The organism is Lysinibacillus fusiformis (genome assembly GCF_016925635.1).
Classification (GTDB): Bacteria; Bacillota; Bacilli; order Bacillales_A; family Planococcaceae; genus Lysinibacillus; species Lysinibacillus fusiformis_F.
Map to the genome: position 1 here is coordinate 922,743 of NZ_CP070490.1, position 57,671 is coordinate 980,413.

The window sequence follows — 57,671 nt, forward strand, 5'->3', positions numbered from 1 at the left end:
ACACCTGTTGCGCGAATTAATTTTTCATCGTAAAGGCGCTCAATAGCTCGATATGTTTCTTCAAATGTTTCTGGGACAGCCCAATGAGTTAAATATAAGTCTAGGTAATCCATATTTAAATTCTTTAGCGAAACCTCAAAAGCACGTAATGTTGCATCATATCCTTGGTCATTATTCCATACTTTTGTTGTAACAAAAATATCTTCACGATGAATGCCTGAATGACGAATTGCTTCTCCTACTTCTACCTCATTCCCATATAAGGATGCTGTATCAATAGCTCGATAACCGTATTGAAGTGCTTTATCAATAGCCTGTAATGTTTCCTCACGTTCTGTCATTTTGTAAACACCTAAGCCAAAACGAGGCATTTCTATACCATTTGATAATGTTTTCGTTGATTGTAAATTCAAAAAGCACAACCCCTTTCTTTTCCTAGTACCATTATACAAAAAATTGGATTTAAGAAAAATAAAGCGGCTGTTTTATATACTACTTTTTCTTTTGTTCAACATCTTCCAATTGAATTGGATCAGCGATGCGCTCATCCTCTGCAAGCTCTAGACCATCACGTAAATGCTCCATCTGTTTGCCCAAATCTTTTAATTCCTTCATATCTCTCACCATTGTCCCATTTTCAATATTTGGCACCTTTTTTTCCATAATGATCACCTCATTAATAGTTTTCCCGATATTAATCTGTTTGAACCATTTCTGACATATTTTATTCTGCTATGTCGTTTCATTTTTAAAGTAGATAGGCTATACTAAAAAGAGATTTCTTTATAACATGAGGAGGGTTACTTCCATGAAATTATTATTAATCATTGGTGTAACAGTTGCTTTCTTAACAGCTATTTTCACTGCTGGATACGAAGGCGACTACAAAGCTGACAAATAATATCTCAAGAAAATCACTAAGCATTTAGAAAAGCTTAGTGATTTTCTTTTTTTGTGGAACAATAGAAATACTTGACTTTCCTTTATTTTTAAAATAAACTAACTTACATAAAGTAACTTAATGAAAAAAAATAACTATTCGGAGGAATCCTATATGCATTTTCATGAAAAACCTAACACATATGTAACGAATGTTGAAATAAAAGTAAGTGATCTACAGCGCTCCTTAACCTTTTATCAAGAAATCATCGGCTTTAAAATTTTACAACAAGAATCACATAAAGCCACATTAACTGCCGATGGAGAAACAGCTCTATTAACCATTGTTCAGCCTGAAACAGTGGAAGAAAAGCTTAGCATGACGACAGGTCTTTATCACTTCGCCTTATTATTACCAACTCGCCATGACTTAGCTAACATCATTACTCATTTCCACGAAAAAGGCGTGTACCTTGGGGCTTCTGACCATGCTGTAAGCGAAGCACTCTATTTAAATGATCCTGATCACAATGGTATCGAGATTTATACAGATCGTCCTGAAAGTGAATGGACATGGCATAACGATCATGTGCATATGGTGACAGAACCACTCAATATTCGTTCTATTTTAGAAGATGGACATGGAAACTGGAATGGACTTCCTGTTGGTACAGTGATGGGCCATATTCATTTATCGGTCTCCAACTTAGCTGAAGCTGAGCAATTTTATACAAAGGGATTAGGTTATGATATTGTCACACGCTACGGGTCCCAAGCATTATTTATTTCTACAGGCCGTTATCATCATCATATTGGTTTAAACACTTGGCACTCAGAAAATGCGCCAAAGCTTGGACAAAACCATGTCGGCTTAAAAACGTTCTCGTTGCGCTTAGATAATGAAAAACAAGCAGCAACAATGAAAGAAAACCTTCGTGTAATGGGGTCACCCGTTACGGAAATCGATGGAGGGTTCCAAACAGAGGACCCAGCTGGAAATGTCGTGCTATTAAAGTTTTAGTATGAAAAAAGCAGTTCTCACATGTGGAGAACTGCTTTTTAATGTAAACCTGGATATCCTTGCTGACGTAATGCCTCATAAATAACAATCGCAGCCGTATTGGACAAATTGAGTGATCGCACATGATCACTTTGCGGAATACGCAAGCACATATCTCGGCGTTCGTAAGCAAAGTCCTTCGGCAAACCAGTTGTTTCTTTCCCAAACATAAAATAAATATCTCGGTCTTGATCGCTAAAATCATGTGTCGAAAACGGCTCGTCACTATACGTTTCGATTAAATAAACATCTCCATTTTTAGAGTACTCTATAAAATCATCAAGTGAATCATGATAAACAATATTCACACTATGCCAATAATCTAAGCCCGCCCGTTTCAGCATTTTATCATCCGTTGAAAAACCTAGTGGACGAATTAAATGGAGCGATGTATTAGTACCTGCACAGGTACGAGCAATATTTCCTGTATTGGCTGGTATTTCTGGTTGATATAAAACGATATGCAATGGCATAACGACACACTTCCTTATTAAATTTTTCTTTAAGTTGGCTCTTTTAAGAGTTTAACGAAGTCGGACTCTTTTGGATCAACTTCTCTCCTTTTAGAGTGGCTCTTCTCACGGGTTGAGCGGGGTTCTCTTCTGTTTGAGCGGTTCTCCTCACGGTGTGAGCGGATCCCTCTTCTTTTAGAGCGGCTCTTCTCACACGTTGAGCGAGCTTCTCTTCTTTTGGAGCGACTCTCCCCCAGTTTGAGCGGATCCCTCTTCTTTTGGAGCGACTCTCCCCCCAGTTTGAGCGGATCCCTCCTCTTTTAGAGCGGCTTCTCTCACAGATTGAGCGGGGTACTCTTCTTTTGGAGCGGCTCTTCTCACACGTTGAGCGGAGTTCTCTTCTTTTAGAGCGGCTCTTCTCACACGTTGAGCGGGATTCGCTTCTTTTAGAGCGGTTCTTCTCACACGTTGAGCGGAGTTCTCTTCTTTTGAAGCGACTCTCCCCCCAGTTTGAGCGGATCCCTCTTCTTTTGGAGCGGCTTCTCTCACAGATTGAGCGGGGTATTCTTCTTTTGGAGCGGCTCTTCTCCCAATCGTAGGGACTCCAATCAACTGATTTCATCCCTACATTGAACTGTAGTTAACCAATTGTCCCTAGATCCAATCTTACTTGAAAAACTGCAACCCTTTATGAATTTCACTCAGTACTTCTTCGTCCTGCTCGATAGCTTCCGCTTCATGTAAAGCTGATTGGGCCGTTTCTCCGCCTATCTTGCCCAAAGCCCATGCAGCTGTTCCTCGAATGACAGGGCGGTCATCTTTATGAAGTAAAGCAATCAGATCTGGTATGGCGGCTTCCTCTTTAAAATGAGCAAGTGCCAAGATGGCGTTACGTTGGATAGGCTTTTTCCCACGCCATGAGCCTGAGACGTGACCATACTTCGCCTTAAATTCTCGATTGGAAATCGTTAAAAGCGGTGTCAGTAATGGCTTGGCTAGCTCTGGATCTGGCATAAATTCTTCATGCATCCAATTAATTTTCCCTTTATTTTTAGGACATACGGTCTGACATGTATCACAGCCATAAAGTCGATTACCGATATGACTACGAAACTCATCTGGCAATGTTCCCTTCGTTTGAGTCAGAAAAGCAATACAGCGCTGTGCATTCAATTGTCCACCTTGGATTAAGGCTCCCGTTGGACAAACATCCAAGCATAGGCGACAATCTCCGCATTCATCCTCCATTGGCTTATCTGGCGCAAATGGAATATTTGTAATGAGCTCTCCCAAATACACATAGGAACCAAATTCAGGCGTGATAATCGAGCAATTTTTGCCGCTCCAACCAATGCCTGCACGTTCTGCTACCGCTCGATCTACAAGTGCTCCTGTATCTACCATTGATTCAATACGTACACCTTCGACATGTTCCTCAAGCCAAGCAGATAATAACTTTAAACGCTCGCGTAATGCTGTATGATAATCAACACCCCATGAAGCACGGCAGAAAATTCCACGTCGCGCACCCTTTTTACCAATTGGTGCATTTTGCATACGTGAAGGGTAAGCAACCGCTATTGCTACAATACTCTCTGCTTCATCTAGTAGTTGAAGGGGTTCTGTACGTTTTTGAATATCACTTTCTTCAAATCCAGACTGATAGCCGAGCTCCTGCTGTCGACGCAATCTGTTTTTTAATTCTGTAAAGGGAGCTGCTGTTGTAAAACCTATTTTATCAACACCAATGGACATCGCATATGCCACAAAATCATGTTGTAGGTCGTGTATGTTCATTTTATTTCCAACTCCTTACATGGTACAATAATAGAAATAGATAAAGTAGGTGATGTTCATTGGAAATTTCCATTAACCAATCTCTATTAACACAACATCCCGAGCTAAAAATCGGCATTATTCATTATACCAAAATTGCCGTAGCGGAATCTCCTCAAATGATTAAAGGGCGTATGCAATTGTATCAGGAAAATCTCTTTCTTGAAATGCAGGAACTTCCTGTAACACAGCGTGAGGGTATTGCAGAATGGCGACAGCTCTGGAAAAAGCTTGGTGCTGATCCAAACCGTTATCGTCACGCAGCAGAAAGCCTAATGCGTCGAATTAGTAAGCAAAACTACTTAACGCCAATTCATTCAGGTGTTGATTTAAATAATTTCTTTTCACTCCAATATGAAATGCCTATTGGACTTTATGATATCGCTCAAATCAAAGAATTTGTAGAAATTGATCTTGGTCATGACGAAATTGGTTATGATGGTTTGAATGGGCGCTTTAATACATTAGCTAATATTCTCTACAGTCGTGATGAGGTAGGAGCATTTGGCTCACCTTTTGTTGATTCTAAACGCACAGCTGTCACAGAGGAAACAACAGGGGCGTTACATCTATTTTATCTCCGACCATCTTTAACAAATGACGCATCTAAAGAACTACTTGCATCAGCAGGGAAAATGTTTAATCAAATTCATAGCGGACATTATCAAATCGCCCTCATTTCGAATGATGAGCCATCTATAACACTATAAAAAGGACGTGTTTTCGTGATTAATCTTGCAGAAGCTGTTAAACTAAAAAGTATTTTAGGAAAGAAAACTCAAGAGCTAGTAAGTGAACTACATCGCAGTGCTTTTGTAACAGTTGAAAAGGGACAAGCTCCTAAAACAAGTAATCGAGCCCTCCCCCTTATTGAAGCTGACTTAGCACAAGTTCGTCTAGATACACGTACATTAGACCGCCTAGTCTATGAAGCAAACATCCAAAACACAGTAGATTTTAAAGGTCAAAAGCTAGCACTAGTAGAAGCCATCGAACTAGCGACACAACTCCGTGCTGAGGCTGATTTGTGTAAAGATTTCAGTATGCGAGAAAAAGAGAGTGTAAGATTTGGCTATGGCGAAAATACAATGTTATATGAAATCGCTTTGTATGAGCCGGATGAATATCGAGAACGAGCAACGAAGCTTGAAAAAGATGCACATAAACTATCCAATCTTATCAATTCAAAAAATTACAGTATTCAAATTAACTTTGACGATTCCCGTTATTTCTAGCCTCGGGGCGGTGAGACTCCAAACCGAGTTGGATGTGCTGTTTTCAAATCTAGCTTTTCGGCTAATTAGTTAAAAACCAATGACAAGTTACCTGTTACTGTATGACCGATGACTCATGACCAACTATAAGCAATGGCCATACTCAAAACAACTTGATTCCATTTGAAAACGCCATCCAAGGCTCTCCTACATTTATGTATGGAGAGCTTTTTTATTAGCTCAAAGAATAATTTGGATGACTAGTTTGCCCCATTCAAGGACAAAATGGAAGTATCTATAGGAAAGGGGTCATACTATGACACAGCAAAATGATTCAACACATGAGCAAGATATGACATTGACCAATCGACAGGGACATCCAATTACGAACAATCAAAATTTAAGAACAGTTGGTAATCGAGGTCCTGCAACACTTGAAAATTATGATTTTCTAGAGAAGATGAGCCACTTTGACAGAGAAAGAGTTCCAGAACGGGTTGTGCATGCTCGTGGTGCTGGGGCACATGGGTATTTTGAATCCTATGGTGTTGTTGGCAATGCACCCATTTCTAAATATACACGCGCAAAAGTCTTTCAGGATAAAGGGAAGAAAACGCCTGTCTTTGTGCGCTTTTCAACTGTTATCCATGGTGGTCACTCTCCAGAAACATTACGTGATCCCCGTGGTTTTGCAGTAAAGTTTTATACAGAGGATGGCAACTGGGATTTAGTAGGTAATAATTTAAAAATCTTCTTTATCCGGGATGCACTGAAATTTCCAGATATGATTCATGCTTTTAAGCCTGACCCCATTACTAATATTCAAAACGTTGAACGTTTCTTTGATTTTTGCGCTAGCTCACCAGAAACCTTCCATATGGTAACATTCGTGTACTCTCCTTGGGGGATTCCAGCTAATTATCGTATGATGCAGGGCTCTGGGGTTAATACGTACAAGTGGGTGAATAGTGAAGGCAAGGCAGTCCTTGTCAAATATCATTGGGAACCACTACAAGGCATTAAAAATTTAACACAAAAAGAAGCAGAAGAAATCCAACAGAAAAATTTCAATCATGCTACACAAGATTTATATGATGCTATCGAACGTGGAGACTTCCCTGAATGGGAGCTACATGTTCAAATTATGGAGGATGGCCCACACCCTGAGCTTGATTTTGATCCATTGGATGACACAAAGCTTTGGCCAAACGATCAATTCCCATGGTATCCAGTCGGCAAAATGGTGTTAAACAAAAACCCTGAAGATTATTTTGCTGAGGTGGAACAGTCTACTTTCGGCACAGGGGTACTTGTTGATGGCTTAGATTTCTCTGATGATAAAATGTTGCAAGGTCGTACTTTCTCTTATTCTGATACACAACGCCATCGTGTAGGAGCCAACTACTTACAGCTTCCAATTAACGCACCTAAAAAACGTGTAGCGACCAATCAACATGGTGGGCAAATGATGTACAAGCGTGATTTGGCACCTGGCCAAAATCCACATATTAATTATGAGCCGTCCATGCTTAATGGATTAAAGGAAGCAACACAAGCGGGTAAAGAATACACACCATACATTGAAGGAAATCTTGTTCGCGAATCGATTGATCGTCAAAGTAATACCAAACAGGCCGGTGAGACTTATCGTAACTTTGAACAGTGGGAGCGCGATGAACTTCTTGAAAATTTAATAAATGATCTATCGGTCTGTCATGAGGACATTCAAAACGCCATGATTGCTTTGGCAGAAGAAGCCGATGAAGAATATGGTCGCTTACTCAAGGAAGGTTTGCACAACGTTAGAAAAGGCTCCTCTGCATCCAAACCACTTGGCAATATCAATGGTGATCAAGCCCCACAAGATGCTATGAATAAAGGACACGATGCCGAGCCTTATTAACTAAGCTAAAAAAAATCATGTCACTAGCAGAAAAAGCACTTTTGGCAAGGTGAGAGGTTGATTTCCGTTCCGCCAGCGTCCTTTCCAGGGGGCGTCCGATGAGCCGCTTCACTCACTGCGTTCGCTCCAGGGTCTCACCTGTGACGCTAAAATCCCCTAGGAGTGACACTGGCTCCACTCCAATCAACCATTCTGCAAAAGTGTATTCTCCTGAACAAAATAGCCCATTATTTATATGATTAGAGAGAGGATAGGCTCTTATTTCAATGTGTATTGACAACCCCTCCATAAAGAGGAGTGAACACCTTCACTTTATTTGAAAACCTTTGCTAAAAAGGTAACACTTTTGTAGGTTGAAGTGGAAGGCTACTTGACTCCCGTGGGATAGCGAGACAGGCGAGCCTCTAAACGGAGTGGTAGCAGAGGAAGCGGCTCGGCGCTCGCCCACAGGAAAGCAAGTAGCCTGCAACGGAAATCCATTTCTACCTTTCAATTGACTGTTTTGTTTTTCAACACTAAAAAAAGACATTACATTTTTTGTAATGTCTTTTGCTTTATTGTTCATATGCCTTATACCAATGATATGGTTGAATTTCCTTTAATGATTTAAATATCAATTCACCATCTGCATTCGTAATCGCTGCCTTTACATTCTCTCCCCAATAGAAAAGTCTTTCCTGACAGACTCCACAGGGTGTTAGCACTACAAATTTAGATGTTTCGTCTTTCCTAGCAACACAAATCGAATGCGTAACCTTTGTATTAAATTTGTGTGCCTCTAGAATGGCACCCGTTTCCATACATAATTCAGTAGCTGCATTAATGACCTCTGGTGCAACACTTGTTAAAATCCGACCATCTTCGGTATATAAAGCTGCAGCTCCTCCCCATCCGGAGGGATATCTTTTTACTGCTAGTGCAACCGCAGCTTCATACAGTGCTTTTTCAATATCCATAGTTCCCTCTCCTCCCTATCATTCATGCACGCCTGGTAATATCTTCAACACCTTTTCCTGTGCGTCTAAAATAGCCTCTGTTCCTAATGGGATCGCAATATTCGTTGTTTCATGTCCGATCTTAAAACCAGCCACGACTGGAATCCCTAAATCTGCAAAATACTCCTTCATTAATGAATGAAGTGCTGCTTCATCAGTTCCTGTCTGTGTAAATGAACCAATGATGACTCCTGCTAATTGCTCGAACTTCCTTGCTTGTTTTAAATGCTGAAGCATCGAATCAATAACCGGAATCGTTTCATTTACATCCTCTATTAATAAAATCCTGCCCTCAGTTTGCACTTCAAATTTGGTTCCTAGTGTGCTGACAAGACGATAGAGATTCCCTCCAATCATTTCACCACGTGCAATACCTCCAGCAATCGTTGTTAACGGAGAAATTGCCTCTGTATACTGAATTTCCATAGGGGAAAATAGTTGTAAAAACATTTTCTTCGATAAATCATCCATCTTATTAGCTGACATAAGCATTGGTCCATGAAATGTCACCATATTGGCATATTCATTAATGGCACAATGTAAATATGTAACATCAGAAAAGCCCCAGAAAATTTTAGGATTCTCCTCTATTAAGGCATAATCAATTTTTTCAGCTATTCTGGCAGAGCCATAGCCTCCCTTTACACAAAAGATTGCTTTCACTTCTGGGTTTTTCACCATGTCATGAAAATCAGCTAGTCTGATTTCATCACTACCTGCCAAATATTCATGTTTTGCATGAATTGTATCACCCACAATATAACGAAGTCCCAATTCGTCTAAAAAGGCTATTGCTTCTCCTAGTTTTTCAGGCTCTACAAGACTTGAAAGTGCAACAACACCGACTAAATCTCCCTTTTGTAAACATGGTACGGTACTTTTCACAGTTATTCCTCCTCTTGTTTTCCTTATTTTAGCATAGCAAAACTTCAGAGGCATTGATTATTGCTACGCTGATTGCCTATAATTAACTTTACTATTCAATTAATAAAGGGGTTATGGCTTCATGAAAATACCACCATATATATTATTAGTACTCGCAACTCTTTTATGGGGTGGTAATTTTGTTATTGGACGTGCCGTTAGCGGAGATATCCCTCCCCTAACACTTGCCTTTTTTACGCTGGTGTGTCGCATTTATTATCTTTTTTCCCATAGCATTTCGCCAATTAAAGCGTGAATGGCGGATACTGAAAAAACATTGGCTGATTGTCATTATCTTATCGTTAACAGGTGTTGCAGCATTTAACACGCTTGTTTACATTGGATTACATTACACAACGTCCATTAATGCATCGTTGATGAACTCTTCTACGCCTATAATGATTTACATACTTTCTTTTATTTTTTTGAAGGAAAAACTATCAAAATTTCAGTTAATAGGGACCGTTTTATCTCTGTGTGGAGTTGCCTTTATTATAATGGGAGGCTCTTTTACAAGGATGGTCGATTTTACTTTCAACAAAGGAGACTTAATTGTGATCGCAGCGGTATTTTGTTGGAGCGTGTATTCATTGCTCATTAAACAGTATGCCACTCGTTTACCAGGGCAATCTACCTTTCTAGTAACGATTGGACTTGGGGCTATTGTGTTATTCCCATTTTCTCTCTATGAAACACTGTCTAGCGCAACTGTAATTCATTGGGAATGGTCAACCATTGCTGCTATTTTATATGTTGGTATTTTCGCTTCCATCGTTGCTTTTCTCTGCTGGAACAGTGGTGTTATCCAGCTTGGAGCAAACAAGGCAAGTATTTATTTAAATTTCATTCCTGTTTTCGCCTCCATTTTTGCCGTCCTTTTTCTTGATGAAAAATTGCATTCATTTCAGCTTATAGGTGGGCTAGCCGTTGTTGCGGGGGTTATTCTATCAGGAAAAACAAACAAGCAAAGACTTCAAGCCTAAGAAGTCTTTGCTTATTTTTTCTAATTCGTACCACCATAAATTATGGTAACATTCGGATGGTTTAATAATTGGCTTGCTGGGAATTCTTCTGTAATAAGACCACTTTTCAATTTTTCAATCGCTGGGATCTTTTTTTCACCAAAGGCAATGAGGATGATTTCCTTTGCCTTCATTATGGAGTGAATGCCCATTGTAATCGCATGTGTTGGCACTTCAGACGGATCATCAAAGTAAATTGCATTTTCTGTTCTTGTGGACTCTGTTAACTTCACAATATTCGTCTTAGAATCAAACGATGTGCCTGGCTCATTAAAACCGATGTGGCCATTAACACCAATGCCAAGAAGTTGTAAATCAATGCCTCCCGCTTCTTCAATGCGTTCATCATATGCAGCACATTCATCAGCTAAATTGGTTGCCTTCCCATTTGGTAAATGAATATTTTCTGGCTGTATATCTACAAAATTAAATAAATTCTCATGCATAAATGTCCAATAGCTTGCTGGACTTGTTTGCTCAAGACCTACATACTCATCCAAGTTAAAAGTTTGTACTTCCTTAAAAGATAAACGGCCAGCCTGATGTCGTGTCACTAATTCCTTATACATACCAACAGGTGATCCACCAGTTGCTAAACCTAAAACACTATCAGGTTTCTCCTGTATTTGCTTCGAGAAAATGTTAGCTGCCACTTCACTCATTTCCTCATATGTATTCACTTCTATCCATTTCATTCTTTATACGATACCTACCCTTACCATTAATATTATTAACTAATATGTAAAATATTTCACTATATAGTAGCTAATATATTAATCTTACTAGTTATTTAGCAATTTTTCTATCATTTCCTCCTTCAGTTTATGCGTGTAATCCAAGACTATTTCGGTTATGTTATTAATAAGGAAGTGAGGCGATTTTATGAATGAACAGATTCAGCACTATTTACAGCATATTAAATTTCAAGGAACGTTAGAGCCATCTATCCAGTTACTTGGACAACTACAAACTAAACATCTATTAACCATTCCCTATGAAAATTTAGATGTTGCCTTGAACCGTGGTATCTCCTTCGCTATTCCTGATTTATTTCAAAAAATAATTATTGATAAACGTGGTGGCAATTGTTTTGAACTAAATATCTTATTCAGCTGGCTTTTGCGGGAGCTTGGCTATTCTGTCACCAATCGTTATGCCCAGTTTTGGCGCAACATAACGGAAAATACTCCTCCAGAGGAAATCCCCATGCATCAACTATTGCTAGTGAACGATGGTGGTCAATTCTATATCTCAGATGTAGGTGTCGGTGCCTTAGCGCCCTGTAAACCAGTGCCATTGATTGCTGGCTATCAACATCGTGAAGGTAAAGAGTTATATAAAATAGATTATGATGAAGCGAATGGTTGGATGCTGTTGGAACAAACTAAACATAGTTGGCGTTTGCTATATAGTTTTCACGACGATGCCAATGATGCAAAATTTGCACCACGACTCTCCAAGCAAAAAAATAAAATTGCTATGATTCGCACCACTCGTGGTCGTCATACTATGATGAACAATGAATTTAGAATCTATGAAGGTTCTTCGTTAACAACCTACACAACACAAACTGAGAAGGAATGGTTGCTAGCCCTTCAGCGTTTTTTTCATATTACATTACACGACTAAAAACAAAGCAAGCCCACTTCGAAAAGCAGGCTTGCTTTCTACTTTTTCATTGTTCGATTAAGCAGTTCAAACACGACAATGTCATTGTGTAACTCTTTCACTAAACCTATTCCATCCACAAAACAATAGGTTTTCACTGTACCATTAATGATGGATTTTTCTTCTAGAATGACGACACCTGAATATTGCACTTCTCCAGCTTGAACAATACCATTAGTCGTTTTGACTGTCACTCGTACACCTGACGTAACTCCTGCATCATCCTCATGTAATATAACACCTATTCTAAGCGGTAGCTCCAAATATAAATCATAATGTGTGTTACCATCACGAGCAATGGCTTGACCGTATATACGATCATCGCCGTATATCAGTTCATTAGGAAAGGTTTGTTCTGTACTTAAATTTTCCACCACCCATACATCATTTTTACCGTCATGGTGATCGTATTGATAATTTAACGTATAACGTTGATGATCATTTAAAGAATAATAGGCATACGTATAAATAAAAGTAGGATCTTTTAGCAAATCTGGTTTAGATAGCGTCATAGCACGTGCTAAAAATGCTGAAAAGTGAGCACGTGTAACAGGTTCATCTGGTTTAAATGTACCGTCCTCATAGCCCCTTACTAAATGATTATAAGCTAGGGTTAAAATTTCTTTATATCCTGGTGTTTGTTCTGTTACATCTGTAAAGTAATCAGGCGCGGAGCCCTTAAGCTGGAAGGCTCTTTGTAGCACAATGGCCATTTGTCCTCTTGTCATGATTGCATCTGGATTAAATATATGGCCCTCTTCAAAGATCCCCGCATTTTGTACCGCTGCAATTTCTTTATAATACTTATATGTGGTTGTTACATCCTGAAATTTTGGATTTTCTATATTGATTGTATTTAATCCTACGGCACGAGTTAATATAACAGCTACCTGTGCCTTCGTAACATTTTCATTTGGTTTGAATAGTTTATTTGAATAGCCCTTCATAATATCCTGCTCCACTAAATAATCTATCTCTGTTGATAATGTTTCATCTGCTAAATCTATAAAGTTTGCCGCTTGTGCTTCCTTAGGTAATATGGCAACCGTCATTAGGATCAAAAATACTAGTTTCAATGGTTTTTTCATGTTTTCCCTCCTTCCTCCATTCATTACCCTTCTAAGCTATCTCTTACTCTTCAAACAAAAATACCACAACCATTTATTATATGATTGTGGTCATTCCTATTAGTACATAGTATTAGGTAACACGACACCATCGCTCATTTTAATAATACGATCAGTGTAAGCAAGCATTTCCTCATCGTGTGTCACCATTAATGTTGTAATATTTAATGTTTTGGTTAATTCTTTTAGCAGCAACATAATTTCCTTGGAGCGCTGGGAATCTAAACTAGCCGTTGGTTCATCAGCAAACAATACTTTCGGTTGATGAATAATAGCACGTGCGATTGCTACGCGTTGCTTCTCTCCACCTGACAAAGAAGAAGGATAAGCGGTTTTACGATGAGCCATTCCAACTAATTGCAATAGACGATTGACTTTATGTTTTTGTTCATTCTTTTTTAATGGAGATTCAGCAACATCTAGCATTAATAGTAATTGTTCCTCAACTGTCAAAAATGGGACGAGATGTGCAAACTGAAAGACAAAGCCGAATTTACTTGCACGTAATTTTCGTACTTGTTCAGCGCTCATCGTTGTTAGATTTTGTTCTTCAAATAGCACTTGCCCATCTGTTGCTGGTTGTAGTCCTGCAGCTATCGTTAATAATGTACTTTTCCCCGAGCCAGATGCACCTACCAATGCTGTAATCTCTCCTTCCTGTAAAGAAAGATTGATGCCCTTTAAGATCTCCTCCTCGACTTCACCATTCTTAAACGTTTTTCGTACTTCATCAATTGTAAATAACGTCATGATTAAGCCTCCCCTTGCTGTATAGCCTGTAACGGTTCAATTTTTTTAATTTGCATTCCTGACAAGGTCGCACCAATAAAGCCTATGAGGAGGAATACAACGGATAACTGTGTTGTAGTGCCTATTGTTAAAGTGAATGGCATCCCCTTAGGAGCAACTATATTAAATAGCTGGCTAAGACTGACAGATACCACAAGTGAAAAGATTGTAATAATAGCCATCTGTGTCCAGATCATTTTAAATAGCTTACTTGTTTTTAATCCAATCGCTTTTAAAATGCCATACAAGCCAATTTTTTGCACATTCATCATATAGAAGAAAATAGCAAACAACATCCCACTAATGACAACTAAGAACCATATAATCATATTTAAAGATAATTGTTCCGCATTATAACTAGGGATAGTATTGAGAAACTCTTTATTGCTATATGCTTGCAATCCCTTAATATCATTTGGCTCACTATTTGGTACAAAAATTAATTGTTTATCAGCTACCCGATACATCTCCTGATAAGCCTCTTCACTAACATAAGCAACAGGAGCATGGCTATATTTTTTTTGCTCTACAAAACCTTTTACAATGAACTTTCCACTGTATTGATTATTCGTTAATATATCTCCAACTTGTATTCCTTTATCTTGTAGTGAGCTATCCAAAAGCACCTCGTCTTGATGCACATTGCTAAAAAGTGTAGATTCCGTTGATGTCACAAAGGCTACACTTTGTTGTTTATCATCCTGATCATTTAAAAAGCCCATCTGGATCGAAAAAGCTACTGCCTCTTTTTCTTTACTTATGACTTTCTGTTGCAGGTCGCTATCGATTCTTGAAAGATTAAACGTGCCATCCGCATCCTCAGCCATATAAAATTGTCCCTTCGGTAAATCCTTAATTAAAGCTGCATTATCCTGTGACAGACCATTTGCTAAACCCGAGATAATAAACGTTAAAAAACTAACTAGGAAGATAATGGAGCCCAAGATTAAAAACCGTACTTTATTCTTCTTCATTTCTTTCCAGGCAAGATTCATCACTAACCCCTCCATTTCTTTGATTACTCCTAGCTTAAAATTGTTAAATGAACAGAGCATGAACTAATCGTAAAAATTTAGAGTCATATAAAAAGCCGCTCTATAAAGGCATTTTTATCCCATAGAGTGGCTTCTTTTTTGAATCTTATTTATCTTTACTTGCTAAAATCTTTTTTGCTAACAAAATTTCTCCTACTATAAATGAGTTGATATTTTTAATAACAATTATATATTTTGTAAAACTTATAATAAGTTTTGTTTAACAGATTACATAAATCAAAAGTTATATACACGAAAAATTTTCAAGAATTTCTTTATTTCTACCCTTGTTATTGTCATAGTGTCTATAGTAATTTTGGACGTAATAATCATAGTAATCTATTGGAAGTATGGCTGAAAAAATCGATCAATACTTAAAAAATAAAAAATTTCAAGGTATCGTTCTTATTGCAAAGAAAGGTAAAATTTTATTTACAAAAGGTTACGGTTTGGCAGACACTGATTTACCTAATAGCGCAACCACACTCAGAAACATTCACTGCTGTAGCGATCATGCAACTAGAAGAAAAAGGACTTTTAAACCTAGATAATCCAATTTCACAATACTTTCCGGACTTTCCGAATGGAGGGTCTATTCAAATAAGTCATCTCCTATCTAAGTCGTTTCCGTCATAGCACGGCTCAATGACGAGAAGTTAACAGTGATTGTTCTTAGCAACGAGATGACAGTGAATTCTAAAAGAATCAACCCTCATTTTACTTCCATCGTTCTTCAGCAGCCAATTTGGATATGGGAAGAATAATAGAACTATTTCATTATTATAATACAGTGTTTAATGGTGATTAGAATAGTATCTTTAAACATTTCTTATCCGTAGTAGTATAGATTGAAGCAACAGAGTATATAGCACATTTAACAAAGGTTGTTTCACACATTTATAAGGAACGTCTAAAGCAAAAGGATTGCGAGTTCAGTCATACAAAATAAACTCACAATCCTTGTTATATCGATGAAAAAGTAAGCATAAGTTTTTTTACTAGGTGGATGTCTAACTATTTTAACCCCTTTATAAGTCGTGCAGAGGCAAAGCAAGTTTCACCATTTTTGAAATATACAACTCGTTCCTTATGATCTACAAATTCAATGTTTTGTTTATTCACAATAAAAGCCTTATGACATTGATACATCGATGTATGTGCTTCCTTAAAATCCTTTAAGCGACCATAAAACTCAATATGCTCATTTTCTAAATGTAATATAATTTTATGTAATTTTGGGGATGCCGCAAAAAAGTATATATCCTGAATAGCAATATTCCTTGTATAACCATTTGCTCTTATTTGAATCTGTGAAGGTGATTGTTGTTGGCCAATTTGTATATACTTTTCATATGCAACTTTTAGTGTTGTTAATATTTTTTGCTGTAACATACCTGTGTGATCCTTAATAATAAAATCTAACGCAGCAATTTTATACATAAACGTTAAATAGGTCATTTCTGCATGGGTTGTGACAAATATAATACTGCACAATGGGTCACGTTGGCGAATCATATCCCCTAACATAAGCCCTGTCACCTCATGGTTCAAATCAATATCCAAAAAATAACAATCTGCTTTTTCATATGTAATGACTTCATTAGGGTTTGTAGTTGTAAGTACAATTTCAATCCCGTTCCCTTCCATCATAGCATAGTTTTTAATGGTTTTTTTGATATGCTCTAATTGTACAACATTATCTTCACAAATAATCACTTTCATATTTACACCCCCTCCTCCTCAATAAACAACTCTTGTATAAATAAATTGCCATTTATTTTTGTATTTAAACGAAGTTTTGGAGATGCATCTACCATTTGACGTAATATAGATAAGCCCAAGCCTCGCTCCTCTCCTTTTGTCGAGAAGCCTTCTTTGAAAATTTCATGCACTTTTAACTCATAACTTTTATTGGATGAAAATGTATTCATACATGCAATTAACACAGCTTTTTCCATTCGAATAAATGCTAATCGAATCCAAGGCTCTGTAGCATGTTTACTGGCTTCAAGCGCATTGTCCAATAGTATGCCGCACATACGATTTAATTGAATCTCATCCAATGCTATTCTATCGATTTTTTCGACAATCTCAATGTACATTGGAACGTGAAACGTTTGCGCTTGAATAAGTTTTGTTGTTAAAAGTCCTTTTAAACTAGCTATATTTAAACAGTTAAGCATCGAAAAGGATATTTCATGCGCTTGCTCTTTCTTTTCAGTTTTTAAAATATGTCGATAAAAATAGGTTTCTAGTTCTGAGTAACTTTTAGAATCTATAAAATGACGCATTGATGTTAAAATATTCATATAATCATGTTTAAATTGACGCATATCTCTATTAATTTCTTCAAGCGAAGACACATATGAATTAAATTCTTCTAATTCCATTTCCTTTTGTTTAATATGTATGTTCTTAATAGCTAAGTAAACAAAGAAACCAATAATAATGATAAAGATCATCAAATAAATCACAAAAAAGAACAAATTATGTTGGACACTTTTGATAAACGATGTACCATCCATCAACACAATATCAGTATACATAAAGACAATCGTCATAAGCATCAAGGGAATCATTGCAGGTATAATGTATTGCTTAAACACATACCATCTAACAAAATAATCGAATAACTTTATGTAGACAAGCACCAATATAAATAGGATACTCATCGAAAAAATGAGTTGTACCAATGGAGAAGTGATGATAGCATCCATGCCATTCGATAAATGATACACGACAAGCGAAGAAATATGATCTGCCAAAACAACTAAAACAATCGTAAACAGCACATGGGCCACATTCCGCCAACGCTTTGTTTGCTGGTAGACGAAGAAACTTTCCACTAATAGGATGTACGCCATAGCATAGACACCTATAAAAGCAAACAACACTACTGATGGCGAAACTATTAATAAAGAAATCTTCAATATCATTTTTTTTGTTATTGCAATTTTGCTAAAATATAACGGTAAAATACTTAATATCAAAAATTGATAAATAATCAAAGTTAAATAGGATATACTCCACATACGAATAACATGATCCTTCCAAAATAACATATAATCAATATCTATCTTAGAATATTTATGTATTTTTTTCAAATTTATTGAAATTTAATTCTTGTGGCAACTCCTCTTCTCCTAAAGCTCCCCAACACATATAAACAGAGCTAAAGTCAGCCAACTTAACGAATAAATTATATAAATAATCAATAATATTGTCGATAATAAATTTCATTAATGAGATCCTCCTATTTTTGCAATAACCACTAAAACAATCCCCTTCAAAAATCCTGCTACGAAAAATACACTTATGGATGTTGGAAAAATAACGAGTAGTCCCCCCAACACAATAAGTCTGCTATACAGTTTTTTAAACAAAAATGTTCGATGAGCTTCACCCTGTACTTTTGTTTTTTTAGAACTCACTGGACCAATAAACAACAAGATGACAGCTCCTAGCAAAAACGCCCCCCAAACAACGAGTGAAGTGATAGGCAATGCTACAGCTAGCCATGTGATGAACGGAAATGAAATACAACTAACAATAAGACACGTTTTAAATGATGAACAATGCGCACCATATGCTACTTGACGCACCAATAGAAATCCAATTTGAACCAGTAACATTCTCCAAAATAAACCGAACGCTATAGCTATACCGTAAATAATCAAAAATTTTTTTAACTCGCTTGTAACAACACGAAATCCATACACTAATTTAATTTTATCTAACTGTGTTAACGGTCTTCTATGTTCAAAAAAATCTACTAGCATTTCCTCTTTTGCAGTAAATTCCATCTCATCACCTCCTTGATCACTAGTATAAAACATGTAACATCAAAATAGTTAAAAATATCCTAAAAAGTATATTTTTAAAGATAATCGCCTATTTTCAATCTTCTCTTTTACATAGACGTTCAAAAAAAGAACGTAAGCGTAAAGTGCCACTTAACGTTCCCTTAAATAAGTTTTTCTGTATATGCTTTATAAACTGCTTCTAAATAATGAGATGTTCCAAAATATGCATTAATATGTCTAATCGATTGCTCTATCTCTGTATTTGTAAATTTTTGAGAGTTACAAAGAAAGTCAATGGAGTGACCCTTTGCCAATTCCATGAGCACATTCATTTCTAACATATTCAATCCGCCCAATCGTCTTGTATCAACTATTTCTATTGAGTCTCCTTCAATGATATGAACTAGTTGTTCTATCGTCATATTTTTATTTATTACCTTACAATTCAAGATATTATTTGTGTAGTAATGAATCTCTCCAATATTTTCATCTGTCATAAAAACAATTTGGCATTTCATTGTTTCGAGGTTTTTTAAATATGGTATATAGTGAACAAAATGCTTATAAGATGTGTCAATTAACACAACATCATATTTTTTATTGGCATTTATCCTTATGACAACCTCACTCAACAAGTTAATGGTATCAACTACCCAAGACGGTCTATACATAGTGAACATATTTTTTAAAAGCTCTTGCATAAGCGTGTAATCTGAATGTACTAAGATATACATTATTCTGTTATCTGACACGAACATTTCTATATAACACTCCGTTTTACAAATCGAGCAATATATAGTCGACAACATACTAAAATAATCATCGCTGTACCTATACTTGAACTAAATATAAATAAGAAATCCCATTCTATTGGCCCATCTGCGTCAATTTGCATGATTAACTTTGTTAAAAACATGCCACTTGTTAATCCAAGTAGTAAACCGATAGTGACAATAAAGAGAACTTCAGACCAAATAACCTGTTTTAATTCTTTTGGGGCAAGCCCGATTAAACGTTGTGTATTGTATTGGTCTCTTCTTTTAAAGATTATATGAAAAATCGTTTGCACTAGACCAGTACAACTCGCTACTACTAAAGCAGTCAAAATGAGCATGAACATTGCCCATCGTTGATAAAACCATTCCGAGGCTTGCTCTAAAAGAACAGCTCGCTCCACAATTTTTAACGTTGGCCAATCATGAATCGTCTGTTGGAGATCGTCTAATGTTGTGCCATTACCTAAAGTTAAATGGATTTTATCAATTGTTACAACATCTTTAATCAAAGGGGAATTCCAATCAACAAAAAGTTGTTTATATTTGTTTTCAGTTGGAACAATTCCAGTAATTCTTAAACGAATGACTTTTTCATTTGACCGTCTATCTAAGTAATCGCCTTCTAAAACATCGCCTATTTTTAAATCATACTTATCAGCTACATCATCTGTAATTTCAACTCTATCTGCTCCACCAAAATCTTTGGCAAAATAATTCAGATTAACACCATTATTAGTGAGAAAAGAACTACCCTTACTATCTAATTGTATTTCTTTTATTGAAATTTTTTTTCGCAATAACTCTATATCATTATAAGAAATATTTTCAAAATAAGGATTATCAATCGCTACTTCATACGGATAGGTTTTTTCAATCGTTGTTTCCTCGGATTGTACAATAGATTTCAAAAATGTACCATTAAACGTAATAATCATAATCAAAATCGCTAATATACAAACAACAGGAACATAGTTACTTAAATTAGGGATGAATTGAATTTTTACATAGTGCGCTTTGTTTCCTAAATAGCGATGAATCCAGGAAGAATATTTTTTCAATGTGTATACTATCATATATGGGAATAAAAAGAATAGACAACCTATGATACATACACTTCCAGTAAAAATGAGAATAATTGATTGAATTGCATCATTTTGCAAAATACCTTGTGCAAGAATAAGTAATGACATCACACCTACTATAAAAGTAAGTACGGTCTTCCATTTCGTCCAATGATATGATTTAAACTCATAATTTCTTTTCATTGCTAAAGGTAATATTTTAGTTACCCTCGCTACTTGAACAAACACAAACATGTAGAGTAAGAAATAAATAGCAAGTAAAATTGCTGAAAAATAAACAACAGGAATGTTAAAATGGGCTTGTGGTAAGCCAACCATCTCAACCAAAGATGGGACAACGAATTTTAGCAACAAAAGGCTACTGATTGTGCCTGTCCCCACACCTATTAGTAATATGATAGTCGATTGATAGTTGACAATCTTTTTTAGTTGCCCTGTCGTTGCTCCCATTGTTCTTAAAACGAAAAATTGGGCTTGTAAACGACTAAATAATAATGAAAAAGTGGACTTCAATAATAGACCACTAATAATGATAATACTAAACACTAACATCATGATGAAAACGAGTAAGGAATTTAAATTTGCTTGTACCCAGTCCGTTTCTTTCGTTATATCTACACGTATATTTGGGAAAAATTGATGTAATACAGTAGCTGTCTGCCACACATCCGTTGTTTTAATCATGACAAACAAGCCTTTTACATCCGATGGAATACTACTTACAATTTTCAAAGAATCAATGTCCATATAGAGAATAGGCGCATCTTCTCCATATTCATTAGGAGATAGCACTCCTTTTATAAGAAACGGCTTACCATTTACCATAATTGAATCTGTAACAGACTTATTTAATGTTTTTGATAACGAATGTGAAATAATAACTTCATTATCTTTCGGTATGTCGTTCAAATGGTAAAATCCTTTTGTTAAATGCCCATTTGTAACACCTAATGTATAGGCTCCTTCAATCTTATCAATAGATGTAAATTGTAGTAAAATCGGTTCCACAAGCTCGACTTCTTCTAAAGTTTTAATCTGATTAAAACTTTCTTTCGTAATCCATTGACTAGACTCTTGACTAGATGAAAGGTTATAACCAGCAGAAATATCCACATCCCCATACAAGTTACGAATATTGTCTTCCATTTCTGTTCGTGCATTTTCAACATAGATCAACATTGTTGCAATTAAACAAACAGCGAGTGCTACAACTTGTATGGCAATGATTACTTGTATTTTAGCAGCTCTACAAAGTTTCCAAGCAATATTCTTTAAATCATACATTGAGATAACTCCTCTGTATGTTTTTAAATTTGTCAAAAATCATCGATAAATTATCGCTATTTACTTGATTGATATAACTATCTACTAATTTCCCTTTATGAAAGAATAGTACACGATCAGCATAAGTCGATACATGTGGATCATGTGTTACCAATATAATTGTTTGATTTGTTAGATTTTTCAATTGAACAAGTGTTGTTAAAATATCATTAGTTGTATTCACATCTAAGGCCCCTGTTGGCTCATCTGCCAGTAATAATAGCGGATTGGCAATAATCGCTCGTGCTATAGCCACTCGTTGTTTTTGCCCACCAGATAATTCATGTGGTTTCTTCACAGCTAAATCACTAATTGACATTTTTGTTAAAACATCTTTCACCTTTTGCGCAATTTTTTTAGAGTCCTCATCTAGCAAAATTAAAGGCAGAGCCACATTATCTGATACCGTCAATTCATCTAATAAGTTAAAATTTTGAAATATAAAACCTATATTTCGTTTTCTAAATTCCGATGCTATCGGTTCTTGAAATTGCTCAATCATTGGTACACCTTGAAACATTAATTCCCCATGTGTAGGTTTGTCTAAAGCAGCTAAAATATTAAGTAATGTACTTTTCCCTGAACCACTCGTACCCATTATTGCTACGATTTCGTTTTGGTAAATTTCACAATTGATTGTATCTAGTGCTTGTACAATAAAATCCTTTGACTGAAATTCCTTTGACACATTTTTCATCACTACTAATGGGGTTTCTTTCATATTTTGTGTCTCATGTAGTTTCAACGGTTTCATGAAAATGCTCCTTTCGCTCATACCATTTGGATTGGGCTTGATGCATACGATAAAATAATCCTTTATTATTTATTAATTCATCAAAAGTACCAATTTCTTCAATTTTCCCCTTATCCATTACGATAATCTTATCTGATAATTTCGTGGGTCCGATTCTATGTGTAATCGTAATCGTTGTTTTATCATCTGTCATGCTATCAAATAATTCAAGTGTTTTTAATTCTGAATGAGGATCTAATGACGCTGTAGGTTCATCCAACAAAATCAAACTAACATCCTTCATTAGCGCTCGTCCTAAAGCTATTTTTTGCCATTCTCCCCCAGATAGATCAATTCCGCCATCCATTTCTTTAGATAAATAAGTATCTAAGTCAACATTATGGATTGATAATTTATGTCCCAATCCTACTTTTCTTATGACATCCCATATTTTCTGGTCATTCTCCATGTCATCTACATTGCCAAAACCAATATTTTCTCTTAAGGAATACATATATTTAGGGAATGTTTGAAAAACAACAGCAACTTGTTTATGTAAACTAGATTTATCAATGTCGGTCATATTTTCTCCATTTACTAAAATCGTTCCTTCTGTCAAATTGAATAATCCTACTAAACAATGGGCGAGTGTTGTTTTCCCTGAACCGTTTCCACCTACAATCGAAATTTTTTCTCCTCTTCGTATTGAAAAGTTCAATTTTGAAAAAGCTGAAATATCAGAATAAGGATAGTTGAAAGTGCCATTTTTAATATCAATCGTTTCAATAGAATTAATTTCTTCTCTCTTTTCGTCATCAAAATGTTCTATTTTCAACAACTTGATTAATGCATTATTATAAATAGCTGCTTCAAAAATAGAAGCTATATGTGCACCAATTTGAGCAAAAATGCCCTGCAAAGTAATTATAGCTGCAGTTAACGCCACATAACTCCCTATTGTTAAAGCGTTCTCTACTAGTTGATAAACAAAGAATACAGATACACCTGTATTGATAACTCCTACAAATAGTATCATCACTGCACTATTTTTCAGTTCCCACTTTGTCACTTCAAGTCTCTTGTTCATCGTATAAAAATAAAGTTTTTTCCATTTTTCCAGTAAATAATCACTCAATGTATACACTTTAATTTCCTTTAAATAGCTTTTGTCAAAAAAAAGGGATTCTGTATAAGAAAGCTCTCTTTCTTTAAATACAACGTTTTTTTCAACTTTATAATTTTTAAGTTTGCTAAAAAAAACAATGACAACCCCGGGAATTGTTGATAAAAGCACAGTTAAAGGTAATGTCCAATGAATAGCCATTAAAATCGCAAAAACTGAAAATAACGAAAATACACTTGTAATGATCTGCAAAAAAGAATATGTTGTACCTAACCCATTTCCTTCCAATGCTTTGGCTGCCAGATTCACTTGATTGTAAAAAAAGCTAGACTCAAAGTTTTCTAAAGAAACGCTAGTTACTTTTTTGTTTAACATCGCTTTAAATAAATAATTCACTCTTAAAGAAATTTTTCGAAATAGATAATCTTGAATTTTTCCAGATAGTTGTCCAAATAGACTAAGAAACGTTATTGCTACAAGGAGAACTAACACAAACCCCAATTCATTAGGAATTTTCTGCACCACCGTTAGTTGATCTATCAACCTTTTCTGTAGCAAAATTTCTAAAGGTAACATAATAGAAGTTATTATGCTTAAAATAGTTAAAAAAAGAAATATGCTCTTTTGTTCTCTCCAAATATTTTTCAAATAAAAATACTGTGAATAGAAAAAGTCTCTAACAGGTCGATCTTTCTCATGGAATTTTAATTCATTCAACTTCATAGTCATTCACATCCAAAAGATTTTCTAAACTTGCGATTCCTTTCTTCTCTACTACAAAATTATTAGTATTCAAAACTAGATACATTGGAAAGACATCTATTTTTAACTGATTAGAAAGAATTTCTTCTTCTATAAAATAAATATATTCATCCTCTAAATAGCTCAGGTTATCCCGATTTTCTATCGTATCCGTTGCTATAAAAATATACTTTTCTTTTTTAACAGGAATTAAAAAATTGAGTTTTTTTAATGTTGCTTTACAAGCAGAACACTGACTATCAATAAATACTAAAGTCTGCACATTAATCTCATTCATAATATCTTGAACTTTAACAGATTCAAATTGTTTATTCTTCAATGGAATCAACGGAAAAACGTTTTTTTCCATCGGTCCCCATTTTTCTACATTTAGCACTCGTCTAGTTCTTAATGAAATCAAAATGCTAAGCATTAATACACAAGAAATGATGACGAAAGCATAATAAATTTCCATGTCCATCGTTACACCACCTCTACGTTTCTTCTAATAATTATTAAAGTGATGAACCATAAAAGAACAGGTACGAGATAAAATATATTGCCAAAGTCAAGTATATTCATATTACCTTTATCAAAATAGAGTAGTGGCACTATACTGAAAAACATGCATAGACTTTGTATTAAGCCACCCAGTCCTGTCTTAGTTGGAATTAAATTGCCGAAACATTTACAGTCCTCTTCTATCTTATTAATAAGTGCATACGAATTAATAATTATAAAGAGTAAGATTAAAGATAAGGCACTAATATAAAGTATAGGGTGAGCATAAATAAACAAACTGACACCTATTACAATTTCAAATAATGGGAATAACAATGCCAAAAATGTAATTAAAATATCATTGATAGGAATATACTTTAAAAAAAACTGCTTTGTATTTGAATGTGAGATTAATTTAGAAATCCCAGAAAGTATCAATACTAAAGCAGAACCATAACAAAAAATATAAATCATAGTATCTCTCCTAAAAAAATTAAGAAAGTTAATGTGAATTTCACATAATTGTATCCTAAATTTTTTATATTTATATTGATAGGTATGTTTTCAAAACAACCACAGTTACGTGTCTTTCCTCCTTTAGAAGGTTTAAACAGTAAAAAAAGATTGAACAATTGCAACATTACAGCGGTCATACATATGTAAACATTCACAAATTGAATTAATAAGGAGATACCTACAAGCACATCTAAACTCACTAAAATGCTTACGAATATCGGAGATATTGTTATTTTTTCATTTATCGCCACGTAATAATGATAAATTTTAAAAACTTTATTGAATCCGTTTTTTAGAAAAATAATTGCTACAACCAGATAAACAATAATGATATTCAGTCAACTCCTTTTCTTTCAAGCCACTATTAAAATCCTTTAATATACAAGGATTTTAATAGTAAAATACACACAAAATTTTATATTGTTTCAAAGAGATTTACCTTATGAAGAAAAATTCATTATATCTTCCCAATAATATTTTTCACCCATATATAGTAATACTGGAATTTCTTCAATTTGCAATTGATTTAATTTCATCAAATGTTCGACTTTTATCTCGTTATCGTTTTCAAATAACACTTTTATCAAAATAACTTCTCTCTTTTTTGAAATTCTACGATAAAAAGCATTCAAAACATATAAGTTATCAAAAATGTTATTTTCATCCGAAATCAAATATGTTCTTCCCTTTTCCAGGAAATCTATTTGCTCAATCTGTATAAATCTCCGCTGAAAATCAATGCAGTTTCTTAATTTTGTCAAATTGTAAAAAAAGAAAATCAAAAATACAATCCCGAAAATTAGTGTCATACTTTTTTTATCAGTTAGAAAAATATGAAAACGTTCATTTCACATTTTGTAGGAGTATTGTGCTATTACTATAGGGCAAATTTAGTTTTTGTATTTATTTTCTGCTATAGAACCATAACGATTCATCGTAGACTCTTCACCAAAACCTGTTCTTGACTATACATTCCTGTTACAACTTTTATGTAATAAAAAAGTAGAACATTAATTACAGTTAACATCGAAATAAATAAAATAGTTTTGGTATTAACCTATTTATAAGTTAGCAGTCATCTTTTTCTGCAGAACAACTAACCGTTTCAGTCTTACAAACGTAACATATATTTACAACTCCAGGACCATAACATGGTTCGGTTCTATATTTACGTCTTCTATAACTACCTTTTACAGCACCTGTTTCATCAAAAAATGGCAATTCTTTACCCCAGCCACATTGACCTTTAATGATTTCCGAACTATTTCCACTATCTAAAAGCATTGGTTTGCTATATGTCATTAACATAATTATTTCCTCCTGCAACCCTTAGAAATAGCACAATACACCTACACTAACAGCCTCCTTATTAATATTGATTCATTACACTTCTTGCATAATCCATACTTCAATGGAGAACAGCAATAAAAAAGCCTCATCTATCAACAAACCATTTCTCCACTTATATAAATTTTCTTCCCAAAACTCTTCGGAACAAAGACCTAACTTTGAGACAACTAAAGGTGACTTTACATTAGAATAAATTGAATTCCAATTTTTCCTTATACTCTTTAATGTATGAGCAATGTGTGATGTTTTATTTATACGCAGTCGAATACTGTCAGGTAACTTATTTTTCTGAGAGTCTCTTAAAATTTTTTTCGTGTAGAAAGGATCAAAGAGAATATGACTAGGGATTTTAATCATAAAAGAAATTAACTCCCTATCTAAAAAAGGATGTTTTATATCCGCACCATAAAAGCCACCTATCGCCCTATCCATATAATGATTGGCTTTTGCATTTAACATTTGATGCAATAAATTTCTAGCATGATTCCGTTTATTTTTAGTTGTTCTACTAAAAGGATGTGGTTGAATGATGTACTCACGTAATCCTTTAAAAGCAGACATATTTGTATACATACAATATTTAGTTAAATCGCCGAACATATCCTTTATTTTTCCTTCTCTAACGTAATCTCTTAATAAATACGGCGGATTCGTTAAAAGTTGGTCACCACCATAACCTGTTAGGATACTATATGTATTATTGTTCACACTTGACTCTATTAAGGGAGAAATAAATTCACATGTAGGAGCAGTAGCATACGGTTCGTCAAAACGTAATATATTATTCCGAAGATCTTCATACATCAATACTGAATCATAATTTAGAAAAGTACCTTTAGAATTATATTGTTCTAATAATTCCGTTATATATGCACTTTCATCGCATTCCTTTAATTCATCAAAAACAACGCTTACCGAATTAATTTCTCCGTATCTATGCCCCAATCGTTTTGACACATTAAAAATAGTAGTTGAGTCTAAGCCACCGCTTAATAACACCGTATTTCGCTCGCTTTTCCGTACTCTCCTCAAAACTGCTTTGTTCAAAATACTTTCGAATTCTTCAATTAACGCTTCCCGATTTATAGTTGTCTCCTTCATCATCCATTTATCAGAAAATAATTCATCATAATTCACATAGTTTATTAGGTTAATTTCCTTATTTTCATAAACAAACATATTCCCACTCGGTAAACGCAAGATCTCTTTATATGGCGTTAAATAGGAATCAACAATTCCTTTTGCATTTAGATATTCTTGAAAGTAAACACCGTTCAACTCAGGTGTATTTAGATAACTTTTCAATAGAAAGATATCGCTCGCAACTACTAATTTTGTATCGGTTTTTAAATAAAAGAGCCTTTTTACCCCCAAGGTATCTCTACAGGCCATTAATGTTAAATTCTTTTTATCAAATAGAACAAATGAAAACTCGCCATCTAAACGCTTCACAAAATCCAAACCAAATGTGTTATAAAGGGAAATTAAATTAGTGAGTAATTCTTGCTCAGTCCAATCAACATTTTCATATACACCATGATTCAAAATATTGTATATCACAATGTCTCCCACTATTAACACATCATTATTTTCAAAAAACACATATGGGGTCGTATTTTGAGCATATGCTGCTTTCAAAACAAAGTTCTGTGAGGATGTGTTGAAATAATTTACTTTTGATTTACTGTTGATCTTAAGATGTCCATTTTTATCCACTTCCCCCTCCGAATTATCCATAAATTCAAACACATACCAATTCACCTAAGTTCAACTCCCTTCATATACGAGTTTGAATCTATAATCACTTTCAACGAATCAAGATTTTCCATTTCTTCAAATAGATTGTGGCCCTGATATTGAATCCAGGCATGTGCCTCTAAGGGAAATTTTTTTATCCCTATTACCATGTTTACTGGTATACCATACTTAGATTGAAGTATCTTATAACCAATTAACGTTTTGTGTATACAATCTGCTTTCCTAGGATACCAACAGCAAACTTGGTCTAAAAGAATAAACCACTCCAAAATCTCTTCAGAATTCTCCTCAGTAAAAATCTCTTTAGAACCCTCTATAGTATATTTTTTTATATAGCGTCTAAAGACTTCATTAAAACCTTTTCTCCGTATTTGGAAATCTAAAAATATTAATTCTTTGTATAAATATAAAATATTATACAAATTTAATTAAACCTCCTTTTGACAACGAATTTAAAAATCCATCTAAATCCTTTTGAATAATTAAAATATCTTCATTTGTCCTTTTAGCTATTAATTTGGAAATATCAGAGACTATTGGTGTTTTATCAAACTCTTCCCAAATAAATGAACTAAATTTATCTAGTGCGTAAATTTGATTCGTATAAATATTAATAATTAGATATTCATCCTCTTCTTTATAGGAAAGAAGATACTTTGATTTTTTTACACGCATCCCTTTTACCACTTCCTCCTCTTTTACATTGTGAACAATCCTTTAATACTGTTCCTGTATTACTACTATACACAGTCATAAGCTCTAACAGTCTCTTTACTCTTATCATCTTCTTTCTTCCACATAACCGTATTTTTTCTACTTACTCCATTACGTTTATGATTATATAAATGTAGTGGAGTAAAATGTCAACTCTTGTGCTATCGATTACATCCACATCAAGTCCATCACTCAACACATATATAAAAACTGCACCTTCTAGTTGATTGTTAACTCTCAATCAACTAGAAGATGCAACTCGTAGGGTTTTATTGGTCCATGAAAGATCTTAAAAATAGAAATCTAAAAATCAATGTATAAAAGAAAATATTCTCTCTCCACCAAAGTTCAAAAAATTATTGATGTTGAAACAGATGTCTTTGTCTTTTACCTAAAATCTATAGGATAAACCTATTCTTTTCAGGCGTCTAAAATGGCACAACCTTTATAGAAAAATATTGTAAAGATATTTATTACCCTCCAAAGCCCTGTAAAATTTGTAAAACAAATTTACCTGTTTTACATAAACATAACTGCTTAGTCTATCATAGCGAACGTTCTGACACACAATGTTTTATCACATAAAAAAACAAGAATGCTAATATAAACATTCTTGTTTTAATTATGTTTCTAATGATTCCTTTGGAGATTCAAACCCATGAGTAACTTCTACGTTAAAACTCATACTATTCTCTTCCAATGAATTTTCTATACTTTTTTTATTCTCGTTGACCTTTTCTTCAAAAAGAATCCTTCTCTTTCTAAACCTGTTGCAATTCCCCTAATATAAAAAGCTCATAAACCCTGTTATATCAAGATTTATGAGCTTTCTTAATTTTTATTAATTTGATGATACCGGTGGTCGGGGTCGAACCGACACTCCAAAGGAACACGATTTTGAGTCGTGCGCGTCTGCCAATTCCGCCACACCGGCATAATGGAGATAAAAAAAATCGGATAAACCGATTAGCAGTTAAAATATGGAGGCGGCAACCGGATTTGAACCGGTGATAAAGGTGTTGCAGACCTGTGCCTTACCACTTGGCTATGCCGCCATCATACTTGGAGCGGAAGACGAGGTTCGAACTCGCGACCCCCACCTTGGCAAGGTGGTGTTCTACCACTGAACTACTTCCGCAAAAAAATGGCTGGGGTACCTGGATTCGAACCAGGGCATGACGGAATCAAAATCCGTTGCCTTACCGCTTGGCTATACCCCAAAAGATAATTAGATAAAAATGGGGCGACTGATGGGAATCGAACCCACGAATGCCTGAACCACAATCAGGTGCGTTAACCACTTCGCCACAACCGCCATAATTACTATTTGGTATTATTCTAATTTAAAATTAAATGGGGCGACTGATGGGAATCGAACCCACGAATGCCTGAACCACAATCAGGTGCGTTAACCACTTCGCCACAACCGCCATAAAATTAAATTGGCAGGGGCAGTAGGAATCGAACCCACATCAAAGGTTTTGGAGACCTCTATTCTACCGTTAAACTATGCCCCTATTAGATTAAAACTGGTGGAGGGGGACGGATTCGAACCGCCGAACCCTAAGGAGCGGATTTACAGTCCGCCGCGTTTAGCCACTTCGCTACCCCTCCGGGAATACATGGTGCCGGCGATAGGAGTCGAACCCACGACCTACTGATTACAAGTCAGTTGCTCTACCAACTGAGCTACACCGGCAAAAAAACATGATGGGTCAGGACGGAATCGAACCGCCGACACTTAGAGCTTCAATCTAATGCTCTACCAACTGAGCTACTGACCCATGTTATTAAAATAAATGGCGGTCCCGACCGGGATCGAACCGGCGATCTCCTGCGTGACAGGCAGGCATGTTAACCGCTACACCACGGGACCATTTGGTTGCGGGGGCCGGATTTGAACCAACGACCTTCGGGTTATGAGCCCGACGAGCTACCACTGCTCCACCCCGCGATAATGATATATACTATTGTAAAAAATAATGGTGGAGGATGACGGGCTCGAACCGCCGACCCTCTGCTTGTAAGGCAGATGCTCTCCCAGCTGAGCTAATCCTCCATCTGGGTATTTAAATGGTGACCCCTACGGGATTCGAACCCGTGTTACCGCCGTGAAAGGGCGGTGTCTTAACCACTTGACCAAGGGGCCAACTATTGGAACAAATCAAAGTGCTGGCGGAGAGTAAGGGATTTGAACCCTTGAGACAGTGTTAACCGCCTACACGATTTCCAATCGTGCTCCTTCGGCCACTCGGACAACTCTCCAAGAATGGCTCCGAAGGCAGGACTCGAACCTGCGACAACCTGATTAACAGTCAGGTGCTACTACCAACTGAGCTACTTCGGAATAATTTTAGTATATAGCCTAGCGACGTCCTACTCTCACAGGGGGAAGCCCCCAACTACCATCGGCGCTAAAGAGCTTAACTTCCGTGTTCGGTATGGGAACGGGTGTGACCTCTTTGCCATCATCACTAGACTATTTGAAAGACAATACTTATTATAACATATCTTATAAAAATTACAAGTATATTATAATATTTTATTCTTTCAAAACTGGATAAACGTGCATTGAATGTTTCAAACGTTTTGGTTAAGTCCTCGATCGATTAGTATTCGTCAGCTCCATGTGTCACCACACTTCCACCTCGAACCTATCTACCTCATCGTCTTTGAGGGATCTTACTTACTTGCGTAATGGGAAATCTCATCTTGAGGGGGGCTTCATGCTTAGATGCTTTCAGCACTTATCCCGTCCACACATAGCTACCCAGCGATGCCTTTGGCAAGACAACTGGTACACCAGCGGTGTGTCCATCCCGGTCCTCTCGTACTAAGGACAGCTCCTCTCAAATTTCCTACGCCCACGACGGATAGGGACCGAACTGTCTCACGACGTTCTGAACCCAGCTCGCGTACCGCTTTAATGGGCGAACAGCCCAACCCTTGGGACCGACTACAGCCCCAGGATGCGATGAGCCGACATCGAGGTGCCAAACCTCCCCGTCGATGTGGACTCTTGGGGGAGATAAGCCTGTTATCCCCGGGGTAGCTTTTATCCGTTGAGCGATGGCCCTTCCATGCGGAACCACCGGATCACTAAGCCCGTCTTTCGACCCTGCTCGACTTGTAGGTCTCGCAGTCAAGCTCCCTTGTGCCTTTACACTCTACGAATGATTTCCAACCATTCTGAGGGAACCTTTGGGCGCCTCCGTTACCTTTTAGGAGGCGACCGCCCCAGTCAAACTGTCCGCCTGACACTGTCTCCTGCCCCGCTAAGGGGCATGGGTTAGAATTTCAATACAACCAGGGTAGTATCCCACCGACGCCTCCTTCGAAGCTGGCGCTCCGAGATCTCTGGCTCCTACCTATCCTGTACAAGTTGTACCAAAATTCAATATCAGGCTACAGTAAAGCTCCACGGGGTCTTTCCGTCCTGTCGCGGGTAACCTGCATCTTCACAGGTACTATAATTTCACCGAGTCTCTCGTTGAGACAGTGCCCAGATCGTTACGCCTTTCGTGCGGGTCGGAACTTACCCGACAAGGAATTTCGCTACCTTAGGACCGTTATAGTTACGGCCGCCGTTTACTGGGGCTTCAATTCGCAGCTTCGCTTGCGCTAACCACTCCTCTTAACCTTCCAGCACCGGGCAGGCGTCAGCCCCTATACGTCACCTTACGGTTTTGCAGAGACCTGTGTTTTTGCTAAACAGTCGCCTGGGCCTATTCACTGCGGCTCTCATGCGCTTGCACGCTCAAGAGCACCCCTTCTCCCGAAGTTACGGGGTCATTTTGCCGAGTTCCTTAACGAGAGTTCTCTCGCACACCTTAGGATTCTCTCCTCGACTACCTGTGTCGGTTTGCGGTACGGGCACCTCTCACCTCGATAGAGGCTTTTCTTGGCAGTGTGAAATCAGGAACTTCGTCCATACGGACTCGCCATCACAGCTCAACGTTACAGTGTGCGGATTTGCCTACACACACGCCTTACTGCTTGGACGCGCATATCCAACAGCGCGCTTACCCTATCCTACTGCGTCCCCCCATTTCTCAAACGGTGAGGAGGTGGTACAGGAATATCAACCTGTTGTCCATCGCCTACGCCTATCGGCCTCGGCTTAGGTCCCGACTAACCCTGAGCGGACGAGCCTTCCTCAGGAAACCTTAGTCATACGGTGGACGGGATTCTCACCCGTCTTTCGCTACTCATACCGGCATTCTCACTTCTAAGCGCTCCACCAGTCCTTCCGGTCTGACTTCAACGCACTTAGAACGCTCTCCTACCACTGACATCGTAGATGTCAATCCACAGCTTCGGTGAATCGTTTAGCCCCGATACATTTTCGGCGCAGCGTCACTCGACCAGTGAGCTATTACGCACTCTTTAAATGATGGCTGCTTCTAAGCCAACATCCTGGTTGTCTGTGCAACGCCACATCCTTTTCCACTTAACGATTACTTTGGGACCTTAGCTGGTGGTCTGGGCTGTTTCCCTTTTGACTACGGATCTTATCACTCGCAGTCTGACTCCCGTGTATAAATATCTGGCATTCGGAGTTTGTCTGAATTCGGTAAACCGGGATGGCCCCCTAGTCCAAACAGTGCTCTACCTCCAGTATTCTCATCACGAGGCTAGCCCTAAAGCTATTTCGGAGAGAACCAGCTATCTCCAAGTTCGATTGGAATTTCTCCGCTACCCACACCTCATCCCCGCACTTTTCAACGTGCGTGGGTTCGGGCCTCCAGTAAGTGTTACCTCACCTTCACCCTGGACATGGGTAGATCACCTGGTTTCGGGTCTACGACCACGTACTATTTCGCCCTATTCAGACTCGCTTTCGCTGCGGCTCCGCCTTCTAAAGCTTAACCTCGCACGTAATCGTAACTCGCCGGTTCATTCTACAAAAGGCACGCTATCACCCATTAACGGGCTCTAACTACTTGTAGGCACACGGTTTCAGGATCTCTTTCACTCCCCTTCCGGGGTGCTTTTCACCTTTCCCTCACGGTACTGGTTCACTATCGGTCACTAGGTAGTATTTAGCCTTGGGAGATGGTCCTCCCGGATTCCGACGGAATTTCACGTGTTCCGCCGTACTCAGGATCCACTCAGGAGAGAACGAACTTTCGACTACAGGGCTTTTACCTGCTCTGGCGGACCTTTCCAAGTCGCTTCATCTAACTCGCTCTTTTGTAACTCCGTATTGAGTGTCCTACAACCCCAAGAGGCAAGCCTCTTGGTTTGGGCTCTTCCCGTTTCGCTCGCCGCTACTCAGGGAATCGATTTTTCTTTCTCTTCCTCCAGGTACTTAGATGTTTCAGTTCCCTGGGTCTGCCTTCAAGACGCTATGTATTCACGTCAAGATACTACGCGATTAAACGTAGTGGGTTCCCCCATTCGGAAATCTCCGGATCAAAGCTCACTTACAGCTCCCCGAAGCATATCGGTGTTAGTGCCGTCCTTCTTCGGCTCCTAGTGCCAAGGCATTCGCCGTGCGCCCTTAATAACTTAACCTAACAGCTTTCAATACACATCGCATTTCGTTGTCAGCTTCACTCATTCAATCAGTCACGTACTTAAGTACGCTCCTTCCTTCACTCGATTGCTTCCTAGAACTGCTTGTGTCTTGAAACCTTTTAATGTTATTAAGCCTATAAAAAACTTAAAAAATAAATGTGTTTGTTACAATTTCAATGTCGTTTTATCCAGTTTTCAAAGAACAAGTTTTGAAGTGTTTCATTCAGAAAGAATGAACCTTCAAAACTGAACGCAAAACGTAATCTTACAAACCCAAGGTTTGTATTCCGAAATAATCCTTAGAAAGGAGGTGATCCAGCCGCACCTTCCGATACGGCTACCTTGTTACGACTTCACCCCAATCATCTATCCCACCTTCGGCGGCTGGCTCCAAAAGGTTACCTCACCGACTTCGGGTGTTACAAACTCTCGTGGTGTGACGGGCGGTGTGTACAAGGCCCGGGAACGTATTCACCGCGGCATGCTGATCCGCGATTACTAGCGATTCCGGCTTCATGTAGGCGAGTTGCAGCCTACAATCCGAACTGAGAACGACTTTATCGGATTAGCTCCCTCTCGCGAGTTGGCAACCGTTTGTATCGTCCATTGTAGCACGTGTGTAGCCCAGGTCATAAGGGGCATGATGATTTGACGTCATCCCCACCTTCCTCCGGTTTGTCACCGGCAGTCACCTTAGAGTGCCCAACTAAATGATGGCAACTAAGATCAAGGGTTGCGCTCGTTGCGGGACTTAACCCAACATCTCACGACACGAGCTGACGACAACCATGCACCACCTGTCACCGTTGCCCCCGAAGGGGAAACCATATCTCTACAGTGGTCAACGGGATGTCAAGACCTGGTAAGGTTCTTCGCGTTGCTTCGAATTAAACCACATGCTCCACCGCTTGTGCGGGCCCCCGTCAATTCCTTTGAGTTTCAGTCTTGCGACCGTACTCCCCAGGCGGAGTGCTTAATGCGTTAGCTGCAGCACTAAGGGGCGGAAACCCCCTAACACTTAGCACTCATCGTTTACGGCGTGGACTACCAGGGTATCTAATCCTGTTTGCTCCCCACGCTTTCGCGCCTCAGTGTCAGTTACAGACCAGATAGTCGCCTTCGCCACTGGTGTTCCTCCAAATCTCTACGCATTTCACCGCTACACTTGGAATTCCACTATCCTCTTCTGCACTCAAGTCTCCCAGTTTCCAATGACCCTCCACGGTTGAGCCGTGGGCTTTCACATCAGACTTAAGAAACCACCTGCGCGCGCTTTACGCCCAATAATTCCGGACAACGCTTGCCACCTACGTATTACCGCGGCTGCTGGCACGTAGTTAGCCGTGGCTTTCTAATAAGGTACCGTCAAGGTACAGCCAGTTACTACTGTACTTGTTCTTCCCTTACAACAGAGTTTTACGAACCGAAATCCTTCTTCACTCACGCGGCGTTGCTCCATCAGGCTTTCGCCCATTGTGGAAGATTCCCTACTGCTGCCTCCCGTAGGAGTCTGGGCCGTGTCTCAGTCCCAGTGTGGCCGATCACCCTCTCAGGTCGGCTACGCATCGTCGCCTTGGTGAGCCGTTACCTCACCAACTAGCTAATGCGCCGCGGGCCCATCCTATAGCGACAGCCGAAACCGTCTTTCAGTGTTTCACCATGAGGTGAAACAAATTATTCGGTATTAGCCCCGGTTTCCCGGAGTTATCCCAAACTATAGGGTAGGTTGCCCACGTGTTACTCACCCGTCCGCCGCTAACGTCGAAGGAGCAAGCTCCTTCTCTGTTCGCTCGACTTGCATGTATTAGGCACGCCGCCAGCGTTCGTCCTGAGCCAGGATCAAACTCTCCATAAAAGAAATTTGATTAGCTCAAATTGTTTTGCTGGCATCAATTTTGATGTCCAAATTTTTTGTTTCGTTCACTAACCGAAGCTAGCTACTTAAAACTTTATTGATTACGTTTTGCTTGTTCAGTTTTCAAGGTTCATTGTTTAAGTCGTTTTTCAGCGACTCCTTTATATTAACATCTCATTCAAAACATGTCAACAACTTTTTTAAAAAGTTTTTTGTGTTTCTTTCTGAGTTGTTCGTTATGTCTTAGCGACAATTAATATAATACAATACTAAAATACCATCCGTCAACTACTTTTCTAAAAAAATATCGAGGTATTTTTAAATACCTCGATTACAAGCATACTACAGTCATTACCCCATTTCTAGAGCATCTTTATTTACCTTGTAATGACGGTGAAATATTCTATCATTTTTCGCAGCAATTGGTTCTATTTGAATATAGCCTTTATCCACTAAATACTCAACAAACACTTCTAGATCTACTGAGTAATTTACGAGCTCATGATGGTCATGCAGTTCTTGAATGGTCCACATTTCTTTTGTTTGCATAACTTCTAATATATGCTGTGCTCCATCTCGTGTACGAGAGTGAATTAAAAACTCACTTGCTAAAAACAACAATTCTAAGCGCTTTTCTATTGGTTCATTACTTGTCACTAGCTCTTCATACAGCTTATAGATAGCCGGCTCAATTTTTTTCACTTGTGCCCAAACAGTTACTTCAGGATACAGGCCACTATCGATAATAGATAAACGGCCTAGATGATGTAGAGAATCAACAACGTGATTATAAGCATCTAAGTAACTTCCTTTATCGAAGTATTCTTTCCCTTCCAAATAGCGCCGAATTAACTTTGAAAATTGAATACCTGTTTTAATTTTACGGCCGCTATACGGAAATTCCTGCAATTCTATTTTTAATTTATGCAGAAACTCATTCCGATCAAATAGTACTCTACCGAAGAATATCCAATCGACGACCTTCCTATTTGAACCGATGAGTAACCATTTGCGAATTAATTTCTCCGTAACAGTATGTAGAGCGATTTTATTTCCTTCATATAAGTAATGTTTTGAAAAGACTGGTTGCTCTGCTTCTTTTACGATAATGAGTAAAACTGTATCAAATGTATCTGTAACGTTACTTTGTTCTTCACGCTTTTCCACTAAAATTACGCCTAATGTATTCGACTGACTCGCACGTTCTTGATATATTGGACGCAGTACTTGCTCCATGTTCAGCCCCCCTTTATTCATATAGGTTCTTTTGTTCCGTTAAAAATTCGACATACTCTAAAAGTATTCCTTCTTTCATTCAGTTCAAAGCTAAAATACTTTGCCCTTATATGTTATAGTAGATTTTAGATTGGGAGGCAAGATGAAATATGAAACCTTATAAAAGTAAAATTAATAAAATACGTTCATTCGCATTAGCACTAATCTTTTTTGGTTTTATTGTCATGTACGGAGGCATTTTCTTTAAAAATAGCCCGATATTAGTTTTAATTTTCATGTCTTTAGGTGTTCTTTGTATTATCGGTAGTACAGTTGTATATGCTTGGATCGGATTACTATCAACAAGAGCTGTTCAAGTTGAGTGTCCTAATTGCCATAAACATACAAAGGTTTTAGGCCGAGTAGATATGTGCATGTACTGCAATGAGCCATTAACACTTGATCCTACTCTAGAAGGTAAAGAGTTTGATCAATCCTATAATAGTAAAACAAAAAAATCCTAGCCCTTTTTTAAGAGCTAGGATTTTTATTGTACTTTTGCAGTAGCTGCTTTACATGATGGACAAGTGCCGTATATCTCTAAACGATGCGAATGCACATCAAAGCCTGTTACCTGTGATGCAAAATGCTCTATTTCGTCGAGTCCAGGATAATGGAAATCGACGATCTTACCACAGCATTCACAAATCATATGGTAATGATCGTTTGTCACGAAATCAAAGCGACTTGAAGCATCCCCGTAAGTTAGCTCTTTCACAAGACCTACTTCACGAAATACACGCAGGTTGTTATAAACAGTCGCTACACTCATATTAGGGAACTTGCCCTCAAGTGCTTTATAAATTTCATCGGCAGTAGGATGTGCCATTGATTGAATTAGATATTCCAAAATAGCATGACGCTGAGGAGTAATACGTACACCAGTTGTTTTCAACGTGTCCAGTGCATCTTGTAAATGCGTTGCAGACATCGTCATGCACCTCTTCCATAAGTATTATTAATTTATAATTGTTATAAATAGTGTATCCAATTCGTACTACTTCGTCAACAATCACACATTGCTTATTCTCAATAAATCAATGGTTATTCCTTAATATCCTCTTGATAAATCCATAACATTTTCTAAATCAGTGTCACCCTTTAGCCATTTTATTAGGCTTGGCTTGAAAATTTCTAAGCTGCGCTCAACATAACGAGAAGAATGACTTGATACATGAGGTGATACTATGACATTTGGTAATGTCCATAATGGATTGTCAGATGACAGAGGTTCCTCTTCAAATACATCTAAAACTGCGTGTCCTATTTGCTTTGTTTCAATCGCTTGAATGAGCACCTTTTCATCAACTAAATTACCTCGACCAAAATTCATGAAAATCGCACTATTTTTCATTGCGGCAAAATGCGCTTCTTTTAATAAATGGGTCGTTTCTTTTGTTTTTGGTAGCACAGAAATAACAATATCCGCATTAGGTAGCGCTTCTTTTAAATGGGCAAAGCTAATCATCGTATCCATATAAGCCGCTTCTTTTCCCGAGCGGTTACAGCCAATCGTCTTCACGCCAAAAGCTTGCAATAAACGCCCAACTTCCGAACCAATGGCACCTGGTCCCAAAATAAGTGCCGTACTATCTCGTAATTCCGTTTGCTGCGCTTTTTTCGACCATTCACCTTTCTTTTGCTGCTCATACACCCAAGGCAAAGCTCGTTTAATCGCTAAAATATGGGCGAGCATCGACTCAGCCATAGGTGTTTTATGAATGCCACGAACATTTGAGACTAGAATCCCACGTTCGATAATAGCCTGAGCTGGCATTTTTTCTATACCCGCCGATGCAACGAAAATCCATTTTAACTTGGTCGCATATTGAATACTTTCTTCTGTTAAATCTTCACCATATGTAACTAATACATCCGCTTGTTGAAGCTCTTCATTTGATAAGCCCTTTTCGAAGATAAATTCAACCTGTGGAAATTCTGCTAATAATGGCTCTCTTAAATCTGGTCTAGGTTCAAATGTAAAATAGATTCTCATTGTGCTGCCTCCTGTTCTGCTAAATATGTGTAAACTTCTTCAATATGATTTTTTACTCGAACTTTACGCCAAGCTTTTACAAGCTTACCCTCCGTATCAATTAAAAACGTTGAACGCTCTATGCCCATATATTCACGTCCATACATTTTCTTTAAAACCCATACATCATATGCTTCAGCAATTGCATGATCCTCATCAACTAATAATGAAAATGGTAAACCATGCTTATCAATAAATTTTGTATGTTTGTTTGCATTATCTGGGCTAACACCAAGAACAACAGCATTTAAATGACTGAAGTCCTCAAATTTATCGCGAAAATCACATGCCTCTGTCGTGCAGCCTGGTGTCATATCCTTTGGATAAAAGTATAAAATAACATTCTTTCCTTTAAAATCAGCTAAATGCACCATCTCGCCCTTTTCATTCATTAGAGAAAAATCCGGCGCCTTTTGTCCTTCTAGTAAAGTCATACAATCTCCTCCTCTGTAGGTTCTATTTTACTCTAAGTAACAAATCAAGTCATATCTCTTAATTTCTTTGGATTTCTTACAGCGATAGGTCTACAATAGATTACGTATAAAAAGTTAGGAGGCAATTCTATGAATCATGCAAAATCTGAAGCAATACATGCAGAGGCATTACAGCATATTGTTGGTGGTGTAAACAGCCCTTCTCGTTCATATAAAGCAGTAGGTGGCGGTTCTCCTGTAGCTATGGCTCGAGGAAAAGGCGCTTATTTTTGGGATGTAGACGGCAATCGTTATATCGACTATCTAGCAGCATATGGACCAATTGTTACTGGTCATGGCCATCCTCATATTGCAAAGGCCATAACGCATGCAGCTGAAAATGGTACATTATTTGGGACGCCGACTGAATATGAAGTTACTTTCGCAAAAATGTTAAAGGAAGCCATTCCTTCAATGGATAAAGTGCGTTTTAACAACTCTGGTACAGAGGCTGTTATGACAACGATTCGTGTGGCACGTGCCTATACAGGGCGTACAAAAATCATGAAATTTGCTGGTTGCTACCACGGTCACTTCGATTTAGTATTAGTAGCTGCAGGATCAGGTCCAGCAACATTAGGAACACCAGACTCAGCAGGTGTGACAACTTCGACTGCTGAAGAAGTTATTACTGTACCTTTTAATAATCCTGAAGCCTTTACAGAAGCCATGAATAAATGGGGCGAAGAGATTGCAGCTATTTTAATCGAGCCAATTGTAGGAAACTTTGGTATTGTTGAACCGCATCCTGGCTTCCTTGAATTAGTACACGCTACTGCAAAAGAAAAAGGGGCCTTAACGATTTACGATGAAGTCATCACGGCCTTCCGCTTCCACTATGGTGGCGCTCAAAATTTACTTGGCCTCACACCTGATTTAACTGCACTTGGTAAAGTTATTGGTGGTGGTTTACCAATCGGTGCATATGGCGGACGTAAAGAGATTATGGATACTGTTGCCCCACTCGGTCCAGCCTACCAAGCAGGTACGATGGCTGGAAATCCCGCATCTATGCAAGCGGGTATTGCCTGCCTAGAAGTGCTACAAACACCAGGCATTTACGAGGAAATGGATAGACTGGGTGGAATTTTAGAAGAAGGCATTTTAGCTGCTGCTAAAAAACATGACGTAACCATCACGTTAAATCGTCTCAAAGGGGCGCTGACTATTTACTTTACAGACGTGAAAGTAGAAAACTATGAGCAAGCTGAAAACTCTGACGGTGAAATATTCGGACGCTTCTTTAAACTTATGCTTGAACAAGGCATTAATCTAGCTCCTTCTAAATATGAAGCATGGTTCTTAACAACTGAGCATACAGAAGCAGACATTCAGGAAACAATTAAAGCAGTAGATACTGCGTTTTCACAATTGTAATCATGACAATAAAAAGGCGACTTGCTAGTAGAAGTCGCCTTTTTATTATTCATCCGTGCAAATCTATGTATTTTATGAGCACTTCCTTCTATAATGTAAAGAAGCTAAAAAATATTAGACAGAAAGGACATCTTTATGAAATTAGGTGCCCGTGTATTTAAAACTGGTGTAGCTATCGTATTTGCATTATTTATAGCAGAGTTGTTAAAACTGCCTTCACCTGTTTTTGCTGGAATTGCAGCCATTTTTGCTATTCAGCCTTCTATTTATCGTTCTTATCAAACCATTGTAGAGCAAGTACAAGCGAATATTATAGGTGCGACAATTGCCGTCATTTTCGGCTTACTTTTTGGTCATCATGTTGTTGCCATTGGTATAGCCGTCATAATAGCTATTGGTTTAATGTTGAAGTTTAAACTTGAAAAATCACTTTCGCTAGCGTTGGTATCAGTCGTAGCTATTATGGAATTTCAAGGGGATGACTTTTTAACGTTTGGTTTGATACGCTTTGTTACGATATTAGTTGGGGTATTAGCAGCATTTGTTGTTAACCTTGTGTTCTTACCACCAAAATATGAGATAAAACTATTTCGCAAAATTTATATTTTACAAGATGATATTATTCGTTGGACACGACTGGCTGTACGTCAAGCTTCTGAGCATACATCCACAAAGACAGCATTAAGTAAGTTTAAGAACCGTATGTTACGAGTGGATACGCTGTATGATTTATATAAGGAAGAGCGTAATTACTTTAAAAATAAAAAATATGTGAAAGCACGCAAACTAGTAGTCTATCGACAAATGATTTTAACTTCCAAGAAAAGCTTGGAATTGCTACAGCGTTTGCATAATCACGAAAACGAATTAGCTCAGCTCCCTACACAATTTCACTTAATGATTCAGGAGAGACTGGATTCCTTGCTAACGTACCACGAACAATTGCTGTTAAAATATACAGGGAAATTAAAACCTGAGCATTCCGAGTGGAGTAAAAGCATCGACTATGTCCAACGTAATGAATTAATGGAAATTTTCATTAAACAAGTCAACTTTGCTCGTGAAGAGGGCGATACGGAGTTTTCTAGCTATCACCTACTCTATATTTTATCGCGTATTTTAGATTATGAGGAAAACCTAGAACATCTAGATACACTCATCGTGTCCTACCAAAGCTATCATGGACATGAAATCAATGTAGAATTTGAAGAAGAATTCATTTAGCTAGCATTTTATGGCAACAGATTACCTTGATTCAGGGGGGCTTTTGAACACCCATTGAATGAAGATCACTCTGTTGCTTTTTCTATACAAAAAAACCTCCAAGTAGTGATCTACTTAGAGGAATAGAAGCTAATGACGCAATGTTAACAGTTGTTGCTCAGCTTGCTGGCGTTTGACCGTTTGCTCATCACGTAATTGCTGATAATTGGCAATACCTGAAACAATAGTATCCCACATTTCTTCAAGAGTCTGAATTGTGCTTGATTGTTGAGCCATGGCAGTACTTAGTTGCACTGCTTCATTGCTGGCTCCTCCAAATTGCTTCATACGGTTTTCAAACGCTGATGCAGATTGACTTTGTAATTGTTGACGCCTGTCATTCACTGCATTTATTAACCCCATTTTAAAAACAGGGATGGTCTTAACAAAAGCACCATTAATCTGTTCAATCAATTCACGATTGCCATTTCGTAGCATCTCGATTTGAGGGGCTGTTATAATCGCCACCATACGCGATTTATCTAACTCATCTATTTTTTGCTGGAGGAACTCTGCAATTGCTTGCAAACGATTTAGCTCCATTTTCGCCAGCTGATTACCTGCGTCGCTCTGTTTTTCATACATCGGAATCAATGTTGTTTGGACCTCATGTAGTTTCATATCAGTTGCTACGATATACTTTTCTAGTTCAAGGTAGTACATTAGGTCTTCTTGATATAAGCGTGCAAGTACTCGATTATCCTTTGCTAATTCCTCTTCCATCAGCACAAATTGATAATGGATTTTCTCAATATCTCTACCCAGTCCATTGTATTTCGTAAATAGATCGCCATCATTTTTAGTCTTACGTGCAAATAGCTTTTTAAAAAAGCCCTTTTGTTCAGCAAAATCTTGTTTGTCGAATGTCTGCATAAGTGCTTCAAGCTGCTTAAATAATTCATTTGATTCGAAAGTTGTTGACTGGGTGATGATAGCTAAAATTTGATCGGCAAATGTAGCTAATTTTGTTGCTGGCTCTTTTCCCAATGCCAATAGATCTACCTGATTTTTTATATTGATTTGATTGGCAATTTGCTGTACCTCTGCATGGTCCCGTAGCTGTTCTTTGACGGCTTCTGCTGTTTCCAGTGTCAGCTGCTCCAGCGTCAACGAGTTATTTGACATTCGTGTCGCCTCCTTCCTATCATCAGAAAAAACGATTAAAGAGTTTTTTTATGATTTTGTCGGGTGCTTTTTTTTGCTGCTTTGGTTCTTCATAGTGCAAGTCAAATAGCATATGTTCTAATCGGTGTACATCATAACTATCCTCTTGCAAATGCTTTTCTAAATCTAGTTGACCTGTCGGATTGTAAAAAACAATATCCATACCAAATCGATTTAAAAAGGCCAATAACGCCATATCCTCACGTGATAATGCTGGTTGTTGAGGTGCTTGGTATAATACCAGCTTCGGTACCTCTTGGGAATAATCAAAGCTTTGTAGTAATCGTAGAATCTCCTGTGGAATCATCGTCATTTGTTTAAATAAAAATAACTGTAAATCATATAAGGTCTCATTTGGTTGTTGTTTCAGCATGGGCTGCTCACAGGAAGTTTTTATCGTGTGGGCAATCGCACGCTGTAGCTCCAATGTTAACTCACCATATTGCCACCAATCACTTTGCATAATACGCTCTACTGACAGCTCTCCATTCACTAGGCAATGCTTATAGTGAAAGTGGAAATTGGCTCTGCTCGTTGCTGCATAAGGGAATTTCTGGACAAAAACAGTTTGCGGATTTGCTAATAACTGATGCATATAATGCCAGTATTCTTCACGTTGGCTCGAAACCCCACTAATTTTTGCAAATATGACTGGAATGGCAATCTCATCCCCAACCACTTCAAACTGTGGTCGAACCAAAGCTTTCTCTTTTGCATAAATAAAAATATCATCATATGTCATCCGTAATGTTAAGGAACGCGGCATAAAATCTTTAAACTGCCAAGGCTTATAAACACCTGATTGCTGATCATGCATTAATTGTTCAAAATGCTGACTAGAACGATATCCGACCGTTGCCTGCCGGTCACGCAACTTATCAGGGAATGGCTGTAAAGTTGTTTGATTGGTATATGCATAAGTGATGGAGAATGTATCATTAGGATCAATCTCTGCCAATTCATCTATTTTAGCTGGATGAAAAATCAATACATCACAGCCAAGCTCCATTAATAGTAATAAAAAATAGCGCTGACTAAGAGTTGCTTCCCCGTACCAAACAACTTTAGGAAAATCATCTGTTGGTTTCATGGATTTTGTCCATAGAATCCAATGGTTTTTTAGCCATTTCACCATATCAATTAAAAAACGGCGAAAGTCATTTGCTAGTAAACCTAACGATTGCTGTTTTTGAAAGAGCTCTACTACTTTAATGGTTGCTAACTGTAAATGGCGATTCATTACACTGTCATCATGCTTAGGAATTAATTGATAGCCATACATCATTGCCACTAAACGATTAATAGATAGTCCTTGTGGTGTTTGTTGATGCTGCGAAAGGATCGTTTGTATTGCTTGAAAGTCTTTTGGTTCAATATGTTTATTTAATTCCTCACTTAAAATATGGATGTTAGCGTTTTGTGACAATGTAAATAATGAATTGAAATAATCATCTTCTTCGATTGGTACGCCTAATACACGAACAGCAATTCTACTAAAGCTCACTTGTTGCTCTGTTATTTCATAAAATGCACGATCCTTTGGTGAATCTTGAAACGCCTGTAGCCAATCATCAGGATGACGCTCCAACACTGATTTAATTGTGATTGTTTGCATACAAACGCACCTCCTAAAAATCATCCTCAGCCTATGCTGAAGCATTCATTTGTCATTGAACGCCTCTACCTAATGACAACGAAAAATATTTGAACATCTATACGACCGTTTGTTGTGAAGCCATTTGTAAAACCGTTTCCAATAGGTCTTTTGTAAATGCTTCACCATTGTGAGGCGAGTAAGTTGTATTTTGTAAAACTTTTGGCTGTTTATCCTTTAAATCTCCATGATTTGGTGTATAAGCTAAATCAGCCATTGCAAGCATTCCATAATCCATAATAGAATCACCTGCTGCGATATGCACATCATATGTACAGAACTCTTTTATATATTCTATGGCCGCTTCCTTTGTCAGTACCTTAGGCATAAAATATAATTTTTTACCTTGTAGAAGCACATACCAACCATGAACATCGAACTCTTGAATCATTGCTTGTAATTCATCGGACGGTAAAATTTCAATATCCACATGATGTACGTAAAAAAGATCATCTATATACAAAGAGCGTTGTAGCCATGTATCAGATTTAACCCTATCAAATAGCTTTAGCATATCCTTACGAGGGATCGAAGAATCTTCAATACGTCTAGATAATGTTTGCGTCCATTTTTCATATGGCTGACCCTTTTCTACTATTGTACCCCCATTGCTTGTAATTGCAAAAGCAGGGCATAAATCATGAATAAAATGGATTCTCTTATATTGATGCAATGCTCTTGTCGTAACAGGTACAAATAATGTTTGTTGGTGTACCTGTTGCAATACGGGTGCTGTTGCCTGTGTCATCATACTCATTGCTTTTTCAGCCTTGTGTTCAACGACCATTGTCTCTGTAGCGGGCGGAAACATCTCCATCATGCGTTTAGAATAAATAAGTGTTCGATCTAAATCAGATGTAAATAGTATCATCATATTCTCCTCTATAATTCTTTGATTAAACCACAACATGCATAGGACATATTTGAATATTCTTCAACCAATACATTTTTTTCCTGCGCTAGTAATAAAATATGTTTCAATTCATGCATGTACTGTGGATTAATTAAAATCTTCCAAGGTATCCTTCGCAGCAAAACTCTTGTTGTTTCACCAACACCTGGCTTAATGAAATGAATATTATCAATACCAAAATCTCGTTGAATTGTTTGCACGGATTTCATACCCTCCCAAGTAATCGGAGAGGTGTCTTGCTCTTGAATTTGTTGCACAATTGTACTTTGCACTTGTTCAAAACATGTGACGATACGTTCTATGTACAGCTTTGAGACATCTACGGCCTCTAATTCTTTATAGTATTTTGCACCATGAAAGTCGTTCGCATCCATAAACTGCAAATTTAACACCGTTCTACTCACCAATCCAGATACAGTCGAATTTAAACAAGCAGATGGTATTAAAAAATCCTCACGAGTTCCATAAATAGCAGCACAATGTCCCGGATCAGCCAAAACAGCTAAATCAGCACTTAACTGTTTTTGATATTGTAAATTAAACTTTTGGCAGGATTGGATTAATTCATTGGTAATTGCCCCTTTTCCTGTCCAACCATCAATAAATTGAAGACATCCTAGAGGGTGCTGAGTCAAAATATAACGAATCGCCGTTTCATCAAACCCGCGACCACGCAGTATAGAAATGGAGTAATGTGGGACATTCACACGATAATGCATGGATATATACCGTTTGATTAAAATGCCAATAGGTGTACCTGCACGAGCTAAACTCACAAGAATTAAATTTTCTAACCCTCTAGTCTCAATGATTTGTTCTGCTACCACTCCAACGGCGATTGCTATTCTTTCTGCATGAGCATCTAGCGCTTTATAAAAAAGATTCATGTAGGTATTGGATGGTTGTTTCTCCACTGGCAGCATTTCAGAATAATGGATGCCTGATTGAATGAGCTGTTCACGTTTTTCATTATCCATTTCAAGAAATGCACTTCCAATATCACGCAATAAAAAAATAACGTCCTCTGGTGCATAACTCCCCATTTTATCTGGCTGCAAAGTCGATATCATCGTTCTACCTCCAATTCATCCATACTAATCACATATACTTTTGCGTTAGTGGCTTCTTGTAATGCCTTTACCACACGAGCAACTACCTCTTTACTTGCTATACGTTCCACAATGAAGAAAAGTTCCGTGTAGGACAGGCTTTGTAGATTATATAAATAATTAGTAACCCCGTTATTCTCTGGACTCTCAAAGGCTATTTTTTCGGTAATCGTATATCCTAAATCGTCTGTACAATAGATTGGACTTCGAGTAGTTGATTGAAAATAAACATCATTTCCTAAATAAGAGGCAATTTGCATAGGAACATACATGAACTCACCCGTGCCAATAACAAGCGCTGGACCATTTGTTCTTAGCTCTTGTAATTGCTTAGCGATAGCTTGTAACGATTTCTTTTGTGCAACATGCTGGTTTGACGTGAGCAAAAACCTCCCTGTCGCTACTAGATAAGGCTGATTATTTACTAAACCATTCTCAGCGACAGATCGATAGAATTTTCGATCAACAGGCACTTGAATTGGCCATAGTGCCATGTCCTCTGTAGCCTGTGTTCGTAAATTTGGCTGCATGCTTGTTAAGCTTGGAATACCTGAACAGCTAAAATTCCCGCACATAATGGAGATGAATTCGATAGAGATATCCCATTGTACTTCTAATTGCTTAAAGATTGATTGCTGCTGCTCAGAACGCCAATCTAAAATAGATAGTACCGCATATTGTTTCACTAAAGGAAACTTCTGTCTTAATGTCTCAATAATATTAATGACCGTATTTCCAGTAGTAATTTCATCATCTATTAACACAATGCGCTTAGCTTGCAGTAAAAATTCTGGCTCCTCCGTATAAATTCTATGGCTTGTCGCATGTGAATGTTCCTCCTCGAACGTAATAAACGGTTCAAAGTCAGGAAGCACTTCCCTTGTTGTGTGGATATACATAGCATTCGAATGGAAGGCATTAAATACTGCATGACCAAGTGCTGTAGCCGTCTCAGCAAACCCAATAAACAATGTCTCTTCCGTTAACTCTATGGTTCCTTCTACGGATTTTTGTACTTCATCCAAATTTGCTCTGTCTTTTAAAGCTTTTACGACAGCTGACAAAGCCATCTCTTTTTGTCCAGTAAGTTGCTGCTGATACAGCATAGCTAAAAGAGTTCCTGTCAGTAAGGGGATTTGCGGACGCACAGCCAAATGTTTGCCTAGAACCGTACTTACAAACAAAAATTGTCTCTTTTTATTAATCCGAGCTGCCATTCTAAACAGATCGGTTAGCGCAAAATTATGCGGATTGTAGGTCATTTCAATATCAATTGAATAATTCGGTAAAATGCTTAATTTACTCATTTGTTGTTGCATACACACTACCACCTATTTCAGACTGTAATAAAAGTGAGGCAAAATCGACAGATTCATGATAAACACCATAGACATGAGCCTGTTTTAATATTCGCTGTGCCCATCTCATATGTGGCTTGATTTCATTCATCTTATTGGCATAGTGACTTTTCATAACACCTTTACGTCCATCATTATTTTCTATAATACTTAGCGCATCTAGATATTCCTCATACGAAATGGCATAGAGGGCATGCACAACACGAATATGGCTCGGATGAATAATTGTTTTTCCCACTATGCCATTTTGTTTATCCATTAAAACTTCTTTCATTAATCCATCTAAACAATCATCTAACAACGCTTTCCTTGCATCGAGAGCACCTTTCTCACTAAATGGCGTCACTCTTAATGTGGGCTTTAATACACGCTGATTATTAAAATACTCCCACACAGGCCCCGATATAATAAACCCATCTTCCTCACGACCTAAGACATTGACAATATCTGCGATACAATCTCGAATCACACTAATATCATAAATGGTGGAGTCCATACGGCGACGAATTCCGTAAATACCACAGAAATCCGTGGCACCAATTCGTACATTTAATACACGGGCTCTGTAATGATGTAGAACTTCTTTAATGCCTAATAATGCTTCCATACGAGATTCCTTATATAGTACCTCACGACTCTCTAAAATCGGCATACCATATAAAATCAAATCATTTTCTAAAATGGTTTGTTCAAGCAACTCAAAATACCGTGCACCCTGTTCTGCAGTAAACTTCGGAAAGACATAGCCTGTTAATATTTCCTGCTTTTTCCCTAAAGCAGTCGTTAACTTTTGAAATTGCTCAACATGTCGTACTCGAATAAAAAGTAATGGGAGCTCCTGAAGCAATAGCTGTTTTTGCTGATAGAGTGCATATAATTCACTAATATCCTCGATCAACTTAGCTTCACAATCTACTAACTCTGAATCTCCTACTGCATCCTCCAAATCAATGACGAGTGATGTGAGTTCCTTATATTTTTGTGACCGGATCAAACTCACAATCGTAGGCATGGAAGCGGGCATATACAAAGTCGCACCTAGGGCATACGACAAAATATCTGGCGATTCCCACTTAGTAAATGGCTGTGGCTTCTTATAAAATATCGTATCTGCTTCTGTTGCAAAGTGTTGCATCTAATCCTCTCCCCAATAACTATGCCTTTTGTGAAAAAAGCACTGTATCAGCCTGTTCCACACAGACCAATACAGTGCCTTGTTTACACTGCTGTTTTCTTATTCAACTTGTGAACAACAAATGTTAATAAGAATGCAGCAATTAAAATAATAAAGAAGATTTCATGTGAAAGATGGTAGCCAAAAATACTAGCAAACATTTTCAGTGCAATAATGGCTATTAAAATATAGGCAGTCGTTTCAAGCTCTGGTACTCGTTCGATTAATGATAGGAATACACCAGCGATGGTACGCATCATGATAATGCCTAAAATGCCTCCTAATAATAGAACCCATACTTGATCTGAGATCGCAAATGCCGCCAAAATAGAGTCTACTGAAAAGGCAATATCCATTAATTCAACTGAAATAACAGTCGCCCAAAAAGTACCAAAGACACGAACCATCCAACCCGTCTTTTTAAACTCGTGTGCTTCTCCTTCATCAGTGCTTTTATTTTTAAAGTGCAGTATGACTAACCACATTAAATAAGTCGCTCCAATTACTTTAACAATAGAGAATTTTACGAGATATACACCAATACCGATGAAGAGAAATCGGAAAAAATAAGCCCCAAACATCCCATACATTAATGCTTTTCTTCGCTGACGTTGCGGTAAATGCTTAACAAGCACCGCTAAAACTAGCGCATTGTCTGCAGACAATAGGCCCTCCATAATAATCAACGAAAAAATAAGGCCCCATGATACTGGATCTGTTAAAACTGTCCCCACATCTGCCAGTTAAAAAACTGTGCATATGTATTTAATATCTCGTTTATTACATCCACACAAAATCCTCCGTCATGTACCTATATCCTACTAGTTACTGTAGTCCATATGCATTGATTAATGCAGCTAGACCACCCTGGTAACCTGAGCCTACTGCAGCAAATTTCCACTCACCATTATGACGGTACAGTTCACAAAATACTACGGCTGTTTCAATACTGAAGTCTTCTCCTAAATCGTAACGCAATACCTCTGATCCCGACTCTTCGTTCGTCAATCGAACATAGGCATTTAAGACTTGTCCAAAGTTTTGATGACGCCCCTCTGCATCGTAAATCGTTACCGTCACGACAATTTTTTCAATTTGAGGTGATACTTGCTTTAAGTTGACAAGAATTTTTTCATCATCCCCATCTCCTGCACCTGTACGATTATCACCCGTATGGACAACAGATTGGTCTGGGCTCGCTAAATTATTATAGAAGATAAAGTCCTGTTCATTACGACATTTTCCTGAAGCATCTAGTAAAAATACAGATGCATCCAGGTCAAAGTCTTGTCCACCATCAAATTGCTTTACATCCCAGCCTAACCCAATGCCAATGCTATTTAAGCCTGGATCTTGCTTGGTTAAATCGATACGTTGCCCTTTACTTAATTGTATAGCCATTCAAAATCTCCCTTTCTGTTCAAAGATGAAATTTTAGTTTACACTTAAGCCATAATCATTACATAGAGCAGCTAAACCACCTTGGTAGCCAGCGCCAATCGCATTAAATTTCCATTCCCCGTTATGACGGTATAATTCCCCTACAACAATAGCTGTTTCAATACTGAAATCCTCACCTAAATCATAGCGAATAATTTCTTCGTTGGAAGCAGCATTCATAATACGAATATAGGCATTAGACACCATGCCAAAGTTCTGACTGCGAGACTCTGCATCATGGATTGTTACAGTGAAGGCTAGTCGCTGAACATGTGCAGGTACTTGAGTTAATGCCACTTTCACCACTTCATCGTCACCTTCGCCTACACCCGTTAAATTATCGCCTGAATGCTCAACTGAGCCATTACCACCTGTAGTATTGTTATAAAAAATAAAATCATTTTGATCTGCTACTTTGCCTGTATCAGCAAGTAAAAATACAGATGAGTCTAAGTCAAAATCATGACCACCATCATATTTATTTGTATCCCAGCCTAAACCTACCACAACATTTGTTAATCCTGGATTTGTTTTTGTTAAATCTACCTTTTGACCTTTTTGTAGTGAAATGCCCATAATTTTTATTCCTCCTATTTAGTCAATTATTTATTGATATCTTCGAACAACGTCGCCAAGCTTTATGTCATTTGTTCCCGTACCAACCGCAGCAAACTTCCATTCATTACTATGACGGTAAATTTCTCCACATACTAAAGTCGTTAAATTCGAATAATTATCAGTTAAATTATAGCGAATTAGTTCACTTCCTGTCCTGTCATCATACACACGAATATATGCATTATGAATCATGCCGAAGTGTTGATTGCGACCTGCCGCATCATAAATGTTTACAACAAACACAAGCTTGTTATATTGCGTAGGTACAGATGATAGCTCAATTGTAATTACCTCATCATCACCATCGCCATCACCTGTTAAATTATCACCTGAGTGTCGAACAGAACCACAGCTACTTGTTAATTTCCCGAAATAAACAACATCGTCACCCGCTACAACCTTATCATCCTGTAACATTAATACCGAAGCATCACAGTCGATACTTCTGCCACTGCCACTATTTCTACTGGAAAATAAACCTCCTAAAAAGCCGCCACTTTTCTCTTGACTTACAGGGTCCCACCCTAAACCTACTTTAATTTTATTTAAACCTGCGTTACCTTTTGTTAAATCAACTCTTTGTCCTTTTTGTAAATTAATCCCCAACTCTAACACCCTCCTCAAATATGTATTTCAAACGAAAGATTTTATGGTAAGCAATAATCTACTAAGCTAAAAGATTTCTACTTAAATTAAGTCTAAAATAACGTGACAAAAAATTCAATTAATGGCTCCGAAAAGGTGTTTTACTTATTTTGGAAAGCCGTTCATACATTCCGAAAAGGTGTTTTACTTATTTTGGAAAGCCGTTCATACATTCTATATATCTTAGAACGTTTTTGCGTTAAAAATGTTCCTTTTATATCCATTTGTACGTTTCGCCAAAACAGCTGAAAAAACCTTCTAACTTGTAGAAGGCTATTGTTCCTATTTACTAACTTTTCATTTTTGGATCAAGTGCATCGCGTAGTCCATCACCCATTAGATTAAAGCCTAGAACGGTTAACATAATAGCTAGACCAGGGAAAATCATCGTCCACGGAGCATTTAATAAAAACTTCCGTGCATCCGCCAGCATTTTTCCCCATTCTGGTGCTGGTGCTTGTGCTCCTAATCCTAGGAAACCTAATGCCGCAGCTTCAATAATAGCTGTCGCAATCGCTAGTGTCCCCTGCACAATTATTGGAGTTATGGAATTTGGCAAAATATGAGAAAAAAGAATTCGTGCATCACGCATGCCAATTGCTTTTGCTGCTACAATATATTCCTCTTCCTTGACGCTTAAAACTTTAGAGCGGATTAAGCGCCCAAAATTCGGTACGTTAATAATGGCAATGGCGATTAATGCATTTTGTAAAGATGGACCCAACACTGACACTACTGCAATCGCTAGTAGCATACTAGGGAAAGCTAGCATAATATCAAAAATACGCGAAATAATCGTATCAATCCATTTTCCATAATAGCCTGCAATGATGCCAAGTAAACTGCCAATTATGACGGATAAAATAACTGAGAAAAAGCCTACCCATAACGAAATCCTTGCACCATGAATGATTCTCGAAAAGATATCCCGTCCAAAATCATCCGTTCCAAACCAATGATCAGCGGATGGTGCCAGTAAACGCTTTGTTAAATTTTGTTCATTGATGCCCTGTGGTGCAATGTATGGACCAATGACAGCCAGTAAAATAAAAAATATAACAATTCCTGCTCCTACGAGGGAAACTTTGCTCTTCTTAAAGCTACGCCAACCTTCGAGCCATGGACCTACTGCCTTTTCTCGAACTGGTGCTGCTTCTTTTTTTATATCGATTGCTCCAGTCATCATTGCAACTCCCTTCTATTTGTATTTAATACGTGGATCGACTACTGTGTACAGTAAATCCACGATTAAGTTAATCATGATGAAAATAAATGCAACGATTAGAATACCTGATTGAATAACGGGATAATCCCTGAAGCCAATCGCATCATAAATATAACGACCAATTCCTGGCCAACTAAAAATCGTCTCTGTTAAAATGGCTCCACCTAGCAGTAATCCTGTTTGTAGACCAATTACCGTTAACACAGGAATAACCGCATTCTTTAATGCATGCTTATAAACAACAATAAACATTTTTTGGCCTTTTGCCCTTGCAGTTCGTACATAATCTGAGCGCATAACTTCCAGCATTGAAGACCTTGTGATTCTTGCGATGATAGCCATCGGAATCGTTGCAAGTGCTACTCCTGGTAATATTAATCGCTTTATGACTTCGACGAATTGATCAAAGCGACCTTGAATGAGCGTATCTAGTAAATAAAAATGGGTTATGGCGGTTATTGGATTTCGCACATCTTCTCGACCAGAGGTAGGCAGCCAACCAAGCTTACTACTAAATGTCCACTGCTCCATTAAGCCAAGCCAGAACACAGGTACAGAAACACCGATTAATGCTATAATCATCGCTGTATAATCAAACCAAGAATTTTGGAACCATGCAGAAATAATCCCGGCATTCACACCAATAACGATCGCAATAATCATCGCAAATAGTGCAAGTTCGGCCGTTGCTGCTAAGTATGGAAAAATTTCTTCTGATACAGGTAGTTTCGTACGTAGGGAAACCCCTAAATCTCCCTGAAAAATACCTGCTAAGTAACTAAAATATTGTGTATACCACGGCTTATCTAATCCTAAACTTGCGTTTAACGCCTCGACCGCCTCTTTTGTCGCCTGTTGTCCTAAAATAACTTGTGCTGGATTTCCAGGAATTGCTCGTATCAACATAAAGACGATAAAAGTCATTCCAAGCAAAACTGGGATTAGTTGAAGTAAACGTCTCCCCATATAGTGAAGCATTTTCATCACCTCTCTATGATTTTCATAATCTACTTTGAAGTCTTTATATACTGTTGAAAGGTTGAGCCTTCACTAAACGGTTTTGAATGTTTAGTTGAGTTCTTTCATACAGGAAATAATCATTATCGTTACTTGAAAAGAATCTGCGAGATTTCCACGGCTTACCCGCAGAAAAGCAAGCAGATTCTTCACATTTCTTTGTTCAATTAAAAATGATGAGATTTACTATTGAATATCTACTGCATCTAAACGGTCAGAGCCAGTAGGATGCGCAATATAATTCGTCACTTTCACGTTAGCAGCTAAAATTGGTGTTGAGTGAGCAAGTGGAACCCATGGAGCATCCTCAGAAATAATTACTTGAGCTTGCTTATAAAGTTCATTACGCTTGTCCTCATCAATTTCAGTTTGAGCTTTAACAAAAATTTCGTGTAATTTAGGATTATCATAGAATGTATAGTTATTAGAGCCAATATTATCGGCGTCTAATAATGTGTATAGGAAGTTATCCGCATCTCCATTGTCGCCTGTCCAGCCAAGTAGGAACGCATCTGCTTCACCATTTTGTGCTTTCTCTAAATACGTAGCCCATTCAAATGACACAATTTTAGATTTAATGCCCACATCTTCTAAATTCTTTTGAATCGCTTCTGCCACTTTTTGACCGTCTGGCATGTATGGACGTGGTACTGGCATTGCCCAAAGCTCAATTTCCTTACCATCATAGCCTGCTTCAGCAAGTAATGCTTTCGCCTTTTCAGGATCATACGTGTAGCCTGTAACGTCATCGTTGTAACCAGAAATTACTGGTGGCATTGGGTTTTTCGCTGGCTCAGCTAGCCCCTCATAAAATGCATCCACTAATGCTTGTTTATCAATTGCATAGTTAACTGCTTGACGCACTTTTACATTATCAAAAGGAGGACGAGTAACTGTTAAACCAAGATAACCAACGTTCATAGATGGACGCTCGATTAACTGTAAATTAGCATCGCCTTCAATTGTTGCTTTATCAGATGGGCTTAAGCCATCAGCTACATCAATATTGCCTGCTAATAAATCATTTAAACGTGCAGAGTTTTCTGGAATAGAACGATAAATCACTTTATCTAATTTAGGATAGCCATCAATATAGTAATCTGGATTTTTTTCAATTGTGATTGAATCATTACGTACCCAGCTTACAAACTTGAATGGACCTGTTCCTACAGGATTTGCAGATAAACCTTCTTCATCTGCTTCAAATGCAGTTGGAGAAGCAATCGCGAATGGAGACATTGCTAAATTTTTCAGGAATGGTGCTTGTGGTTGGCTTAATTTAAAGACAACTGTGTAGTCACCCTCTGCAGTTACTGATTCAATTACTTGCTTGTCACCAACGACAAATTGTGAACTAAAATAAGGGTGTTTATCCGCACCTGATTTCCAACGTTCAATATTCTTAACAACAGCCTCAGCATTGAAATCTGTGCCGTCATGGAATTTCACACCTTCTTCTAGCTGGAAAGTATACGTTAAACCATCCTCTGATGCCTCCCATGATTTTGCTAAGCCTGGTTGAATCGTTACATCTCGTTCACCAAAGTTTACTAATGTTTCATAAATATTAGCTGTTACCGTGAAGGATTCACCGTCTGTAACAACAGCAGGGTCTAGTGCTACAGAATCTCCACCACGACCATACACTAAAATTTTTGGTTCTCCACTGCCAGCTGTATCGCCACCAGTTGAAGTATCTTTACTACCCGTATCCTTAGTATCTGAGCCGCCACAAGCCGCTAAGATTGTCGAGAGAATAAGGAGTAGCATTACACCTAAAGTCCAAAACTTCTTTTTCTTCATCGAATTTCCCCCTATGAGTTTTTATATCATTTAATGTTGGAGTGCCTCATAAAGATGGCAAGCAACATAATGACCCGGTTTCACTTCTTGCATTTTAGGTACTACCTGTGAGCACTGTTCCTTTTTAAATGGACATCTCGTATGGAACGTACAACCGCTTGGCGGGTTTGATGCACTTGGAATATCTCCTGTAATAATAATCTGTTCCCGTTCAAACGTAGGATCTGGAACAGGAACCGAAGATAAAAGTGCCTGTGTATATGGATGAAGCGGTTCAGCATATAAGTCCTCACTCGCTGTCAACTCTACTAATTTACCTAAATACATAACGCCAACACGATTACTGATATGGCGAACTACCCCTAAATCATGGGAAATAAAAATATAAGTCAGCTTTAAATCTTTTTGCAGCTTTTGCAATAAATTCAAA

The 57,671-nt window shown here is 37.7% G+C and carries 55 protein-coding genes, 16 tRNA genes, 3 rRNA genes and 1 pseudogene (2 of these 75 cut by a window edge); 11 read left to right on the forward strand and 64 right to left on the reverse strand.

Annotation, left to right across the window (positions count from 1 at the left end; translation table 11 throughout):
• Positions 1 to 413: the 5' end (the start) of an aldo/keto reductase gene (locus JTI58_RS04640; RefSeq protein ID WP_205445548.1), read on the reverse strand. It extends 418 nt beyond the left edge of the window; only the first 413 of its 831 coding nucleotides appear in the window; the start codon lies at positions 411 to 413; its stop codon lies off the left edge, out of view.
• Positions 414 to 492: 79 nt separating this feature from the next.
• Positions 493 to 663: a hypothetical protein gene (locus JTI58_RS04645; RefSeq protein WP_004230831.1), complete on the reverse strand. Its 171-nt coding sequence runs from the start codon at positions 661 to 663 to the stop codon at positions 493 to 495.
• A 391-nt stretch (positions 664 to 1,054) separates the two neighbouring features.
• Between JTI58_RS04645 and JTI58_RS04650 the strand changes: the two genes are divergently transcribed.
• The gene (locus tag JTI58_RS04650; RefSeq protein WP_205445550.1) at positions 1,055 to 1,900 is read left to right on the forward strand and encodes a VOC family protein; all 846 of its coding nucleotides are present in this window, start codon (positions 1,055 to 1,057) and stop codon (positions 1,898 to 1,900) included.
• 38 nt (positions 1,901 to 1,938) lie between these two features.
• On the opposite strand, the gene trmL is transcribed toward JTI58_RS04650, so the two are convergent.
• The 3 genes from trmL to queG form a co-directional block, all read right to left on the reverse strand.
• Positions 1,939 to 2,412 (reverse strand): tRNA (uridine(34)/cytosine(34)/5-carboxymethylaminomethyluridine(34)-2'-O)-methyltransferase TrmL, encoded by a 474-nt coding sequence (gene trmL / locus JTI58_RS04655; RefSeq protein WP_205445551.1) that lies wholly within the window; start codon positions 2,410 to 2,412, stop codon positions 1,939 to 1,941.
• Positions 2,413 to 2,601: 189 nt separating this feature from the next.
• Positions 2,602 to 3,003, reverse strand: coding sequence for a hypothetical protein (locus tag JTI58_RS04660; protein WP_205445553.1), 402 nt, complete (start codon positions 3,001 to 3,003; stop codon positions 2,602 to 2,604).
• Between the two features lie 54 nt (positions 3,004 to 3,057).
• A complete protein-coding gene (gene queG / locus JTI58_RS04665) occupies positions 3,058 to 4,188 on the reverse strand; it encodes a tRNA epoxyqueuosine(34) reductase QueG (RefSeq protein ID WP_205445555.1) in 1,131 nt (376 codons plus the stop codon).
• 59 nt (positions 4,189 to 4,247) lie between these two features.
• Between queG and JTI58_RS04670 the strand changes: the two genes are divergently transcribed.
• From JTI58_RS04670 to JTI58_RS04680, 3 genes are all read left to right on the forward strand, one after another.
• Positions 4,248 to 4,937, forward strand: a complete 690-nt coding sequence (locus JTI58_RS04670) for a B3/B4 domain-containing protein (RefSeq protein WP_205445557.1) — start codon at positions 4,248 to 4,250, stop codon at positions 4,935 to 4,937.
• Positions 4,938 to 4,952: 15 nt separating this feature from the next.
• Positions 4,953 to 5,462, forward strand: a complete 510-nt coding sequence (locus JTI58_RS04675) for a hypothetical protein (protein ID WP_205445559.1) — start codon at positions 4,953 to 4,955, stop codon at positions 5,460 to 5,462.
• 295 nt (positions 5,463 to 5,757) lie between these two features.
• Positions 5,758 to 7,344 carry a catalase gene (locus JTI58_RS04680; RefSeq protein ID WP_205445561.1) on the forward strand — a complete coding sequence of 529 codons (1,587 nt, stop codon included), beginning with the start codon at positions 5,758 to 5,760 and terminating at the stop codon, positions 7,342 to 7,344.
• 554 nt (positions 7,345 to 7,898) lie between these two features.
• On the opposite strand, the gene JTI58_RS04685 is transcribed toward JTI58_RS04680, so the two are convergent.
• A complete protein-coding gene (locus tag JTI58_RS04685; RefSeq protein WP_205445563.1) occupies positions 7,899 to 8,300 on the reverse strand; it encodes a cytidine deaminase in 402 nt (133 codons plus the stop codon).
• 18 nt (positions 8,301 to 8,318) lie between these two features.
• Entirely contained in the window at positions 8,319 to 9,224 is a 906-nt protein-coding gene (locus tag JTI58_RS04690; protein WP_205445565.1) for a S66 peptidase family protein, read from the reverse strand.
• Positions 9,225 to 9,448: 224 nt separating this feature from the next.
• Here JTI58_RS04690 and JTI58_RS04695 point away from each other — a divergent pair, with 224 nt between their 5' ends.
• Positions 9,449 to 10,246: a DMT family transporter gene (locus tag JTI58_RS04695; protein ID WP_243456311.1), complete on the forward strand. Its 798-nt coding sequence runs from the start codon at positions 9,449 to 9,451 to the stop codon at positions 10,244 to 10,246.
• 20 nt (positions 10,247 to 10,266) lie between these two features.
• On the opposite strand, the gene nagB is transcribed toward JTI58_RS04695, so the two are convergent.
• Entirely contained in the window at positions 10,267 to 10,980 is a 714-nt protein-coding gene (nagB, locus tag JTI58_RS04700) for a glucosamine-6-phosphate deaminase (protein WP_205445566.1), read from the reverse strand.
• A gap of 187 nt (positions 10,981 to 11,167) precedes the next feature.
• On the opposite strand from nagB, the gene JTI58_RS04705 reads away from it, so the two are divergent.
• Positions 11,168 to 11,914 (forward strand): arylamine N-acetyltransferase family protein, encoded by a 747-nt coding sequence (locus JTI58_RS04705; RefSeq protein WP_205445568.1) that lies wholly within the window; start codon positions 11,168 to 11,170, stop codon positions 11,912 to 11,914.
• 38 nt (positions 11,915 to 11,952) lie between these two features.
• Here the strand turns inward: JTI58_RS04705 and JTI58_RS04710 are convergent, their stop codons facing one another.
• The 3 genes from JTI58_RS04710 to JTI58_RS04720 form a co-directional block, all read right to left on the reverse strand.
• A complete protein-coding gene (locus JTI58_RS04710) occupies positions 11,953 to 13,041 on the reverse strand; it encodes an S-layer homology domain-containing protein (RefSeq protein ID WP_205445570.1) in 1,089 nt (362 codons plus the stop codon).
• A 99-nt stretch (positions 13,042 to 13,140) separates the two neighbouring features.
• A complete protein-coding gene (locus tag JTI58_RS04715; RefSeq protein WP_205445571.1) occupies positions 13,141 to 13,830 on the reverse strand; it encodes an ABC transporter ATP-binding protein in 690 nt (229 codons plus the stop codon).
• A gap of 2 nt (positions 13,831 to 13,832) precedes the next feature.
• A complete protein-coding gene (locus JTI58_RS04720; protein ID WP_205447110.1) occupies positions 13,833 to 14,864 on the reverse strand; it encodes an ABC transporter permease in 1,032 nt (343 codons plus the stop codon).
• Between the two features lie 389 nt (positions 14,865 to 15,253).
• Between JTI58_RS04720 and JTI58_RS24800 the strand changes: the two genes are divergently transcribed.
• Complete coding sequence (locus JTI58_RS24800; RefSeq protein ID WP_243456313.1) at positions 15,254 to 15,454, forward strand: hypothetical protein; 201 nt, start codon at positions 15,254 to 15,256, stop codon at positions 15,452 to 15,454.
• The gene (locus JTI58_RS25195) at positions 15,417 to 15,539 is read left to right on the forward strand and encodes a beta-lactamase family protein (protein WP_259949915.1); all 123 of its coding nucleotides are present in this window, start codon (positions 15,417 to 15,419) and stop codon (positions 15,537 to 15,539) included. The genes JTI58_RS24800 and JTI58_RS25195 overlap by 38 nt, the downstream gene beginning before the upstream one ends.
• 378 nt (positions 15,540 to 15,917) lie before the next feature.
• On the opposite strand, the gene JTI58_RS04730 is transcribed toward JTI58_RS25195, so the two are convergent.
• The 36 genes from JTI58_RS04730 to JTI58_RS04900 form a co-directional block, all read right to left on the reverse strand.
• A complete protein-coding gene (locus tag JTI58_RS04730) occupies positions 15,918 to 16,625 on the reverse strand; it encodes a LytR/AlgR family response regulator transcription factor (protein ID WP_131521058.1) in 708 nt (235 codons plus the stop codon).
• A 2-nt stretch (positions 16,626 to 16,627) separates the two neighbouring features.
• Positions 16,628 to 17,767, reverse strand: coding sequence for a sensor histidine kinase (locus JTI58_RS04735; RefSeq protein ID WP_205445573.1), 1,140 nt, complete (start codon positions 17,765 to 17,767; stop codon positions 16,628 to 16,630).
• Between the two features lie 223 nt (positions 17,768 to 17,990).
• Complete coding sequence (locus JTI58_RS04740; RefSeq protein WP_131521057.1) at positions 17,991 to 18,143, reverse strand: cyclic lactone autoinducer peptide; 153 nt, start codon at positions 18,141 to 18,143, stop codon at positions 17,991 to 17,993.
• Positions 18,143 to 18,706, reverse strand: a complete 564-nt coding sequence (locus JTI58_RS04745) for an accessory gene regulator B family protein (protein WP_205445574.1) — start codon at positions 18,704 to 18,706, stop codon at positions 18,143 to 18,145. Before JTI58_RS04745 ends, JTI58_RS04740 begins: the two co-directional genes overlap by 1 nt.
• Before the next feature lie 161 nt (positions 18,707 to 18,867).
• Positions 18,868 to 19,407, reverse strand: a complete 540-nt coding sequence (locus tag JTI58_RS04750) for a hypothetical protein (RefSeq protein WP_205445576.1) — start codon at positions 19,405 to 19,407, stop codon at positions 18,868 to 18,870.
• A 59-nt stretch (positions 19,408 to 19,466) separates the two neighbouring features.
• The gene (locus JTI58_RS04755; protein WP_205445578.1) at positions 19,467 to 21,848 is read right to left on the reverse strand and encodes an ABC transporter permease; all 2,382 of its coding nucleotides are present in this window, start codon (positions 21,846 to 21,848) and stop codon (positions 19,467 to 19,469) included.
• A complete protein-coding gene (locus JTI58_RS04760) occupies positions 21,841 to 22,641 on the reverse strand; it encodes an ABC transporter ATP-binding protein (RefSeq protein ID WP_396631600.1) in 801 nt (266 codons plus the stop codon). Before JTI58_RS04760 ends, JTI58_RS04755 begins: the two co-directional genes overlap by 8 nt.
• Complete coding sequence (locus JTI58_RS04765; RefSeq protein ID WP_193767369.1) at positions 22,619 to 24,466, reverse strand: ABC transporter ATP-binding protein; 1,848 nt, start codon at positions 24,464 to 24,466, stop codon at positions 22,619 to 22,621. The genes JTI58_RS04760 and JTI58_RS04765 overlap by 23 nt, the downstream gene beginning before the upstream one ends.
• Complete coding sequence (locus tag JTI58_RS04770) at positions 24,453 to 24,965, reverse strand: hypothetical protein (protein WP_131521052.1); 513 nt, start codon at positions 24,963 to 24,965, stop codon at positions 24,453 to 24,455. The genes JTI58_RS04765 and JTI58_RS04770 overlap by 14 nt, the downstream gene beginning before the upstream one ends.
• Positions 24,966 to 24,967: 2 nt before the next feature.
• The gene (locus JTI58_RS04775; RefSeq protein WP_131521051.1) at positions 24,968 to 25,459 is read right to left on the reverse strand and encodes a MauE/DoxX family redox-associated membrane protein; all 492 of its coding nucleotides are present in this window, start codon (positions 25,457 to 25,459) and stop codon (positions 24,968 to 24,970) included.
• On the reverse strand, positions 25,456 to 25,839 hold the full coding sequence (locus JTI58_RS25200) for a MauE/DoxX family redox-associated membrane protein (protein WP_387256292.1): 384 nt from the start codon (positions 25,837 to 25,839) through the stop codon (positions 25,456 to 25,458). The genes JTI58_RS04775 and JTI58_RS25200 overlap by 4 nt, the downstream gene beginning before the upstream one ends.
• 102 nt (positions 25,840 to 25,941) lie before the next feature.
• Complete coding sequence (locus tag JTI58_RS04780; RefSeq protein ID WP_131521050.1) at positions 25,942 to 26,175, reverse strand: hypothetical protein; 234 nt, start codon at positions 26,173 to 26,175, stop codon at positions 25,942 to 25,944.
• 394 nt (positions 26,176 to 26,569) lie between these two features.
• Positions 26,570 to 26,809, reverse strand: a complete 240-nt coding sequence (locus tag JTI58_RS04785) for a hypothetical protein (RefSeq protein ID WP_131521049.1) — start codon at positions 26,807 to 26,809, stop codon at positions 26,570 to 26,572.
• Between the two features lie 75 nt (positions 26,810 to 26,884).
• Positions 26,885 to 28,612, reverse strand: coding sequence for an asparagine synthase-related protein (locus JTI58_RS04790; protein ID WP_131521048.1), 1,728 nt, complete (start codon positions 28,610 to 28,612; stop codon positions 26,885 to 26,887).
• On the reverse strand, positions 28,609 to 29,031 hold the full coding sequence (locus JTI58_RS04795; protein ID WP_243456315.1) for a lasso peptide biosynthesis B2 protein: 423 nt from the start codon (positions 29,029 to 29,031) through the stop codon (positions 28,609 to 28,611). The genes JTI58_RS04790 and JTI58_RS04795 overlap by 4 nt, the downstream gene beginning before the upstream one ends.
• Positions 29,024 to 29,284, reverse strand: a complete 261-nt coding sequence (locus JTI58_RS04800; protein WP_131521047.1) for a PqqD family protein — start codon at positions 29,282 to 29,284, stop codon at positions 29,024 to 29,026. The genes JTI58_RS04795 and JTI58_RS04800 overlap by 8 nt, the downstream gene beginning before the upstream one ends.
• 892 nt (positions 29,285 to 30,176) lie before the next feature.
• Positions 30,177 to 30,257: transfer RNA gene (locus JTI58_RS04805), tRNA-Leu, on the reverse strand.
• A gap of 47 nt (positions 30,258 to 30,304) precedes the next feature.
• Positions 30,305 to 30,378 (reverse strand) — tRNA-Cys (locus tag JTI58_RS04810).
• Between the two features lie 8 nt (positions 30,379 to 30,386).
• Positions 30,387 to 30,461, reverse strand: a tRNA-Gly gene (locus tag JTI58_RS04815).
• A 7-nt stretch (positions 30,462 to 30,468) separates the two neighbouring features.
• Positions 30,469 to 30,543, reverse strand: a tRNA-Gln gene (locus tag JTI58_RS04820).
• A gap of 19 nt (positions 30,544 to 30,562) precedes the next feature.
• Positions 30,563 to 30,638 (reverse strand) — tRNA-His (locus JTI58_RS04825).
• A gap of 39 nt (positions 30,639 to 30,677) precedes the next feature.
• Positions 30,678 to 30,753, reverse strand: a tRNA-His gene (locus JTI58_RS04830).
• A gap of 13 nt (positions 30,754 to 30,766) precedes the next feature.
• Positions 30,767 to 30,840: transfer RNA gene (locus JTI58_RS04835), tRNA-Trp, on the reverse strand.
• Positions 30,841 to 30,853: 13 nt separating this feature from the next.
• Positions 30,854 to 30,937, reverse strand: a tRNA-Tyr gene (locus tag JTI58_RS04840).
• A 9-nt stretch (positions 30,938 to 30,946) separates the two neighbouring features.
• Positions 30,947 to 31,022, reverse strand: a tRNA-Thr gene (locus JTI58_RS04845).
• Between the two features lie 12 nt (positions 31,023 to 31,034).
• Positions 31,035 to 31,107 (reverse strand) — tRNA-Phe (locus JTI58_RS04850).
• A gap of 16 nt (positions 31,108 to 31,123) precedes the next feature.
• A tRNA-Asp gene (locus JTI58_RS04855) sits at positions 31,124 to 31,199 on the reverse strand.
• A gap of 3 nt (positions 31,200 to 31,202) precedes the next feature.
• Positions 31,203 to 31,277: transfer RNA gene (locus JTI58_RS04860), tRNA-Met, on the reverse strand.
• A 29-nt stretch (positions 31,278 to 31,306) separates the two neighbouring features.
• A tRNA-Val gene (locus JTI58_RS04865) sits at positions 31,307 to 31,382 on the reverse strand.
• A gap of 15 nt (positions 31,383 to 31,397) precedes the next feature.
• Positions 31,398 to 31,472: transfer RNA gene (locus JTI58_RS04870), tRNA-Glu, on the reverse strand.
• A gap of 24 nt (positions 31,473 to 31,496) precedes the next feature.
• Positions 31,497 to 31,588: transfer RNA gene (locus tag JTI58_RS04875), tRNA-Ser, on the reverse strand.
• Between the two features lie 5 nt (positions 31,589 to 31,593).
• Positions 31,594 to 31,670, reverse strand: a tRNA-Asn gene (locus JTI58_RS04880).
• A gap of 16 nt (positions 31,671 to 31,686) precedes the next feature.
• Positions 31,687 to 31,802, reverse strand: a 5S ribosomal RNA gene (rrf, locus tag JTI58_RS04885).
• A gap of 110 nt (positions 31,803 to 31,912) precedes the next feature.
• Positions 31,913 to 34,840 (reverse strand): 23S ribosomal RNA (locus JTI58_RS04890).
• A gap of 306 nt (positions 34,841 to 35,146) precedes the next feature.
• Positions 35,147 to 36,698 (reverse strand): 16S ribosomal RNA (locus JTI58_RS04895).
• The 16S, 23S and 5S rRNA genes sit together here with 16 tRNA genes alongside, the layout of an rRNA operon.
• 351 nt (positions 36,699 to 37,049) lie before the next feature.
• Positions 37,050 to 37,934, reverse strand: coding sequence for a nucleotidyltransferase-like protein (locus JTI58_RS04900; protein ID WP_205445579.1), 885 nt, complete (start codon positions 37,932 to 37,934; stop codon positions 37,050 to 37,052).
• Between the two features lie 149 nt (positions 37,935 to 38,083).
• Here JTI58_RS04900 and JTI58_RS04905 point away from each other — a divergent pair, with 149 nt between their 5' ends.
• Positions 38,084 to 38,437, forward strand: coding sequence for a YgzB family protein (locus tag JTI58_RS04905; RefSeq protein ID WP_205445581.1), 354 nt, complete (start codon positions 38,084 to 38,086; stop codon positions 38,435 to 38,437).
• A gap of 23 nt (positions 38,438 to 38,460) precedes the next feature.
• On the opposite strand, the gene perR is transcribed toward JTI58_RS04905, so the two are convergent.
• From perR to bcp, 3 genes are all read right to left on the reverse strand, one after another.
• Positions 38,461 to 38,904 (reverse strand): Fur family transcriptional regulator, encoded by a 444-nt coding sequence (gene perR / locus JTI58_RS04910; protein WP_205445582.1) that lies wholly within the window; start codon positions 38,902 to 38,904, stop codon positions 38,461 to 38,463.
• 120 nt (positions 38,905 to 39,024) lie between these two features.
• Entirely contained in the window at positions 39,025 to 39,969 is a 945-nt protein-coding gene (locus JTI58_RS04915) for a D-2-hydroxyacid dehydrogenase (RefSeq protein ID WP_205445584.1), read from the reverse strand.
• Entirely contained in the window at positions 39,966 to 40,442 is a 477-nt protein-coding gene (gene bcp, locus JTI58_RS04920) for a thioredoxin-dependent thiol peroxidase (protein WP_205445586.1), read from the reverse strand. The genes JTI58_RS04915 and bcp overlap by 4 nt, the downstream gene beginning before the upstream one ends.
• Positions 40,443 to 40,571: 129 nt before the next feature.
• Here bcp and JTI58_RS04925 point away from each other — a divergent pair, with 129 nt between their 5' ends.
• Both JTI58_RS04925 and JTI58_RS04930 read left to right on the forward strand, forming a co-directional pair.
• Entirely contained in the window at positions 40,572 to 41,858 is a 1,287-nt protein-coding gene (locus JTI58_RS04925; protein WP_205445588.1) for a glutamate-1-semialdehyde 2,1-aminomutase, read from the forward strand.
• A 135-nt stretch (positions 41,859 to 41,993) separates the two neighbouring features.
• Positions 41,994 to 43,082, forward strand: a complete 1,089-nt coding sequence (locus tag JTI58_RS04930) for an FUSC family protein (RefSeq protein WP_205445590.1) — start codon at positions 41,994 to 41,996, stop codon at positions 43,080 to 43,082.
• A 129-nt stretch (positions 43,083 to 43,211) separates the two neighbouring features.
• Here JTI58_RS04930 and JTI58_RS04935 read toward each other — a convergent pair whose 3' ends face one another.
• From JTI58_RS04935 to JTI58_RS05000, 14 genes and pseudogenes are all read right to left on the reverse strand, one after another.
• Positions 43,212 to 44,246 (reverse strand): toxic anion resistance protein, encoded by a 1,035-nt coding sequence (locus JTI58_RS04935; protein ID WP_205445591.1) that lies wholly within the window; start codon positions 44,244 to 44,246, stop codon positions 43,212 to 43,214.
• Positions 44,247 to 44,268: 22 nt separating this feature from the next.
• A complete protein-coding gene (locus tag JTI58_RS04940; RefSeq protein WP_205445593.1) occupies positions 44,269 to 45,900 on the reverse strand; it encodes a YceG family protein in 1,632 nt (543 codons plus the stop codon).
• Positions 45,901 to 45,997: 97 nt separating this feature from the next.
• Positions 45,998 to 46,813 (reverse strand): HAD family hydrolase, encoded by an 816-nt coding sequence (locus JTI58_RS04945; protein WP_243456316.1) that lies wholly within the window; start codon positions 46,811 to 46,813, stop codon positions 45,998 to 46,000.
• 8 nt (positions 46,814 to 46,821) lie between these two features.
• The gene (locus tag JTI58_RS04950; protein WP_205445594.1) at positions 46,822 to 47,922 is read right to left on the reverse strand and encodes a cysteine protease StiP family protein; all 1,101 of its coding nucleotides are present in this window, start codon (positions 47,920 to 47,922) and stop codon (positions 46,822 to 46,824) included.
• Positions 47,919 to 49,280 carry a phosphoribosyltransferase family protein gene (locus JTI58_RS04955; RefSeq protein WP_205445596.1) on the reverse strand — a complete coding sequence of 454 codons (1,362 nt, stop codon included), beginning with the start codon at positions 49,278 to 49,280 and terminating at the stop codon, positions 47,919 to 47,921. The genes JTI58_RS04950 and JTI58_RS04955 overlap by 4 nt, the downstream gene beginning before the upstream one ends.
• Positions 49,261 to 50,454, reverse strand: coding sequence for an HpcH/HpaI aldolase/citrate lyase family protein (locus tag JTI58_RS04960; RefSeq protein ID WP_205445598.1), 1,194 nt, complete (start codon positions 50,452 to 50,454; stop codon positions 49,261 to 49,263). The genes JTI58_RS04955 and JTI58_RS04960 overlap by 20 nt, the downstream gene beginning before the upstream one ends.
• 83 nt (positions 50,455 to 50,537) lie before the next feature.
• Positions 50,538 to 51,283, reverse strand: a pseudogene (locus JTI58_RS04965) (TerC family protein).
• 35 nt (positions 51,284 to 51,318) lie between these two features.
• The gene (locus JTI58_RS04970) at positions 51,319 to 51,894 is read right to left on the reverse strand and encodes a TerD family protein (RefSeq protein ID WP_016994007.1); all 576 of its coding nucleotides are present in this window, start codon (positions 51,892 to 51,894) and stop codon (positions 51,319 to 51,321) included.
• Between the two features lie 33 nt (positions 51,895 to 51,927).
• Positions 51,928 to 52,509 (reverse strand): TerD family protein, encoded by a 582-nt coding sequence (locus JTI58_RS04975; RefSeq protein ID WP_048394760.1) that lies wholly within the window; start codon positions 52,507 to 52,509, stop codon positions 51,928 to 51,930.
• Positions 52,510 to 52,539: 30 nt separating this feature from the next.
• Positions 52,540 to 53,157 carry a TerD family protein gene (locus JTI58_RS04980; RefSeq protein ID WP_205445599.1) on the reverse strand — a complete coding sequence of 206 codons (618 nt, stop codon included), beginning with the start codon at positions 53,155 to 53,157 and terminating at the stop codon, positions 52,540 to 52,542.
• Positions 53,158 to 53,485: 328 nt separating this feature from the next.
• Entirely contained in the window at positions 53,486 to 54,382 is an 897-nt protein-coding gene (nikC, locus tag JTI58_RS04985) for a nickel transporter permease (RefSeq protein WP_205445601.1), read from the reverse strand.
• Between the two features lie 12 nt (positions 54,383 to 54,394).
• Positions 54,395 to 55,399 (reverse strand): ABC transporter permease, encoded by a 1,005-nt coding sequence (locus tag JTI58_RS04990; protein ID WP_205445602.1) that lies wholly within the window; start codon positions 55,397 to 55,399, stop codon positions 54,395 to 54,397.
• Positions 55,400 to 55,624: 225 nt separating this feature from the next.
• Positions 55,625 to 57,241, reverse strand: a complete 1,617-nt coding sequence (locus JTI58_RS04995) for an ABC transporter substrate-binding protein (protein ID WP_205445604.1) — start codon at positions 57,239 to 57,241, stop codon at positions 55,625 to 55,627.
• Positions 57,242 to 57,271: 30 nt separating this feature from the next.
• Positions 57,272 to 57,671, reverse strand: partial view of an ABC transporter ATP-binding protein gene (locus tag JTI58_RS05000; RefSeq protein WP_205445605.1) — the 3' end only. 581 nt of this gene lie beyond the right edge of the window; 400 of the gene's 981 nt are visible here — the last part of the coding sequence; the start codon falls outside the window, past its right edge — the gene reads right to left on this strand; it ends in the stop codon at positions 57,272 to 57,274.

Bases quoted from the DNA above. Each gene is read 5' to 3' on its own strand.
- JTI58_RS04970 (WP_016994007.1), bottom strand. From the start codon at position 51,894: ATGGCTATACAATTAAGTAAAGGGCAACGTATCGATTTAACCAAGCAA.
- JTI58_RS04650 (WP_205445550.1), top strand. From the start codon at position 1,055: ATGCATTTTCATGAAAAACCTAACACATATGTAACGAATGTTGAAATA.
- JTI58_RS04800 (WP_131521047.1), bottom strand. From the start codon at position 29,284: ATGCGTGTAAAAAAATCAAAGTATCTTCTTTCCTATAAAGAAGAGGAT.
- nagB (WP_205445566.1), bottom strand. From the start codon at position 10,980: ATGAAATGGATAGAAGTGAATACATATGAGGAAATGAGTGAAGTGGCA.
- JTI58_RS04940 (WP_205445593.1), bottom strand. From the start codon at position 45,900: ATGCAAACAATCACAATTAAATCAGTGTTGGAGCGTCATCCTGATGAT.
- JTI58_RS04990 (WP_205445602.1), bottom strand. From the start codon at position 55,399: ATGCTTCACTATATGGGGAGACGTTTACTTCAACTAATCCCAGTTTTG.
- JTI58_RS25195 (WP_259949915.1), top strand. From the start codon at position 15,417: ATGCAACTAGAAGAAAAAGGACTTTTAAACCTAGATAATCCAATTTCA.
- JTI58_RS24800 (WP_243456313.1), top strand. From the start codon at position 15,254: ATGGCTGAAAAAATCGATCAATACTTAAAAAATAAAAAATTTCAAGGT.
- JTI58_RS04995 (WP_205445604.1), bottom strand. From the start codon at position 57,241: ATGAAGAAAAAGAAGTTTTGGACTTTAGGTGTAATGCTACTCCTTATT.
- JTI58_RS04960 (WP_205445598.1), bottom strand. From the start codon at position 50,454: ATGCAACACTTTGCAACAGAAGCAGATACGATATTTTATAAGAAGCCA.
- JTI58_RS04955 (WP_205445596.1), bottom strand. From the start codon at position 49,280: ATGCAACAACAAATGAGTAAATTAAGCATTTTACCGAATTATTCAATT.
- JTI58_RS04900 (WP_205445579.1), bottom strand. From the start codon at position 37,934: ATGGAGCAAGTACTGCGTCCAATATATCAAGAACGTGCGAGTCAGTCG.
- JTI58_RS04765 (WP_193767369.1), bottom strand. From the start codon at position 24,466: ATGAAGTTGAATGAATTAAAATTCCATGAGAAAGATCGACCTGTTAGA.
- JTI58_RS04945 (WP_243456316.1), bottom strand. From the start codon at position 46,813: ATGATGATACTATTTACATCTGATTTAGATCGAACACTTATTTATTCT.
- JTI58_RS04745 (WP_205445574.1), bottom strand. From the start codon at position 18,706: ATGGAATTTACTGCAAAAGAGGAAATGCTAGTAGATTTTTTTGAACAT.
- JTI58_RS04720 (WP_205447110.1), bottom strand. From the start codon at position 14,864: ATGAATCTTGCCTGGAAAGAAATGAAGAAGAATAAAGTACGGTTTTTA.
- JTI58_RS04915 (WP_205445584.1), bottom strand. From the start codon at position 39,969: ATGAGAATCTATTTTACATTTGAACCTAGACCAGATTTAAGAGAGCCA.
- JTI58_RS04905 (WP_205445581.1), top strand. From the start codon at position 38,084: ATGAAACCTTATAAAAGTAAAATTAATAAAATACGTTCATTCGCATTA.
- perR (WP_205445582.1), bottom strand. From the start codon at position 38,904: ATGTCTGCAACGCATTTACAAGATGCACTGGACACGTTGAAAACAACT.
- JTI58_RS04730 (WP_131521058.1), bottom strand. From the start codon at position 16,625: ATGAAAGTGATTATTTGTGAAGATAATGTTGTACAATTAGAGCATATC.
- JTI58_RS04740 (WP_131521057.1), bottom strand. From the start codon at position 18,143: ATGAAATTTATTATCGACAATATTATTGATTATTTATATAATTTATTC.
- JTI58_RS04935 (WP_205445591.1), bottom strand. From the start codon at position 44,246: ATGTCAAATAACTCGTTGACGCTGGAGCAGCTGACACTGGAAACAGCA.
- JTI58_RS04705 (WP_205445568.1), top strand. From the start codon at position 11,168: ATGAATGAACAGATTCAGCACTATTTACAGCATATTAAATTTCAAGGA.
- JTI58_RS04735 (WP_205445573.1), bottom strand. From the start codon at position 17,767: ATGGCGTACATCCTATTAGTGGAAAGTTTCTTCGTCTACCAGCAAACA.
- nikC (WP_205445601.1), bottom strand. From the start codon at position 54,382: ATGATGACTGGAGCAATCGATATAAAAAAAGAAGCAGCACCAGTTCGA.
- bcp (WP_205445586.1), bottom strand. From the start codon at position 40,442: ATGACTTTACTAGAAGGACAAAAGGCGCCGGATTTTTCTCTAATGAAT.
- JTI58_RS04950 (WP_205445594.1), bottom strand. From the start codon at position 47,922: ATGATATCGACTTTGCAGCCAGATAAAATGGGGAGTTATGCACCAGAG.
- JTI58_RS04930 (WP_205445590.1), top strand. From the start codon at position 41,994: ATGAAATTAGGTGCCCGTGTATTTAAAACTGGTGTAGCTATCGTATTT.
- JTI58_RS04715 (WP_205445571.1), bottom strand. From the start codon at position 13,830: ATGACGTTATTTACAATTGATGAAGTACGAAAAACGTTTAAGAATGGT.
- JTI58_RS04760 (WP_396631600.1), bottom strand. From the start codon at position 22,641: ATGAAACCGTTGAAACTACATGAGACACAAAATATGAAAGAAACCCCA.
- JTI58_RS04750 (WP_205445576.1), bottom strand. From the start codon at position 19,407: ATGCAAGAGCTTTTAAAAAATATGTTCACTATGTATAGACCGTCTTGG.
- JTI58_RS04680 (WP_205445561.1), top strand. From the start codon at position 5,758: ATGACACAGCAAAATGATTCAACACATGAGCAAGATATGACATTGACC.
- trmL (WP_205445551.1), bottom strand. From the start codon at position 2,412: ATGCCATTGCATATCGTTTTATATCAACCAGAAATACCAGCCAATACA.
- JTI58_RS04770 (WP_131521052.1), bottom strand. From the start codon at position 24,965: ATGGACATGGAAATTTATTATGCTTTCGTCATCATTTCTTGTGTATTA.
- JTI58_RS04775 (WP_131521051.1), bottom strand. From the start codon at position 25,459: ATGATTTATATTTTTTGTTATGGTTCTGCTTTAGTATTGATACTTTCT.
- JTI58_RS04710 (WP_205445570.1), bottom strand. From the start codon at position 13,041: ATGAAAAAACCATTGAAACTAGTATTTTTGATCCTAATGACGGTTGCC.
- JTI58_RS04975 (WP_048394760.1), bottom strand. From the start codon at position 52,509: ATGGGCATTTCACTACAAAAAGGTCAAAAGGTAGATTTAACAAAAACA.
- JTI58_RS04925 (WP_205445588.1), top strand. From the start codon at position 40,572: ATGAATCATGCAAAATCTGAAGCAATACATGCAGAGGCATTACAGCAT.
- JTI58_RS04685 (WP_205445563.1), bottom strand. From the start codon at position 8,300: ATGGATATTGAAAAAGCACTGTATGAAGCTGCGGTTGCACTAGCAGTA.
- JTI58_RS04785 (WP_131521049.1), bottom strand. From the start codon at position 26,809: ATGTTAATGACATATAGCAAACCAATGCTTTTAGATAGTGGAAATAGT.
- JTI58_RS04755 (WP_205445578.1), bottom strand. From the start codon at position 21,848: ATGTATGATTTAAAGAATATTGCTTGGAAACTTTGTAGAGCTGCTAAA.
- JTI58_RS04645 (WP_004230831.1), bottom strand. From the start codon at position 663: ATGGAAAAAAAGGTGCCAAATATTGAAAATGGGACAATGGTGAGAGAT.
- queG (WP_205445555.1), bottom strand. From the start codon at position 4,188: ATGAACATACACGACCTACAACATGATTTTGTGGCATATGCGATGTCC.